We start from the raw sequence: 57,671 nt of genomic DNA, 5'->3' as shown, positions 1-57,671 counted from the left end.
ATAGGATGACAAAAAAGGGGGGAGGACTCAAAACACCGGTGTCCAAGCCTTTGTATTTTCATTGATGAGCATATCGGGAATCCAGCCGCCGGGGATGGGGTCGTAGTTCAGCGCCTGCGTTGCGCCGATTTCAGAGGTAAAATAGCCGTTGATTGTCAGCCCTTTGAGTTGTCGCCAGAAGGAGTCCCCGTTTTTTTGCTCGGCTTCCAACAGTTGGCAAAATGCCGTGCGTTCGGCGGCGGAGCAGTCCGCGAACGACTTGCCATGCTGGGCGATGCATCGTTTTTCGGTCGTTTCCAGACCGCTCCAGAAGGCAGGGCGGCGGTCGGGCGGAAAACAATCCTCCACGATGACCGCGATGTATTCATGGACTTTGGCGGCTTTTGCCCCGGGCGTGTCGGTATCGGGCAGGATGGTATCGGCCATTTCGGCCAACAGCACGAGACGGTCGGCGGGTTGTCGCGACAGGGTGGGGTAGGGGTCGGCCATTGCCTTGGCGATGAGTTCTGGGGCGATGGTGATGCTGCCGATGATGAGGGCGGCTTTTTTTAGTGCTTCGCGTCGTTGCATGGAGAAAGTTGTTTGGCAAAAAAAGAACGAAGCAAAAGTAGTTTTCGCAAAATGCACACCAAGCGTTGTTTGACTTTTTTCACGTTATTTTTTTCCAAACAGTCTGCCAAATGCTCGTCAAGCCCAGTATGCCACCCGTGGCCAATCCGATGAAACTAATCGCTCGAAGATGTTTTGGAAAAACCACTGCGTGAAATACAAACTCGGTATGGTAATCGGAAAACCGATGCAGGTGTTGGTGGTGATGGCTGTGGCGCGGTATTCGGGAATGGCGTTTTGTGCTACCAACGCCGAGAATTGTGGCGAATCGGGCACCACAGTTGCGCCCCATGCCAGCATAAAAACCACGAAAACCGAAACTGGAAACCAAGCCATCAAGGGGGACAACAAAAGGCAAAGTAACGTCAACCTTCCGGTTGGCGGCCAACTGAAATTTGGCGTTACTTCTTCCCCGCAATCTTCACCAACTCGTTCAACTTCCACAGCGCGTCCATGGGGGTCATGGTGTTCAAGTCCAGCGCAAGCAGTTCTTCTTTGATTTTCATCGTGTAGTCGTCCACGTCGAAGATGTGGAGTTGGAGCGGCGCGGCGATGTTTTTGACTTTTTTCTTCAGATTCTCGGTCGAGGGTAAAGGGTTGGGGGCGGAGGGCGTGGAGCCATTTTGACCTTCAATCTTCTGCGCTCCGCTCTCGACCGATTTTTCCTCCAGTGTTTTCAAAATCTCGTTCGCTCGCTCCACAATCGTCTGCGGCATACCCGCCATGCGTGCGACGTGTATGCCAAACGAGTGGTTGGAGCCGCCGGGTACGAGTTTGCGCAAGAAAATGACCTTTTGACCGACCTCCTTGGTGCTGACATGAAAGTTGTGGGCGCGCTCGTGGGTTTCGGCGAGTTCGTTGAGTTCGTGGTAATGGGTGGCGAAGAGTGTTTTGGGCCGGGCGCGCTCGTTGTCGTGCAGGTATTCGGCGAGGCTCCACGCGATGCTGATGCCGTCGTAGGTCGAGGTGCCGCGCCCGATTTCGTCAAGCAGGATGAGTGAGCGGTCGCTGATGTTGTTCATTATCAAGGCTGTTTCGTTCATCTCGACCATGAATGTGCTCTCGCCGCCGCTGATGTTGTCGCTCGCGCCGACGCGGGTGAACATCTTGTCCACCAAGCCGATGCGGGCGCTTTGGGCCGGCACGAAACTGCCCATTTGAGCCAGCAGGACGATGAGTGCCGTTTGGCGGAGCAGGGCGGATTTGCCCGACATGTTGGGGCCAGTGATGAGGATGATTTGGACTGTTTCGTTGTCGAGATACACGTCGTTGGGGACGTAGGTCTCCCCGACGGGCAGTTGCGTCTCGATGACGGGGTGGCGGCCTTCGCGGATGTCGAGCACGGTGCTGTCGTCGAGTTCGGGGCGGATGTAGTGGTTTTTGGTGGCGACTTTGGCGAAGGAGAGGAGGCAATCGAGCCGTGCGACGAGGTGCGCGTTGTGCTGAATGGGCTGGATGTACTGCCCGATTTCTTCCACGAGGGCGCGAAAAAGCCGTTCTTCGAGTTCCAGAATTTTTTCCTCCGCGCCCAAGATTTTGGCCTCCAAGATTTTGAGCTCTTCTGTGATGTAGCGTTCGCCGTTGGCAATGGTCTGCTTGCGCGTCCATTCGGGCGGCACTTGGTCTTTCCATTTGGAGGTGACCTCGATGTAGTAGCCGAACACGTTGTTGAACGCGATTTTCAAACTGGGGATGCCCGTGCGCTCTATTTCGCGTTGTTGGATTTCGAGCAACAACTCTCGGCTGTTGCGCACGACGTGGCGCAAGTCGTCCAGTTCGGCGCTACAGCCATCGGCCATCGCACCGCCTTTGCGAATGTCGGCGGGCGGGTCGGGCGCTATGTCTTTTTCGATGCGTTCGCGCAGGGTCAGGCAGGGGTTCAGGCCTTCGCCTAATTTTCGCAAGGCTTGATGGTTGGTCAGTAAAAGTTGGGTTTTCAGGTGCTCGATGGCGAGCAATGCCCGTCTCAGCTGCATGGCTTCGCGGGGATTGATTTTGCCCACTGCCGTTTTGCTCATTAGTCGCTCCAAGTCGCCGATGTGCCGAATGTGTGGTGCTATTTCGTTGGTAAAGTCTTGATTTTCAACAAAAAAAGAAACCACGTTGTGCCGCTCCTGAATTTGCACCAGGCTGGTGAGCGGCAGCAACACCCATTTTTTCAAGAGCCTTGCGCCCATCGGCGACACGGTTTTGTCCAGCACTTGGAGGAGTGAGGTGCCTTGCTCGTGGTTGCTGCTCACGAGCTCGAGGTTGCGAATGGTGAAACGGTCGAGCCAGACGTATTTTTCTGTTTGCAGGCGGCTGAGCGAGGTAATGTGCGCCAGCCGCGTATTCTCCATTGCAGCGAGGTAGTGAAGCGCCGCACCTGCCGCCGTTTGGCCGAGGTCGAGTTCCTCTACGCCGAAACCTTTGAGGCTTTGGGTCTGGAAATGTTGGAGCAACTTTTCGCGGGCAAAGTCGCGGGTGAAAATCCAGTCTTCGAGGGTGTTGGTGTAGAACTTGTCGCCGTACTGCGCCACAAATTCTTTCATGCGGCTTTTGGGCAACACGATTTCGGCGGGTTTGAAACTTTGCAGGAGTTTGTCCACGCTCGCTGCGTCGCCTTCACTCACGAAAAATTCGCCGGTGGAAATATCGAGAAATGCCGCGCCGAATTGCTCGTGTGGCCCCCACGTCAGGGTCGCCAGGAAGTTGTTGGCGTTGTGGTCGAGCAAGGCATCGTCGGTGGTGACACCGGGTGTCACCACTTCTGTCACGGAGCGGCGCACCACCCTGCCCGGCACGGGTTTCTCCATTTGCTCGCATATCGCCACGCGATAGCCCGCCCGCACGAGGCGCGGCAGGTACATATCCATCGCGTGATAGGGGAATCCCGCCAGTTCGATGTCGGAACCGCCGTTGTTGCGACTGGTGAGCGTGATGCCGAGGGCGCGGCTGGTCTTCACCGCATCCTCGCCGAAAGTCTCGTAAAAATCGCCTACGCGAAACAGCAAAATGGCATCGGGATACTTGGTTTTCACCTGCACATATTGCTGCATGAGGGGCGTGGTGGCGCCACCTGTGGTGGTTGTTCCGTCTTTTTTCGTTCGTGCCATGAGGATAGTCGTTGTGCTCTCAGGGGTCAGTACGAGTAGGGGGCAACTAAGGTGGGGGGTAAAATTAGGGCGGGGCAAGCAACCCTGCTTTTTTTTCTTTCCACAAGGCGTTGGTCTTGCTGCTTTGGGATAATTTTGCCACCGCAAAAAGTCCATTTTCAAAATATCAGGCTGCACTCCTCTCTCATGTGGACCATTATCGAAGGTTTCAATCATCTCCAAAGAGAAGAAATAGACGCGCTGGTGGAAGCGCCCGCACTCATCACCGTCCTCGTTGGCATGGCCGATGGGCATCTCGACGGCGAGGAGCGTACATGGTCGGAGCGGCTGTTGCGCTCGCGCACTTACAACAATCCACGAGAACTGAATGAGTTCTATCGCGTGGTCGTGGAAGGGTTTTGGGCGCGGGTGCAGAGCGAAATCACCCATTTGCCAACCGACGCGGAGGCCCGCAATCGGGAAATCGAGAAACGATTGGCACGCCTCAATCCTATCTTGGCAAAATTGGACATTGAACTGGCCGCAGACCTCTACAAAGGCTTCGTGGGGCTGGCACACGAGACGGCCAAGGCTTCAGGCGGGTTTTTGCGCATAGGGGCCATCAGCCCGGAGGAAAAAAGGTGGGTTGGGCTGCCCATGCTGACGCCGATAGTGGCGCCGAAAAAGCCGGGAGAAGAAACCGATGTGGAAGAGACCGATGAATGGTAATTATGGTCACCCACCAGTTTGCTCCAACTGCTCCCATAGCCGCACCACCTCCACCGCTTCTTTCACGTCGTGTGCCCGCAAGATGTTGGCACCTTGTTGCAAGGCAACGACGTGCAGGGCGGTTGTGCCATTCAGCGCGTGCTCGGGACTGACTTTCAATACCTTGCAAATCATGGACTTGCGCGAAATACCAGCCAACACGGGCATGCCCGTCGTGTTGGCAAAAACGCGCAGATGCTTCAGTAGTTGATAATTGTGCTCCACCGTTTTGCCAAAGCCAAAGCCGGGGTCGAGCACAATGTCCTTCACACCCACGGCTCGCAATCGCGCTATTTTTTGAATAAAATAATCCAGCACCTCGAGTGTCACATTGTCGTAGTGCGGGGCTTGTTGCATGGTGGCAGGGGTGCCTTGTATGTGCATCAAAATGTAGGGTACTTCCAAACGAGCGACGGTTTCAAACATTTGTTCGTCGAACTGTCCGCCCGAAATGTCATTCACGATGGAAGCGCCTGCCGCCACCGCCGCTTGCGCCACGCTTGCCCGCCAAGTATCTGCCGAAACGATGGTTTTCGGAAAATGCCGCTGAATGGCCTCGACCACTGGCACCACCCTTTCAAGTTCCTCTTTTTCAGACACTTCCGCTGCACCCGGTCTCGATGATGCGCCGCCCACGTCGAGAATGGCTGCCCCCTCGGAAAGCATTTTTTCGGCCTGCCGCAAAGCTGCGTCCACACCTGCAAATTTTCCCCCGTCGAAGAACGAATCGGGCGTGACGTTCAGGATGCCCATGACGACGGGGCGCGATAGGTCGAGCAGTTGGCCGCGACATTGGAGGGTTGTTTGTTGCACGAGAGTTACTTGATTTTTAGAAATTTGACCAAATATGCCTCGCCCTTTGTGATGAGGCGCAAAAAGTATAGACCGGGTGAAAGATGGTCGGTTGAAAGGCGCGTGACCTCGCCTTCCACGGGCTGGTTGCGCTTCACGCGATATTGAAAATCGAGGATGTCAATCAAAGCGCCCTCGGCGGTGAGCGTCGGCACGTCGAAGTTTTCCAAGCGCACCCTGATGTCGCCCCCGGTGGGATTGGGGTAGGGTAGGAGCCGTTTGATGGGTTGGGGGCGCTGGCCGGGTTTGGCGCGTTGATAGACTTTGATATAGTCAATCTCCATCTGATTGGGAATCTTGGTTTCGGGCGGCGGTGGGCTGGTGAAGGGCGTGTTTTCGGCTCCAACTGCCACGTTTGCAATCACTTGCACCGGGTCGCCAAATCGAGGATACGCGGGGTCTTGCAGATAGGGGCCGGGAGCGATGTCGCAGGCGACGACGGGCAAGCCGCTCAGCGTGTAGTAGCGCGGAAACGAATATACCCGCACGCTATCCACCTCGACGTGCATGAAAAAAGGCTCATAGTCGAGCGCGATGAGGTGGAAATCCTTGGAAAAGTCGGGGCCTTGGAAGGTGTGCGAGGTGTGGATGCGCTCGTCGCCCCCCAGATATTTGAAAAAGCCTGTGTGAATACGGTTGGGCTTTCCGGTGCCAAATTCAAAAATATCAATTTCCACGCTCCAGCCAAACACCCAGAAGGCAGGCCAAAAACCGTCGCCTTGTGGAATTTTGCAGCGAATCTCGTAACGCGCATAGTCGGTGAATGCTTGCCGGGAGTGTACCATGCCGGAAGTGTAGTCGCGCTGCAAGCCATACCAACTGTCCGGTTCCTTTTTCACGATGAGTTTCAGCAGCCCGCCCTCGACCACCGCGTTTTCATCTCGATAGACCTGCCCTTCTTCGCCGTGGGTGCGGCAAAACGAACACTGGTCGGAGCCGCTATCGCCGTAGGGATACCAAGTCATCCACTTGTCGCGGTCGAGCGAGTCACCGTCGAAGTCATCGTGGAACACAAGTTCCCACGGCTCGTCGGCGCAGACATTGCCCCCCGCAAACCACACCTTCGAGAAGTGTTCGACTTGAGCGTGTAGGGGGGCATTGCCCATGATTACCAGTAGCCAACAGCACAAAGCGAGCGTTTTTTTCATGGCAGCCTATTTCATTTCTTTTATCCAAGCCTTCACGAGTTCAAGCCCTTCTTTGTGGGCGAGTTGCCGCCCTAGTTCGGGCATTCTGATGCCGGGGTCGTTGCTTTCCATGCGATAGACGAGGATGCTTTCGGCGGGTTTGCCGGGCACGATACCGAACCGCGCCTTGCCGCTTCCGCGACCCGCTGCCACGGGTGGTTTGTTCACGCCAAGTCGCTCGGGGTTGTTTTCAAAAATATCGAGAAACATACCGCTCGTGCTGGCTGGGCCGTGTGGGTTGTGGCAGTGGCCGCAGTTGGCATCGAGGTAGGCGCGGGCAGTGGATTGTTGTTCGTTGTTCGTCGGTCGTGGTTTGAGTCGGTAGTCGGCAAGGCGGGGGGCGGCATTGGGGTTGAAGTGGTCGGGCAAAGAAAGTTTTCCGGCTTTTTGCCAAGCAAGCAGTTGGTTTTCAGTGCCTTCCAGGCGGTTGAGTTGGCGGGCGGTGATGCCGAGCGGGACGAACTGACCATCGTAGGAGTGGCAGCCCTTGCATTGGTTGAGGTTGGGGGCCACATACTGGATGCTTTGTTTCTTGCCGTTTGCGTCGAGCCAGCTCACGGGAAAAGTCGCCCCGGTTACCTCGAGCAGGGCATCGGTTTGCTCGGTGTTCCACACGTATTCGAGTGCTTTCCAATCTTTTTCCTCCTTCACCAAAAGCCGCGTTTCGAGTATGCGGCGCCCTTTTTCGGGCTTTGAAAAATCGTGGGGGTAGTAGAAGTTTTTGATAATGACGGCCCCGACGGGGAAATCAAACGCCGCGCTGTCGCGGTAGGTCATCGCTGTTCCTTCGGGCAGGTAGATGAAGCGAGCTTTTTCGGCATAGTCCGAAAAAAGCGGGGCGTTCACCTCGTAGGGAAACACGTTCGGCGCGGGCGAGAGCGCGGCGAGCGCGCCGGTGAAAAATGGGTATTCCGATAATTTCATTTTTGGGGAAAACCCATTTCCCTCCCATCGCAAAGCTGACAGGACGAACGTGGCGGCCAGAATTGCCAAGAATGTTTTAGTGTTTGTCTGACAACGAATTAAGTTCACAGTCGTAAGATTTTGAGTCTCTGCTGATGTCGCTTTTGAACAGGCCGATTTTGTGGGCGCGGATGTTGGCGAAGGTGCCGTTTTCGTTGTTGCGGATGCAGATGCGGTATTCTGGTTTGAGGTTGCCGTTTGCTGCGAGCCAATCGGGGTTTTGGATGCCGTCGTAGATGATGTGTGGCACCCGGCGGCCAAATTTCAGCCAGAACAGCGTCCCCATTTTGTTTTTGCGCGTGGGGGTTCGCTTGCCCTCCGAATACACGTTGTCGTGGATGTGGATATTGGAGGGGTAGGGGTTGTATTCCTTGTCCTTGATGGGCAGTTCCGTGATGAAATAACTCACGATGGCGGTGGAGGCGGTCTTGTTGTCCATGATAAAGTTGTCGTGCACCTCCACGTCGTTGGTGGCTAGAATCATCACGCCCGTGCCGGGCGGCACTTGGCCCACGATGTTGCCTTTGGGGGCGAAGTTTTTGTGGTTGTTCTGGATGATTTTGTTTTTCCAGACCTTGACGTGGCCGCCGCGTTTTTTGGGCAAATCGGGCAGGTCGAACACCAACACACCGCCCGTGTTATAGGCCGCGATGTTCTCATACACCCATGCGTTGGTGGTGTTCTCGATTTCGATGCCCGCCACGTTGTTTTTTGCGTAACACCTCGTCACCCACACGCTGTCGGATTGGCCTACATAAATGCCCGCATCGGAGGCGCCGATGGCCGTGCAGCGTTCGATGCGGACGTTTTGGCACTGCACGGGGTAGAGGGCATAAGCGCCGTTGGTCTTTTTGGGTTTGCCGTTCCAGCGGGCGGTGATGTCGCGGAAGACGAGGCCGTTCACCGCTTGGGTTTTGATGAGGTCGCCTTTTGAGTCTTCTATGGTAAAGTGTTCCAGCACAATGTTTTGTGCATTCGTTACTTTGATGCCTTCGGCACCTTGTTGTTGGTTTTTGAACGACAAAATGGTCTTGTCTTGCCCTGCGCCGCGGATGGTGATGTCTTTTTTGGCATCGAGCGAGAGCGTGTTGGAGAGGGTGATGTTGCCAGCTGGCAACGTGATGGTGTCGCCGTCGGTGGCGAGGATGAGCTGCGTTTGCAATTGTTTTTCGAGCGCGGGTTGAGCCGATAGGGTGGCGGCCATTGCGGCGAGCCAGCAGCATATTGGGAGGGTTCTCGACATCGAATTTCTTTTTGCCCAAAAGTACGGCGATGGAGGCATAAAAAAACTCCGACGGTCATTTCCGCCGGAGTTTTGACATTTCCTATCAATCCAATGTCCGCTTTGCTTACGCGATTTGGACATTCACTGCATTCATGCCTTTTTTGCCTTGTTTGGTCTCGAACGTGACCGTGTCCCCTTCCCGGATTTTGTCAACCAACCCGGTCGCGTGGACGAATACTTCTTGCCCGGAGGCATTGTCAACGATAAAACCAAAACCTTTGGACTCGTTGAAGAACTTGACGGTTCCTTTGAACATTATTGAAAAAAATTTAAAAAAATGAGACAAGCGGCCAAAGCCGCCACAAAGGTAGGGGGGGAGCAATGTATTGTCAAGTTTTTTTGTTCGCCTCTTTGCTCTGCCACTTCTTGTTAGCAAGGACACCAACAATGGCAGTATTAGCCTCAAGGCCCTCAATAACCCCCAATGACCTTTTCAATTACCCTAAATGCCCCCCAATGACCCCCACCAATGACCTTTTCAATTACCCTAAATGCCCCCCAATGACCTTTTCAATTACCCTAAATGACCCTCAATAACCCCCAATGACCCCCAATAACCCCTAATAACCCCTAATAACCCCTAATAACCCCTAATAACCCCTAATAACCCCTAATAACCCTCAATACCGCTTCACCGATTCGATGATGTAGAGCGGTCGGTTTTTGATTTCGTTGTAGATATTGGACAGATAAATAGACATCACGTAGAGATTGAGGCAGGTGATGGCGAAGAAGACCGACATCAAGACCACTAGCGATGCCCAGCCTGTCAGGCTGCTCGTGACGTGCTCGCCAAAAATATCCACGTTGGTTAGTTTCACTTTTACCGCATTGAATATGGCTATTCCCGCCACGACGACCGACAACAGGAAAATCCACAAGAGCAGGGTGCGCAAAAAACTGGTGAACGACGAGATGGCCACCAAAGAACTGCGAAACTGCTCGCTTAGCGTCGCTTCGGGGCTGGGCAACAGCGGTTCCTCCACCGACAAGTGGTTGATGTTGTAGCCCACCAGCGCGTAGTTGGCCTTGAGATAGTGGCTGTTTTCGCGGAGCCGAAGGAGCGAATTGAGCGCCCGACGACTGATGATGCGCGTGTGGTGGGCGCGTGGGTCGAGCCGAAGCCCCGAGTACCGCTGCATGATGTAGTAAAACACCCTGTACAGCACACGACTGGCCCAGGGCAAGCGCCGTTCGCGGGCACGCAAATACACGATGTCGGCCCCGCGCTGGCTCTCTTCCCAGAGTTGGGTGACCAACTGGGGTCTGGCGGAGAAATCGAATTCAAAAATCACCGTGTAGTCGCCGTTGGCGCGGTCGAGGCCTGCCAACAGCGCATTGTCGCGGCTCACCGGGGCGCTCAGGTTGAGCAGGAAGATATGCTTGCGCAGGTCTTCGGGCAGGGGGGTGATTACCGTGTCTATTGCTGACTGCTCGCAGTGGTTGTTGACCAACACAAACTCATAATCCGAAAAATGTGCCTTCAACTCGGCGTGTAGCCCCATGAGCCACACGGATAGCTCTCGCATCTGGCGAGTGGATTGTATGACGTTGACGATGGAAATGAAGGAATGATGCACTGGATGAGGTTGAGGGTTATTAGGGGGTTATTAGGGGTTATTGGGGGTCATTAAGGTCATTAGGGGTTATTGGGGGGCATTGAGGTCATTGAGTTTAAGGGGGGGCGGCCAAGTAAAGCGGGCGAAGATGAAGACCATTCAAAAACATTGGGAGTGATAAAAAAGACACGGAGGCGCAGAGGACACAGAGGTTTGATTAAGGAAGCCCGTCAAGTATGTGTTGGCACGTTACCAGTTCATTTTGCGGGAGGGTGTTCAGAAAAGTGTGTCAAACCATACCGGATGTTTTCTTTTTACGCAATACACGCCGCGCTTAAAGGAATGTAAATTATTGAAAACCAAAACTCTGTGCCCTTCGTGCCTCTGTGTTTTCTTATCGTCTCCCTTGGGATGACACAGTTTTCTAAACACTCTCTTTTGCGGCGATTGTTCCATAAACGATTGGGTTGCGATTCCCTAAAAAGGCTGCGGGTACTGAAATCTTCCAAGTTTTGAAAACTTGAAAGGTTTGGGACGCGCACCTTCCCCTTTTAACCCCGTCCGCTTTTCTTGCCCAGTAACCCCTCCAACTCAATGACCCCTAATGACCATAATGCCCCCTAATAACCCCTAATGACCCTCAATCCCCCCATTCAACCCAAATAAGACTTCAGCACATCCCGGTTGTACGACTTGCGCAGGCGGCGGATGGCGCGTTCCTTGATTTGGCGGACCCGCTCGCGGGTGAGGCCATAGAGTTCGGCGATTTCTTCGAGGGTAAGCGGTTTTTGACCCCTGAGGCCATAGTAGGAGGCGATGACCTCCATTTCGCGGGGCGAGAGGATATGAAGACCTTGCGACACCTCGTCGCGGAGCGATTCGGCCATTAGCTCAAGGTCAGGCTCGTCGGCATCGGAGAGCATCATCACGTCGAGCATGGTCGCGTCGCCCTCCTCCGCACCGGGTAGGGGCGCGTCGAGCGAGACGTGGCGGATGCCGCTGCGCACCATCGTTTGCACTTCCTTTTCGGTCATGCCGAGCAGCTCGGCCAATTCCTCTTCGGAAGGCTCGCGCTCAAATTCTTGGATAAAGGAAATATAGGCCTCGTTCACCTTATTGTACGAACCTACCTTGTTGAGTGGCATCCGCACGATGCGGCTGTTCTCCACGATGGCTTGCAGGATGCTTTGGCGAATCCACCACACCGCATAGGAAATGAACTTGAACCCCTTTGTCTCGTCGAACCGCCGCGCCGCCTTGATGAGGCCGACGTTGCCCTCGTTGATGAGGTCCGACAGGCTAAGTCCTTGATTTTGATATTGTTTGGCCACCGACACGACGAAGCGCAGGTTGGCCCGCGTCATGGCATCCAATGCTTCCTGATCGCCTTCGCGGATGCGTTGCGCCAATTGTACCTCTTCCTCGGGGGTGAGCATCGGGATTTTGCCAATGTCATTGAGGTATTTGTCGAGCGCAAGGCTCTCGCGGGTCGTTATTTTATGGGCAATTTTTAACTGACGCATAGTTGAGGGTCATTAAGGGGCTTGAGGGTTATTGAAAAGGTCATTGAGGGTTATTGAAAGGGTTATTGAAAAGGTCATTAAGGGTCATTAAAAGGGTTATTGGGGGGCATTGGCAGGGCAAACGCATCAAAATGGCACAAACCTCGGAGAGGTCAAAAGTTGATAGAAACGCCCCATCTTCGCGGTGTGAACGACCCCAGCGGGGTCGAATGTTGGTGACCTGTTTGCTGCGATAGACATTTGACCTCTCCGAGGTCGTGATAATTATCACAAAAACACGCCATTTCTACACATATACCTCGTGCCGCCAAGTTTTCAGCATGGTTGGAAGGATGATATCACGTTTACTAAACTTCAAAAGTTTAGTAAACGTTACCCTAGAATTATCACAAAAACACGCCATTTCTACACATATACCTCGTGCCGCCAAGTTTTCAGCATGGTTGGAAGGATGATATCACGTTTACTAAACTTCAAAAGTTTAGTAAACGTTACCCTAGACGACGCTGAAAACTTGGCGGCGCGAGGTATATCAAACCTCTCCGAGGTCGGCTGTATTTTGATGCGTTTGACCTAGGGGTGAAGGGATTATCTGGCCAAGCGAAGCGGACGAGGTCTCTGCCTGCCAGCATAAACATCCGTTCAATTCCTCAGACCGCTCTTACAAAACATATTTGAAGCAGAAAGTTTCTGAACGGCCTCAAACAGACGCGAAAATTCTGACAAAAAGTTGGATGTGTTTGTGCGTTTGCAAATCTTTTGATTTACGATTTGGGATTTACGATTTACGATTTACGATTTGGGATTTGGGATTTACGATTTACGATTTACGATTTACGATTTGGGATTTGGGATTTGGGATTTGGGGTTTACGATTTGGGGTTTACGATTTGGGATTTGGGATTTGGGATTTGGGATTTGCGATTTGGGGTTTACGATTTGGGATTTGGGATTTGCGATTTGGGGTTTACGATTTACGATTTACGATTTGGGATTTACGATTTACGATTTACGATTTGGGATTTGGGATTTGCGATTTGGGGTTTACGATTTGGGATTTGGGATTTGGGATTTACGATTTGGGATTTGGGGTTTACGATTTGGGATTTGGGATTTACGATTTGGGATTTACGATTTGGGATTTGGGATTTACGATTTGGGATTTGCGATTTGGGATTTGCGATTTACGACTTACCGCCCAGCTAAGTGGTCGTACGGATGGGACGATTTGCGTATGCCTATCAGGTTGAATCTTTTCCGCTGCAAAAAACAAGCCGCAAGGTTACGAGTTTTCGCGTAATCGTAGGTGTGGCCTGACCGCTCATGGTAATTCCACTTAAATCATTGTTCGTAAATCGTAAATCGTAAATCCCAAATCGTAAATCCCAAATCGTAAATCGTAAATCCCAAATCGTAAATCCCAAATCGTAAATCGTAAATCCCAAATCGTAAATCGCTATTCTACCTTTTTTTAGGCACGATGTTTGTCGTTTATCTGACAGACTGCCGGAAAAAAGTCGCCGAGCAGACACTGCCACACACATCGCTCAGAGCAGAGAATCAACGGTGTAGCGCACACGCAGACAAACACTTACACCTGAAAACATTTTTTTACCCACGCAACACGCTCCATTTTAACAGCCGCACGGCAAGAAAATTAACCCAAACTGGGGTGAAAATTTCACTCGGTGCTTTACTTTCGCGCTGTTTTTATGCTAATCCACATAGCCCTCACAACAAGGGGCGGTTTAATCCCATGAGTGTTGAAGTTGCCTCCCTCGATGCCGGTCAATCACTGACTTTTCCGCACCGACCCGCCTTTCTCACTCAGCATTGGATACTTACTCACTGACCGATTTTGGACGAGCGTTCGGACGCATCCCTCCGGCGCTATGGACAAGACGCTGTTGTGCGCCTTGATGTTGCAAGGCCGGGCAGCACGCATCTGTGTTTATGCACCCCGACCTTTTGAAAAAAACCACGGAGCAACAAAACCGATACCAACCATGATGCATCCCGCTTCCCTCCGATTACGCCCCCTCGCGACCCTCTCGCGGTGGGCTGCTTGTTTTTCCAAGACACACCTTAATAGTATCGTAGCAACCGACCACCCGCCCGACTCCGGCCCCCCGCCGGATGCCGGGCAGGCTTATCCGTACACTCGACCGATAACCTGCATGACAAATCTCCTTTTTTGCTCACCCTCTCATCCCTTTACGATTATGAGAAACAAATTAAACCTAACTAATTTTTGCTCGCTCGCTTGCGCTTCAGCCCGCGACGCTTTCACCAAAAGACTGCCCATGCTGGCCGCCGTCGCAACACTTTTGATGGTGTGCGCCGTGCAGGGATGGGGGCAAGCGGTCAACGATTACCGCAGCCGCCAATCAGGCAACTGGAACGACCCATGCACTTGGGAACGATACAACGGTACCAACTGGGTAGTGCAGTGCCCCTTCCCGGAAGTGGCGGGTACTGCATCAAGTTCTAAAAATGCAACCGTAGGTACTACACATACGGTTTCCCTTCCTACGGGTATTCAAAGCGGCGACCTGCTGCTTATTTTTTGGTCGGATGCGAACGACGTAAATACTGCACCGGGCACCCCATCTGGCTGGACGCAACTTTATACAAATAATGCTGGTTCGAGGTATCGTGTAGCTTGGTATAAAGTTGCAGACGGCACGGAAGGCACTACTATCAATATCACAGCCGGTGCAGAACGCAGCGCGCACAACTCATACCGTATTGCTGCGGGTACTTATCAGGGGGTGCCAGTAGCGGCAAGTCCAGCAACCAACAACACCAATTCCGCAAACCCTCCAAACCTAACTTCAGGATTTGGCAACGTCAATACCCTCTGGATAGCAGCGGCACACTCTGTGGGTGATGGAAGCGCGGTAGGTGCTCCGACCAATTTTGGCAACCAAGTAAGTGGTTATACAGGAAACGCGGGTGAATCTGATGCCAGAATGGTTACTGCCCGCCGAGAATTTCAGGCCACAAGCCAAGACCCGGGGGCTTTTGGCAACTATTCTGCCAGCAGGCAGTGGGCAGCCAACACCATCGCCATTCAAAGCGTATCGGTCACTGGCACACCCACAAGTGCCAGCGGCGTCATCACCATTCGCAGCCCGCATACGGTGACGGTGACGGCTGCGGTTACCGTTGACCAGGTGCTCGTGGAAGCTGGCGCTACGCTGGTGGTTAACGAGACCCTCACCGTTGCCAACGGTGCCGGAACCGACCTCGACGTAAATGGTACAGTTTATCATGGAGCAATAGCTGGTTCAGGTGCAGGGGCTTTCACCATAAGTCCCGGTGCGACCATCGCTTTCAACAACGGCTCCACATACAATATGACGCGTACAGGGGGGCGTACTGTCCCTACTGCCACATGGGATGCGGGTTCCACCTGTATCATCGGCAACTGGAACGTTTCCGGGGAAACCCCCGGAAACTTGGCGGGCCAATCATTTGGCAATTTTCAAGTTGGGCCGTTTTTAAGTGGTGGCGGTACGCAAGGCCAACTTTTGTCAAGTGGTGGGACCATGACTGTGGCAGGTAATTTTACACTCAACAATGGCGCTACTGCTTCACGCCCTATTGCTTTGACAACCTCGAATACGGATGCAATTTTGAACGTAGGACAGGCCTTTATTCAAAATAGCGGCACATTTAATATAGATGGCGGGAATGGTGGCTCAATAGTCAATGTAGCAGGAAACTTCACACTTGCTGCGGGAGCCACCTTGACCGAAAATGGTGATGGAGCAGCCTCTATCAACTTCAACGGCCCCGGCACCCCCCAAACCTACACCTCCGGCGGCACGGTGTCCAACACCATCAACTTCACCGTGAACAGCGGCGCTTTCCTGCAAATGGCTGCGGCGGGTACTACGGTAACAGGTGGAGGCTCTTTCACGCTGTCCAACGGCGCCACGCTCGGTATTCGCTCCACGGCGGGTATTACTTCTTCCGGCGCTACGGGCAACGTTCAAGTGACAGGTACCCGCACCTTCAACACCGGCGCCAACTACGTCTATAACGGCACCGCCGCTCAGAACACGGGCAACGGTCTGCCCGCCACGGTGAACAACCTCACCTTCGATAACACTGGCGGGGCAGTCACCCTCAACTCGGCGCGAAATATCACGAACGACTTTTCCATCACAACGGGGTCAATCGCCAATCTTGGAGCGGCGCTGACCCATACCGCCAACACCCTGACGTTGGGTGGCGCGGGTACCGTGAACGGCTCTTGGGGGCACCCATCCTCTCCTGCCACAAACACCAACAACGTGTTCTTTGCCAACGCAACGGGCATCGTGAATGTGGCGACCAACTCTTCACCTTGTGCTTCCATCTCCACCACAGCAGGCTCCAACAGCCCTGTCTGTGAGGGAGAAGACCTGCTGCTCACGGCAGCTGATGGCACGGGTGGCACGCCGCCCTACGAATACAACTGGGAAGGCCCCGGCGGCTACACCTCCGATGAGCAAAACCCCACCCGCGCCAGCGCGACCCCGGCCATGAGCGGCACCTACACCGTGACGGTGACGGATGCCGACGGCTGTACGGGCACGAGCAGTGTGTCGGTGACGGTGAACACGGCGCCGACGTGCAGCATTTCGGGCTTCAACCTGATATGCGCTTTCGACGAGGGGTATGTTTACACCGCACCTCTCTCCAGCAGTTACGAATGGTCGGTGACGGGTGGCACCATCAGCGGCTCCAATACCAACCAATCGGTTGTGGTGGATGCGGGCGATGTCGGCACCATGACGGTCTTCCTGACCGTGACGGATGCCAATGGCTGTACCTCGACGTGTGAGGAGTCGTTTACCGTGAACCCACACCCCGATATCACGCTCACCAACTCAGACCTTGAGGTGTGTGCCGGTGATACGGATGCGGAACTTCCATATTCTGGCACTTCCGAAAGCCCCAACCAATACAGCCTCAACTTTGATGCGGCGGCGGAAGCAGAGGGCTTTGTGGATGTGACCAATGAGCTCTTGCCAGCCAGCCCCATCTCGGTGACGGTACCCGCTGGCGCGGCCCCCGGCACCTACAATGCCATCCTGACGGTGCGCAATAGCACCACCGTCTGCGTCAGCCCAGAATATCCCATCACCATCACCGTCCATCCGTTGCCCGAGGCAACATGTCCCGATGATTTTGAGGTGTGTATCAATGCTGGCACGCAGACGCTGACAGCCACACCGGCGGGTGGGTTGTATAGCGGTGCGGGTACTTCGGGCAATCAATTCAGCCCATCCACAGCGGGTGTTGGCACACACACCATTACTTATACTTACACAGACGGCAATGGCTGTGTGGATGTCTGCCAGTTCGACATCACCGTGAACCCCCAGCCTGCGATTACCTGCCCGGCTGACCTCACGGTGTGCATCAACGGCACGCCCATTGATTTGACCGCATTGGCGGGCGTAAGCCCTGCGGGCGGCACATTCAGCGGTGCTGGCGTGACGGCCAATACATTCAACCCAGCTGCTGCGGGCGGCGTGGGCAACAAAATCATCACCTACGTCGTGACGGACGGCAATGGCTGCACGAATGCTTGCACTTTCACCATCACGGTGGCGGCGCTGCCAACAGTGACGTGTCCTGCGAACCAATCGGTGTGCGTGGATGAGTTGCCGCTCGACCTGACTACTTTGGGCGCCTTGCCGGCAGGCGGCACTTTCTCCGGCACTGGCGTGTCGGGCGATGAGTACTCCGCTGGTGCAGGCACGACCAACACCGTGACTTATACCTTTACGGATGGCAACGGCTGCACCAATTCTTGTAATTTCAACATCACGGTGAATGCGTTGCCAGTGATGGATTGTCCTGATCCTCAGGAGGTGTGCGTGGAGGAGTTGCCGCTCGACCTGACTACTTTGGGTGCCTTGCCGGCAGGCGGCACGTTCTCCGGCACGGGCGTGACGGGCAATAGCTACTCTGCTGGGGCAGGCACGACCAACACCGTGACTTATACCTTTACGGATGGCAATGGCTGCACCAACTCTTGCGATTTTGATATTACAGTGAATGAACTACCTGTAGTGACCTGCCCGGATGATGTCACTGTTTGCTCGAATGCTTCTCCGCTCAATTTGACGGGAGGCACTCCCGGCGGCGGTGTCTTTACAGGCACTGGCGTGACAGGCAATCAGTTCGACCCATCGGTGGGTGCGGGTGATTACACCATTACTTATACGGCATCGGATGCCAATGGCTGCTCGAACACTTGCACGTTTGTCATCACGGTGGTGGCGCCGATTCCTCCGACTTGCCCAGATGACGAAGAGGTCTGCGAAAACGATGCTCCATTCACGTTGACCGACGGCACACCGGGCGGCGGTTCATTCAGCGGCCCCGGCGTGACGGGCAATCAATTCAATCCCGCGGCTGCCAGCCTCGGCGCCAACGTTATTACCTATACCGCAACGGATGCCAATGGCTGCTCGGTTTCTTGCACGTTCACCATCACGGTGAATGCGGCGCCCGTAGTAACCTGCCCCGAGCCGATTACGGTTTGCGTGAGTAGCAACCCGGTTGATTTGGAAGAGGGCGACCCGGCTGGCGGCACGTTCAGCGGCGATGGTGTGACAGGCAATCAATTTGACCCCGACGCAGTTGCTGGTGCGGGCGACTATACGGTGACCTATACCGTGACGGATGCCAACGGCTGCGAAGGCTCTTGTGATTTTACGGTCACGGTAGTGGATGGGCCAGTCATTGACGTTTGCCCGGAAGATGTGACGATTTGTTCTGACGAATTGCCATACACATTGAGCGGCGGCGACCCATCGGGTGGCACGTTCAGCGGCGCTCATGTGGATAATGGGGAATTCAATCCTCCCGCCCCCGGCACTTACGAAGTCACCTACACCATCAGTGTGGACGACTGCGAATCTTCTTGCACGTTTGAAATCGAGGTGCTTCCGCTGCCATCCATTGATGTCTGCCCGGCTGATGTGACCGTTTGCATTGACGAGCTGCCGCTGACGCTGACGCAAGGCGAACCGGAAGGCACCTTCAGTGGCGACGGCGTGGATAACGGCGAGTTTACTGCAACAGAAGGTGGCGAATACACTATCACTTACACCATAGAGGATGCCAACGGTTGCATCAATACTTGCGAATTTACCGTGACGGTGAATGAGTTGCCCGAACTGGATTGCCCAGTCGAGCCTATCACCGTTTGCGTGGATGAAGAGCCGTTTGAACTGACGTACGTCACCCCAGCAGGTGGCACTTACAGCGGCGACGGTGTGGACAACAACACATTCGACCCAGCAGTGGCGGGTGTTGGCGACCATGACATCACTTACACCTACACCGACCCGGTCACGGAGTGTACCAATACTTGCACGTTTGTGATTACGGTCGTTGGGTTGCCTGTTGTGGACTGCCCGGACGACATCACGGTGTGCATTGACGATGAACCATTTGCTTTGGCTCCGGGTGGCGAACACACGGGCGACGGTGTGGACAATAACACATTCGACCCAGCAGCCGCTAACCTCGGCGAGAACATCATCACGTTCACGGTGACGGGCAGCTTTGGTTGCACCGCAACTTGCACATACACCATCACGGTGAAGGAATTGCCCGTCGTGGAATGTCCTGAAAGTTTCTCGGTGTGTATCAACGCATCGCCGTTTGCTTTGGCGGGCGGTACACCCGCAGGCGGCACTTATAGCGGCACAGGTGTGAGCGGGGGCAATTTCAACCCTGCTCTGGCAGGCGTTGGCCCGCATCTCATCACCTACACCTACACCGATGGGGATGGCTGCGAAGGTTCTTGCGCCTTCACCATCACGGTGAACCCGCTGCCTGTCGTTACATGCCCTCCTGCTTCGGAGGTGTGTATTGATGAGCCAACCTTCCCGCTGACGGGCGCTACCCCAGACGGTGGCACTTACAGCGGCGACGGGGTGGTTGCTGGCAACTTCAATGCTGCGCTGGCAGGCGCGGGCGCCAAAACCATCACCTACTCCTACACAGACGGCAATGGCTGCACCAATTTCTGCGACTTCACCATCACGGTGAAACCGCTTCCGGTGGTGACTTGCCCGAATGAAGCGATTGATATATGCGTGGATGACGAAGCGATTGGCCTGCCCTCGTTGGTATCGCCCGATGGCGGCACCTTCGAAGGCCCAGGAGTGACGGGCACCAACTTCAACCCTGCTGATGCAGGAGTTGGTAGCCACATCATCACCTACACCTACACGGACGACGACACGGATTGCACCAATTCTTGCTCGTTCACGATTGACGTGAATGCGCTGCCAGTGGTGACTTGCCCTGCTGCTCAAGATGTGTGCATTGATGTCCCGGCATTCTTGCTGACAGGCGGCACGCCCGCAGGTGGCACATATAGCGGCGATGGCGTGGACAGCGATACGGGTGAGTTTGACCCGGAGGAGGCAGGTTTGGGTACTCACACACTCACTTACACTTACCAAGACGACAATGGCTGTGAGAACAGCTGTACGTTCGACATCACGGTGATAGAAGCACCCGTGGCCACTTGCCCGACGGTAGGCCCTGTTTGCCTGAACGAAGCCCCCTTCTTGCTTGCAGGTGGTCTGCCCACAGGCGGCACCTACAGCGGCCCGGGTGTATCGGGTGGCATTTTCACGGCATCCACGGCAGGCGTTGGCCTCCACACCATTACTTATACGGTGACGGTGGCTGGCTGCACGGACGACTGCACATTCGACATTCAGGTAAATGGCATCCCGGCTGTCACCTTCACAGGCCCCGGCACTTGCCTGAGCTTGGACGGTGCTTCGGTTGACCTGACCGCTTTGGCTTCTCCCGCAGGTGGCACGTTCAGCGGCCCGGGTGTGGTCGGCAACGAATTTGTTCCCTCCGAGGCAGGGGTCGGCATTCACATCTTGAGCTACACAGTGACCGACGGCACTTGCTCGAACACGGCTACCGCCGCCTTCGAGGTGGTGGACCAACAGCCGTTGGTACTGGCCATCGAAGCGCCCGCAACCGCACAGTGCAACGAAACCGTGACGGTGAGTGTGGTGGCGCAAAGTGGTGTTGATGGCATCACGGGTATCAGCTACACCCTTTCTTGGAATCCTGATGAGTTGGAGTATGTGTCAAGCGCAGCCGAGGACTTCGATGGGTTCTTGTTTGTTGACGACTTGAATGCAGAGAATGGGCAGTTGGGTTACTTCTTCTTCACGCTCCTTGATGGTGTCACCATACCGACCCCTCCGAGCGTTGAATTGTTGTCCATTGAGTTCATCGCCAAGGCATGCAACGGCGCTGCTTCCATCGTCTTCAGCGAAGATATTTACCCGATAGAGGCGACCAACGAAAATGCGTCCTTGTGCCTGCCGCTTGAGGTAGATGCCGCTGGCGCTGAAATTGACATTCAAGACGAGATTGACCCAGAGGTGACTTGCCCGACACCGGATGCGTTCCCGGCAGTCAACTGCGAGGCGCTGGTCACTTTCGACCCCGCCGTCGCGACCGACAATTGCGACACGGATGTGGAAGTCACTTACGTGGACGAAGACGACAACCCGGTTGACCCGGCTGGCACTACTTTCCCGGTGGGTCAGCACATCGTGACCGTGACGGCTACGGACGACTGCGGCAACACCGCCACTTGCGAAATCCTTATCAAAGTGGTGGACGAAGATGCTCCGGTGATTGACTGCGATTTGATTTTAGACCTTGAGTTCGTGGCAGGCCCGGACTGCACCAGCGATGAAAACGTGGCGGTTCCGGTTGCGGAAGATGACTGCGATGGTGAAATCACCGCCACAGGTGTCCGCAGCGACGGTGAGCCTTTGGATGCTCCGTGGCCACTTGGTGCCACCACCATCACTTGGACATTCGAGGACCAGTTTGGCAATGCCACCGTCTGCGAACAAGTCGTGACAGTAGTGGACGAAACCGCACCCGAAATCACTTGCCCAGACCCGGCTACCATCACGGTGTCGAACGACCCGGGCGAATGCTCGGCAGTGGTGAACTTTGAGGCTACCGCCACAGACAACTGCGACGAAGCAGTGACAATCGTTTATCAAGACGAAAATGAAGACCCGGTTACGCCGGGTACCACGGTGTTCCCGGTGGGAACCACCATCGTGACAGCGATTGCTTCCGATATTTCGGGCAACACCGCTGAATGTACCATCACCATCGTGGTGAACGACGATGAAGACCCTGTGTTGGATTGCCCGCTCGACCCGATTGAAGTTTCGACCGACCCGGGTATATGCACGGCTTCCACCGCAGCCATCGGCGCTTCGGCAACTGACAACTGCGACGACGACGTTCAACTGACGTTCTCGCCCGCAGGTCCCTATTCGCTTGGCGCGAACATCGTTACTGTCACCGCTACCGATGAAGCGGGCAATACTGCCGAATGTACAGTCACCGTGACAGTCATAGACGACGAATTGCCAACCATCGAGTGCCCAGACCCGGTTGAGGTATTGGCAGATGCGGGAGCCTGCGTGGCAACGGGTGTGCTTCTGGGCGAACCAACCGCGTCGGACAACTGCGGCGTGGATGAAGTGACCAACGATGCGCCCACCGAATTCCCTGTGGGCGAAACCACCGTCACTTACACCGTGACTGACGTGAATGGCAACACTGCCACTTGCACACAAGTTGTCACCGTCATTGACGACGAAGACCCAGAACTCATCTGCCCATCCGCACCGCTTGTTTTCGACAACGACCCGGGCGAGTGCTCGGCCATCGTGGAATTTGCGGACGACGCGGTGACAGCCTTCGACAACTGCGGCACGCCGACAATTACTTACGCTCCGCCAAGCGGCTCGGAATTCCCCGTCGGCACCACACAAGTTACCGTGACCGCCACGGATGCTTCTGGCAACACGGCCACCTGTATTTTGGAAGTGACCGTTGAGGACAACGAAGAGCCGACGCTGACTTGCCCGGGCAACATCACCAAGACGGCTGATGCCGGCGAGTGCTCCACCCGTGTGAACTTCGCTGCGACCGCTACGGACAACTGCGGCGATGACGCTCCGACCATTGTGTACACGAACCAAGATAATGTCGAGGTCTTCCCCGGTCTGGTGGATGGCACGCAGTTCCCAGTCGGGACGACCATCGTGACCGCCACGGCGACCGACGAGAACGGTGGCACGAGCACTTGCACCTTCACCGTGACCATCACAGACGACGAGAAGCCGACGATTGACTGCCCGGCGAATGTGGGGCCAATCGTTCCTGCCGACCCGGTGAACTGTGTGTTCAAAGTGGACAACGATGACTACAACCCGGCAGTAGGCGACAACTGCGGCGTGGAAACTTTGGAATTCACCGCCGACAACGGTGCCGACCCAGCTTCTGGCAGCACGCTCAACGGCAGTGTCTTCTTCCCCGGCGTGACGACCGTCTCTTGGGTCGTAACAGACGAATCGGGCAACACCGCTACTTGCGCCTTCACCATCACGGTGGAGCCATGCCGCGAAATCTCAGGCAAACTGATTTGGAAAGGGGATGCCATCAAAGGCGTGGGCCAAGGCACGGTGTTCCTGACAGGCGACCAAAATGCGACCTTCGGCCCGACGGCTGCTGACGGCTTGTACTCCTTCTCAATTGGCAGTGGCAGCAATTTTGTCATCAAGCCTGAGAAGAAAATCAACCCGCTCAACGGGGTCACTGCCGCTGACGTGACAGCTATCTTGCAGCACATCGTGGGTTCCAACGTGATACTCGACCAGTATCGCCGCGTGGCTGCCGACATCAACAAGGACTTGCTCATCTCGGTGGTGGACGCAAACTTCGTGAACCAAGCACTGCGCGGCAACGAAACGGCGCTGGATACGCTGACCAAGAACTCTTGGACATTTATCCCGGAAGACTTTGTCTTCCCAGCACCTGCGCTGCCCCCGCTGCACAATGCTATTCCGGCCTATCCACAGACCATCGTGCTGACGGGTCTCTTGGGCGATGCCATAGACCAAGACTTCTTCGGGGTGAAAATGGCTGATGTGAACGAGCAAGGCTTCCCCGGCCCAGGCCCCGGCATCGCCGACCCGGCCAACAAGCCGAGCGAAGGAGTTGAGCCAGTACTCTGGACGGTGCAAGACCGCGTGTTGCAAGCAGGAGAGGAAGTGGTGGCAGAGTTTGCGGTGTCGAACTTCAACGACATTGCGGCTTACCAGTTCGCGCTGCATTTCGACCCATCGCGCTTGAAGTTCGAGCGCATCGAAACAACAGGCAACCTCCCGCTGAGCATGAATACCAACTTCGGCCTCTTCAAAGTCGAGGAAGGTGAGATTCGCGCACTCTACGCAGTGGTACAAGGCAAAGATTTGAGCAACGGCACGGCAGTGTTCCGCGTACACTTCACCGCATTGGAAAGCGGTCAGAAACTCAGCGACCTGCTGGGTCTCGCGCCAAAAGTGCTCCCAGAAGTGGCCTACAATACCGCGCTGCAAATGCGTGAGGTCAATCTGGTGTTCACGGAAAGCGAAACGACGAACACGAACAACCCGCTGCAGGCACGGATGCAATTGCTGCAAAACCAGCCGAACCCATTCACCGACCGCACGAATATCATCTTCGTGTTGCCGGAAGCGTGCGAGGCTGAGTTGCGTGTGCTCGATGTGACGGGTCGCTTGCTGCGAGCGTACAATGCGTACTACTCGGCTGGCACCCATCAAATCACGTTCGAGCTGAACGATGCGAGCGCCACTGGTTTGCTCTACTATGAACTCATCACCCCTTACGGCAAACTGTCGAAGAAGATGGTTGCTACGGGGAATTGAGGGTCATTAAGAGTCATTAAGAGTCATTAAGGGTCATTAAGGGTCATTAAGGGTCATTCATTAATGGTCATTAAGGGTCATTAAAGTCATTGAGAGTAATTAGGGGTTATTGGGGGTTATGAAGGGGTAGGCAGGCGATGAGGCGGTTGTTTCCGACTTTGCGCTGCTTGCTCCTTGATAATCCCTGATAATCCCAGATGACTGATTCGCAAAATTGGGGTCATTGAAAGTCAACAAACATTGCTTTCAATGGCCTCAATGCGTTTTTTACCCCCCTGTGTCAACGACTTGGTGTTTGTTCGCCCATTCCCAAAAAAAGTTTGGCAATATGTTTGACATTGTATAGGAATTACCCAAACGAGGGTTGAAGGTTATTGAGGTCATTAGGGGTTATTGAGGTTATTTGGGGTTATTTGGGGTCATTAGGCGTTATTAGGGGTTATTGAGGTCATTAGGGGTTATTTGGGGTTATTGAGGTCATTAGGGGTCATTAGGGGTCATTAGGGGTCATTAGGGGTTCAAAGGGGCGAAAGTGTGCGTCCTAAAACCTTTTGGGTTTTCAAAACCCGTTTTGTGGAGTCGCAACCCATTTCGAGGAACCTAAACCCAATGGTTTATGGAACAATCGCCGCAAAATGAACTGGTAACGTGCCAACACATACTTGACGGGCTTCCTTAATCAAGCCTCTGTGTCCTCTGCGCCTCCGTGTTTTTTTTATCACTCCCAATGTTTTTGAATGGTCTTCATCTTTGCCCGCTTTACTTGGCCGCCCCCCTTCAACTTAATGACCTCAATGACCCCTAATGACCCCCAATAACCCCTTAATGCCCCCCACTATACACACGACTTTGCCAAATTCCGATTTTCTGGTAAAAGGCGTCAAACCGATTATTTTTTTTAATTCTTACCACTCTACGACATGAAAGGAAAGCTGCACACTCCTGCTTTGTGGCTTGATGCCTCCCCCCGTTATTCCTCATGGAAATTTCTGAACCACATTGCTCATTCGTTAGCCTTGATAGGCCTGATATGGGCCGCGCTCGCGCAAACGGCGTGGTCGAATGGGGTGCCCCTTATCAGCCTGACCGCTCCGCCCGACCTGACCTTGGAAACGAGCGGGCCAGCCAACGCCACCTGCGGCGATTTGGTGGATGTCACCATCGCGGTGGTAGGCGGTTTCGCGGATATTGGCGCTTTACAATACAGCGTCAACTGGAACGAAACACAATTGAAATATATCAGCCATAGCGCACTGGAGATTGGCGGTGTAGGAGGCGACCCGATTGTGGGCGGTGACACGGACAATGGCGAACTGGTATATGTCTGGCTCGACCCGGACGGTGTCGTGGGCGAAGACCTCGCTGACGGCACGGTGCTGCTGACCATCACTTTTCAGGTGGTAGGAGGGGGCGCGGCGGCGGTCGAGATTACCGACACGCCGCTCCTGATGGAAGTGTCGAACAGTATGTTCGAGACCAACACCATCACACCCCAGAACAATGCGAGCATCACGCTGGACGCGCCGGTTGTGACCCTTGCGCTGGGCACGAACTTCGCTTGCCCCAACGACACGATGGTCGAACTGACAGGTGGCTTGCCGCCCGGCGGCACCTATCTGGGTCTCGGTGTCACGGGCAATAATTTCAACGCAACCGTAGCAGGTGTGGGCATCCACACCATTACCTATCTATACGATTTTGGCGGCTGCTCCGGCAGCGCCACCGATGACATGACGGTGGACGACATAGAGGTGCCCATGATTGCTTGCCCAGTACTTTTGGTCACAGAGAATGCCGATGCCAATTGCGAATACACGGTGAGCGGTACGGGCTTGGATGCAACCGCTACTGACAACTGCATAGTGGCCAGCATCGTCAACGACTACAACGGTACAGCCACGCTGGACGGGGCGGCGTTCACCGCCGGGACAACGGTGGTACTCTGGACCGCCACCGATGGGGTGGGGCTGACGGCCACTTGCGCGGTGGAAATCACCGTGAACGACGTGACACCGCCGACGGCTGAATGTCAAGACATTACCGTCAATCTGGACGCGGAAGGCAAAGCCTTGGTGATGGGAATGGACCTCGACAATGGCAGCAGCGACAACTGCGACAACCCCGTAGGATTGTTTGTGTCGGGGTTTGCCTACTACTACGCTTTCAACCATTGGACGTTTAGCTCCACGGGCGACGGGAGCGCGGATGATTCCGGGCTGCCCACTTCGGTGGCGCTGACTTCCAACGACGACGGCAATGGCGGCGACACCAAAATTTGCATTGATATTCCACAAACCACCACGGTGGCGTTCACTTGGGACTATTTCACCTCCGATGATGCGGAGTTCGATCCCTTTGGCTTTGAGGTCAATGGGGCTTTCACGCAATTGTCGGATAACGCTGGCGGGTTTTTCCAGTCTGGTTCTGTCGTGGTTGCCTTGAACGAGGGCGACAATTTTTGTCTGGTGGCCAATTCGTTTGATGGGCTTTTTGGAGCGGCCACCACGACGATTTCACCTTTCCACGTCAGCAAGACACAATTCAGCTGCGACGACATTGGCGACAACGGCGTGACGCTGACCGCTTTGGACAGCGCCGGAAATACCAGCACTTGCAGCGCCACCGTGACAGTGGTGGATGTTACCCCTCCGGTGCTTTCCTATACGTTCCCAGATACTTACAACGTGAACGTGACCTCTGGGGATTGCTCTACGGTGGTGACCATCGAAAGGCCGAGCGTGACGGATTGTGTGGTGCCTGTTTTTGATAACTTTGAATTGAGCGTGTGTGGTGCCATTATGCTCCAACCGACCGAAGGCCCCGCCATCATAAATGGCGTGCCTGACCCGGATTTCCTCAATGTGATTCCTGCGTTGGACGTGTGCGACCCTTCGACAAAATTTGTGGCGATTCAATTCCCGGTGGGTGTCACCGAGATTCCCTATATCTGGTGCGATGGCTTTGGCAATTGCGACACAGTGACGATTACCGTCACGGTGATTGAGACAGGTGTCCCGGTCGCCAACTGCATTGGCACGGTGATACCGCTTTCGCTGAACGCCAATGGCTTCGTGGTGGTGAATCCCGATTTGGTGAACGCGACTTCCGGCGACAACTGTGGCCTCGACTCGATTTGGGTGACTCCCGATACGCTGACTTGCGCCAATTTGGGCGACAACATCGTGACCCTTACGGTGAGTGATGGCGATGGCAATACATCCACTTGTACCGCCACCGTGAACGTGGTGGACGAACTGGCGCCCATCGTCAATTGCCCCACCGACTTCGTGGCTTCCACGGACACGACTACCTGCGATGCGCTTTCTGAAAATATTCCGGGACTGTTGCTGACGGAACTTCCGGCTGACGGCATCATCAATGCCCCCGGCCAATACAAGGACAATTGCGGGGTGGTCTCCATCGGCTACACTTTGACGGGTGTCACGTCAGGCTCCGGCACTTACCCGATTCCAGATGGGACAGTATTCAACATCGGTGCTACGGCAGTCACCTATATTTTTGAGGATGCCGATGGCAACACGACTTCTTGCAGTTTCAATGTGACGGTGGAAGACCTCGTGCCGCCGCAGACGTTGGATTGCCCAACCCCGGCACCGGTGACCGCTAATTTGGCTGGTTGTTTAGCGGCGGTTACTTGGACTCCTCCCACTTTTACGGACAATTGCCCGGGTGTTTTGCTGCTCACAAATTCGCACAATCCCGGTCAATTCTTCAATTTGGGTGCGACGCTGATTACCTACACGGCAACGGATGTGGCAGGCAATATCGGCATTTGCACTTTTGAGGTGGTGGTGCTCGACGACCAACCCCCAGTGGCGATTTGCAAAGACATTGAAGTCTTTTTGGATGCTAATGGTACTGTGACGGTGGTGCCTTCGCAACTCAACAACAACAGCACAGACAACTGCTTTTTGGCATTGGTGAGCGATACGGTGACCTACAATTGTCTCAACGTCGGCCCCAATGACTACCTTTTCATTGTGGAAGATTTTAGCAACGCCCGCGACTCGGCGCTTTGCGTCGTGACGGTCAGCGACACCCTCGCACCCGTCATCACCGACTGTGACCTTTTTGTGGCGCCTGATATTGACCTGGATGCCGATTGCCAATTCGTCTTGAATGCGGCTGACTACGCGCTGAATTTCAACATAGAAGACAACACCCTGAACGACGCGCCACCCTGTCCGCTCACTTTTGAGGTGGACGTGGATGGCAGCGGTTTTGCGGCAGAATATCAATTTACTTGTCAGGACAAAGGCGCGAACATCGTGACCTTCCGCGCCACCGACGTGTTTGGCAATACCGCCGTTTGCACAAAAACGGTAACGGCAAACGATGTGACACCGCCCGTCATCATAGATGCCGACGTGGTTGCGCCGCCCGATGTCACGGTGGAATGCAGCGACTATGATGCCAACGATTTTGCCACACTGGGCCAAATCACGCTGGCTGATGTGACGGATGCCTGCGACGATGCTTGTGGCGCCACGCTCGACATCGCTTTTTCCGATTCGGAGGTGCCCGGCTCGTGCGCCAATTCGTTCTTCGTGTTCCGCACCTGGACGGTGAGCGACCAATCTGGCAATTTCACCACCCATTTACAGACCATTACGGTGCTCGACACGCAAGCGCCTGTCATTTCGGATGTTGATACGCTCATTAGTTTGGAAGCTAACAATTACGACGACGTGCCGCAATGCGTAGCTACGCACACGGTGGAAATACTGGATGCCAACGTGACGGACAACTGTACCACCGACTTTGCGGATTACACGCTCACATACGTCATTGACTTGGCTCCGTTGGGCGTTGGCCCCAACATCAACGGCACGGGCGCGGCGGCGACGGCGGATTTCCCAATTGGCACTTCCGAGGTGACTTTCACCGTGACAGACCCCTGCGGCAACAGCAGCGAAGTGACCGTGACAGTGGAAGTGGCGGATGTGAACGGCCCAGTCATAAATGAGCCGTTCGGCGCTTATTTGGGCAATACGAATTTGGTGTGCGACAGCACTTTTGTCATACTCAATGCCACTGGCAACTGCGGCAACATCTTCTCTTGGTACCGCCCGTTTGCAAACGCGAATGAGGAAAGTTTCTTTGATTGCTCCAACTACACGGTGACGGAGACGATTAGCGATGCCTCGGTGCAAAGCGCCATCAATGCTTCATCTCCCTTCACCTATGTCAATCCACCCATGTTTGGCATTTTCCCCACCACCTTCTTCCCGGTGGGCAACACGGTGATTACCTACACGGCGACCGACGAGGTGGGCAACACCACGGTGTGTGCCTTCACCGTTCGGGTGATTGACAACGAAGCCCCTACCATCCTCTGTCCTTCTGACCAAAACCTGTCCATCACGGCAGGCTGCACCGACGAGACACTCGTGCCCAGTTATATCAATGGCTTGCAGGTGACGGACAATTGCCCAAGCAATGTCTTCATCACGCAAACCCCCGCTGCGGGCACCACACTTTCCGATGTGGTGGCCGATGTGCAGGCGGGCGAAACCTTCATCGTGACGATGATGGCCCAAGACGGCCAAGCGGATAGCTTGAGCGCCGTTCCTTGCACGTTCACCGTCACGCTGTTTGATGGCACGTCGCCTGTGCCGGTGTTGCCTTTCCTGCCCGACATCCTTACGTCTTGCGGCTTGGACACCGTGGAGGCCCCTATGGCGCTTGATTGCAATGGGATTGACTTCGACACGATTTACGGCACGCCCTCTGCCCCGGTGGTAGAAATCCTGCCTCCTTTGGTGCCGGGCGGCCCGCCGCGTTATGTGCTCAATGCGGGCAACTACGCCATCACATGGTCGTACACAGACCCGCAGAACAACACGACGACACAACTGCAAAGTGTTCAGATTCAACCCGATAACAACCCTCCGTTGGCATTTTGCCAACAACCATTCACGGTGGAGCTGACACCTGCCGGCGACTATGCCCTCAGTGTCGCGGAAATTGACGATGGCAGCACAGACCCCGACGATTGTGGGCCTGTTGACTTGGACATCAGCCCTGCGGTGCTGACCTGCGCGAATTTGAACGACCCAGTGACGGTGGTGCTGACGGTGACGGATGTGAGCGGGAACACCGCCCAATGCTCCACCTCGGTGCTGGCGCTGGACGTGACGGCTCCCGAACTGTCGCCCATCCCCGCCGACCTTGCCTTGGAGGCTTGTGACCCGATTCCAAACCCAGCCAGCGTGACGGCCGCGGATGCCTGCGACAACAACGTGGAAATTGCGTTCCAGCAAGATACCGTGTTGTTCCTCAACGACTATTCCTACGTCCTGCAACGCCTCTGGACGGCCACCGACGATGCCGGCAATGTCAGCACGGGGACGCAATTGATTGTGATATTGGACACTCAGGCACCCCAAATCATTGGCGCGCCCGATACACTCGTAGTGTTCACGGACTTGAACAATTTGGATTGCAAAGACACCGTGAGCTTTGACATTTTCCCCTTCATCAGCGATTGTGACACGACTTCGCTGACCATCACCAACAACCTGAGCGACCAAGGCACGGAGTTTTTCGATGTGTTGGCGGTAGGCACCTACACGCTCATTTACACGGTCAGAGATGGGAATGACAACATAACGACGCACGAGATATTTATAGAGGTAAAGGACGGCACCGACCCCATCGCGGCTTGCATCAATGGGGTGAGCGTGTCGCTACAAGCCTCTGGCACGGTGACGGTGACGGCTGCCAACATCAATGCGAGCAGCTCGGACAACTGCACCGCACAGAATGATTTGGCCTTGAGCATACAGCGTCTCAACCCGCTTGGCCCCATCACTTCTGCCATCGTTTTCACTTGCCCCGACGCGGATGGGGTGACGCAACATCCGGTGCGCTTGTATGTGGAAGACGAAGCGGGCAACCAAGCCATCTGCGAAACATTCATCGTGGTGCAGGACAACGTAGTGCCAACTATCACAGCCTGCCCGCCCGATAGAACGGTCATCTGCAATGTTGACCTTTCGCCCGATACGCAAGGTTTTGCTTTGGCCAGCGACAACTGCCCAACGACGACGGTCTCCTTCACGGATGCCATAGTCGCCGGCACGGGCAATGCTTGCTACGATATTCAACGCACTTGGACGGCAATTGACCAAGCGAACAATTCCGCCACTTGTGTGCAAATTTTGAGCGTGCTGGACACCGTGAAACCGACACTCTCGCTTTTGCCCGCCGATATTACCATCGGATGTACCGACACTTTGACGGTGCCGCCCGTCGTGACGGCCTTCGACAACTGTACCAACAATGTGAGCGTGGTGTTGGAACTCGACACCGTGAATGTCGGACAAGGCAGTTGCGGCCAATTCAGCTATACCATACAACGCACTTGGATAGCTACCGACGATTGCGGCAACACCGCCGTGCACACGCAAAATGTGGTGGTGACCGACGATGAGGCACCCGTGTTCACGGGAATGCCCGACACGGTGACGCTCTTCACGGCGAGTTTCCCCATCAATTTGACCTGCTCGGTCAATTGGTCGTTCGATGTGGCGCAATTCGTGAGCGATTGCCAGCCCGATAGCCTGCTTGCCATCACCAACAATGGGCCGCAAGGCGACGGCGACTCGGATTTGAGCGGCGAATATGTGGTAGGCCTATACAACATCCAAATCACGGCAAAAGATGCCTGTGACAACACGGCTGTGGATTCCATCATTCTGGTGGTGATTGACAACAGCATCCCGACCTTGATTTGCAACAACGATATCGTCATCGCGCTCGGAACCAATGGCCAAGCCCTCCTGTCGCCCAACGACGTTGACCTCGGCAGCACCGACAACTGTGGCATTGACACCATGTTCCTCTCGAAAAACCTGTTCGATTGCGGCGATTTGGGTTTCAACCCCGTGACCTTGACTGCTGTGGACGAGGCGGGCAATTTGAACGCCTGCACCGTCAACGTGAACGTAACACCCGGTCTGAATCAGGTGTTCACCCTCGTGACCACCTCCACGCCCGAATCCGTGTCGGGTGCCAACGACGGCACTGCCACTGCCACCCCCAGCGGTGGCAGCGGGCAATACACCTACGAATGGAGCACCACAGCCACTACCCCCACCATCACGGGATTGGCCGCGGGGACTTATACTGTCACGGTGATTGACCAATCGAACGGCTGCCGTCAGGTGGATACCATCGTGGTGGACGAGGGTTTGAGAATCACGCTCAGCGTGGGCAACGCGGAGGGCTGCATCGGCCAGACGCTGTCCGTCCCGGTGACGGTCGAAAATTTCTCGGATGTGGTTGGGTTCAATTTTGAACTAAGCGTCACGGACAACAACGTGGGCACACTCTTCGGCATCACTACCAATAGCGTGCATCCTAGTCTGGCAGCGGCGTTCACGCCCACCCTCAACGCAGGGTTGCTGGAGGTGGAATGGGCAGACACCGCATTGACTTTGCCCAGCGGCACCGTGTTGTTTAGTGTTGATATTCAACTGGGTGCGGCGGCTATCGGTTCCTCATCGCCCGTCGTAGTCACCAACGAGATATTCGAGATTCTGGTCAATGGCGACACCGCGACGGCCAACGTGACCGTAGTGAATGGCTCGGTGGAAATCACTTGCGACGAACCCGAACTCGAAATTGGTGGCGATATTCAAACTTGGAACAACCCGCAGCCCGTGCCGGGCGTGTTGGTGTCGCTCACTGGCGATGTCGTTGCCGACCAGACCACTGGACCCGGCGGCACCTATCTTTTCCTAGTACCCAACAACACGAATACCACCGTCAAGTGCTTCAAATCCACCCCCGGCAACGATGCCATCACGGGAGCCGATATCTTGCTCATCAAACGCCACGTCTTGGGGGTCCAACTGCTGACATCCCCCTACCAGTTCGTGGCAGCCGACGTGAGCAGCGACGGGAACCTGTCCATCCTCGACTATGCCCGCATCCAACAAGTGGCGCTTGGCCTGCAAGACCACATCACCGGCTCGCTCGACTGGAAGTTTATCCCCAAGTCCTACGTCTTCCCATCGCCCAACCCCATCAGCGTGGAGCCGGATAGCACCATCAGTCACCTGCCAGCGACGATGAGTTTCCTCGACGACGATTTCGTGGCCGTACGCATGGGCGACGTGAACGGCAACATCGTGCCGAGCTTCACCGACGACGATGCCGACGACCGCTCCGGCGGCACTTTCTTGTTCCGTCTCGACGAGCGCAGCTTCCAACAGGGAGAAACCTTCGAGGTGGCGTTCAAGGCGAATGATTTCAACGAGCGTTCCGGTTGGCAAATGACCCTCCAATTCGACCCCAAAGTGTTGGAATTGGTGGACATCGTGCCGGGCGCGCTGCCCGACATGAACGATGCCAACTTTGGGGCGATGCGTGCGAAGGAAGGGCTGCTTACCTCGCTGTGGGTGAATGCCGTGCCAATGACCTTGCCTGACGGCACCGTGTTGTTCACGCTGCGTTTCAAGGCCTTACGCAATGGGGCTTCTTTGGAAGAGATGCTGCATCCCAGCTCACAAATCACCCGCGCCGAAGGCTATGACCGCGACGGCCAGCCGCTCTACCTCGATTTTGCCTTCACACAAGGACAAAACGGGGCCGATGCTGCCACTTTCGCGCTGTATCAGAACCAACCCAACCCTTTCAACAGCCTGACGACCATCGCTTTCCGCCTGCCGGAATCAGGCCCCGCCACGCTGCGGGTGTTCAACACCGCTGGTCAGCTGCTCAAGCAAATCAGTGCCGATTTTGACAAGGGATACCACGAATTGCGCTTCCGCCGTGATGAGCTGGGCGCTCCGGGTGTATATTACTACGAGCTCGAAGCAGCCCAACACAGCGCCCGCAAGAAGATGGTTTTGTTGGAGTGATTTCTTGTCCGAAGGCTTGTTCGCCCAAGGGCAACAAACAGGGTCTGAATGACTCCTAAAAAACGAAGCGCCTCGCCAGTCGAATCAACTGGCGGGGCGCTCTGTTTTGCGCCGTGAGGGGCAGCACCTAAAAAATTTCGTTAAAACTTAGGCAGCCCCAAGCCATTGAACATTGAGAATTGGCCATTTCCGAATTGGTCAAGCCTTTCAACAAACCGCATCATTTCAACACATAGCCCTGACCAAACTGCGTGTGGATGAGTTTTTGCTCAAAACCCTTGTCCACCTTGTTGCGGAGGTAATTGACATACACCTCGATGACGTTCGTGCCAGTGTCAAAATCCAAATCCCAGACTTTTTCGGCGATTTCGGTTTTGGACAGCACGCGCCCGGGGTTGCGGAGAAATAACGTGAGGAGGTCAAATTCGCGCGGGGTGAGCAGGATGGGGCGCTCGCCGCGCCGCACCGTCTTGGCATCGAGGTCTTGCTCCAAGTCGCCGAACCGCAACACATTTTCAGGGCGGGAATTGGCGGCAGGCCGCCGCGCCAGCGCCCGCACTCGTGCGAGCAATTCACGAAATTCAAAGGGTTTGCTCAGGTAGTCGTCGGCTCCGGCTTCAAGGCCTGTCACTTTGTCGTCGGTGTGGCTAAGGGCGGAGAGCAGGAGAAAAGGCGTTTTGTTGCCTTTCGCGCGCAAGTACCGGCAGATTTCAAGCCCCGTGACACCGGGCATGATGATGTCGCATACGATGACATCATAGGTGCTTTCCAAGGCGAGGCGCAGCCCCGTGTCGCCATCGGTGGCGGTGTCCACGAGCCATTGTTGTTCGGCCAAACCCTGCTGGAGCGATTGAATGGTCTTGATTTCGTCTTCGATGAGCAGTATGCGCATGGCACGAAGTTACGGCGGCGTATCCCGATAAACAAAAACCCGCGTCTGGAACAGGTCCAAACGCGGGTTTTGATAGCTGGGGACAACGTCACATCAGGCCAGCAATGCCTCTATTTTTTCTTGAAGCACTTTTTTGGGCTGTGTTCCGACGAGTTTGTCTTTCAATTCCCCGTTTTTGAAAATCAGGAAAGTCGGGATGCCACGCACGTTGTATTGCATCGGTACCTCTTGGTTATTGTCCACATTGAGTTTGCCGACCAACGCACGGTCTTTGTATTCGTCGGCCAATTGCTCCACGATAGGACCCATCGCCAAGCAAGGCTGACACCATTCTGCCCAAAGGTCCACTACCGCTACTTTGCCGCTTTCGATGACGTCCGATTTGAAGTTCGAATCCGTGAGTTCGTATGCCATTTTGGAAAAAAATTAATTGAGTGAAAATTGCAAGTTTGAAAAATCGAGTGTTGAAACACCGTTAAGACCGAAATGGTTGCAAAGGTAACACGCCAACTTGTGCGCGTCCTTGAATGGACAGTCGAAAATGTCCGCGCCCCAACGTTTATATACTTTGATTCACTGTGATTTGTCGGATAAATATGATTGGTGTTCTTGATTTTGGGCAAATTGTGCTTATGGCCATGCTCTAAACTTGACGGCGCGAGGTATAAGACTTGTTACACTCAAAAAACAAACTTGCCACTCAACTTTCTCGTTTTGAGTTGTCTTGCTTGCCGGCCGAGCGACAGGGAAGAATCTACACAGCACGAGAGAAGCATCAGGAAGTCTTTCTATTCTTCCTTGCCCAGCCTGCTCAATAGAAAATAGCCAGCGGTGCCGCCTATGAGCGAGGCGAGCAGGATGCCGAATTTGGCCTGCAAAATGTAGGTCGGGTCTTTGAAAGCCAGCTCTGTGATAAACAGCGACATGGTGAAGCCCACCGCCGCCAAAAGCGAGGCGCCGTAAATGTGCCCCCAACGCACGCCAGTCGGCAGCCCGGCCCATTTGAGCAACACCATGAGCTTGGTCATCGCCACGATGCCGACGAATTTGCCCACCAACAGGCCCACCATCACGCCCAGCGTGACGTTGCTCCCGATGTTGGAGAAAAAATCGCCCGAAAAGGTAATGCCCGCGTTGGCCAAAGCGAATATGGGCATCACCACAAACGACACCAAGGGGTGCATGCCGTGTTCGAGCCGTTGGAGTGGTGTGAGCGCGGCTAACGAGTAGTAGCGAATTTTGTCAAGCACATGCAGTTGCTCCTGCGTCACCAGGCTGACGTTGTTGGTCTCCGCGTCCTCAAATGCTTTCGCAAGCAGGTTGATTTTCTGGACGAACTTGCGGTCTTCTATTTTCACGTTGGCTGGGATGGTGAGCGCGGCCAACACGCCTGCCACTGTCGCGTGAATGCCCGACAGCAGGAACGCCAGCCACAGCCCGCCGATGCCCACGATTCCATAAAACACCGTGTTCCTGACACCCAGCAGATTGGCCGCAATGAGTACCATCATAAACGCCGCCCCAATGCCAAGGCTCAACGCTGAAAACTCGGAAGTGTAAAAGATGGCAATCACCAGCACCGCGCCCAAGTCGTCGGCGATGGCAAGCGCCGTCAGGAAAATCTTCAAAGAGGTAGGCACCCGGTCGCCGAGCAGATACAAAATGCCGAGTGCGAATGCGATGTCGGTCGCCATTGGGATACCCCAACCGCTGCTCGCGCCCGTGTTGCCGTTCCAAGCCAGATAAATCAAGGCTGGCGCAACCATGCCCCCCAGACCCGCCATCAATGGCAGTAGCGCCTCTTTGGGTTTCGACAACTCCCCGGCCAGCACTTCCCGCTTCAGCTCCAAGCCTATGACGAAAAAGAAAATCGCCATCAAGCCGTCGTTTATCCAGTGATGCAATGTGTTGGAAATAAAGTAGTCATCGTATCCGATGGTAAATTTATGCTCCCAAAGGTGGTGATACGATTCTTTCCATGGCGAATTGGCCCACACCAAGGCGACGACTGCCGAAAGGAAAAGCATGATGCCGCCAGTGGTTGAGTTGTTGATGAATCGGCCAATTGGTTCGAGCAGCCGGTCTATAGGATCTTTGCGCATGAGGCAAACATAAATCAATCGTCGTGTTGGGTGTTTAATTTTTTGGGTAAAAACTTAGTCAGCCTCCAAACGCAGAGTACTCGGATGACAGCCTTATATGTTTTGACAGGGTTAACAAGATTTACAGGTTCAATGAGGCGGCTTCGCTGCGAAAAATCCTGTAAATCTTGTAAATCCTGTCAAAATTCAATGTCTGTTGCCCTGCCTAGGTTTTTTATACTTCGCGCCGTTAGGTTTTGGGCATGGCTGCAATCACAATCTGTTCAAAATCAAGAACATCAATCATGTTCATCTAACAAATCCTAGCGAATCAAGGTATACTTTTTTTGAAGGAAATACGAAATGCACAACACTCATCTCGCCAAAACGATTGTGCCCGCCTGAATTGGCAGGTTGTTGTGGTCAGCGATACGGTAAAAGTAAAAACCTTGCGCGATGCCCGTTGGTCTCCACCGAACAACGCCTCGGGCGTTGCTGCAATCCCAAACCCGGGCACCGCTATGGTCGTACACCTGAATGGATACTTCGCCCTGCCGACCGCTTGCATCGAATATCACCTCTTCGTTCGCCGGGTTGGGATACACCGCCACCTCCACTTCCTCCTCGACAGGCACGGGCGCACTGCTCGTGATGCACAACGTGTCCACGCACCCGTCCGCAGTCACCTTGATGACCCAACCAAAATACTGCGTGGTCGGCGGCGCAAAACGCCGGGTGTACCCTGCTGCCACGATGCTGCCGCTGGGCAGCACCGCCAAGCCGCCCAAATAGTTCTCGGACCCGTTGGGACTGGCCGGGAAAGCGGTGAACAGTTTGCTCCAAAGCGTGTCGCCGGAGTCGTTCAGCCGATGCACGCTGCCGCCGAGGTAGTTGGACTGACCCGAGATGATGGGCGTTGACCAGCGGCCTATGGCGACCCAGTCGCCGTCGGGGGTGGGCTTCATGTCCACCATGGAGTTGGTGGAGTAAGAGGTTTCGCTCAAAATTCGCGTCCACAGGAGGTTGAAGTTGCTGTCGCGGCGGACGATTTGGCAGCGGCTGCCCCAGTCGTTGGCGGAGAAGATTTCGGTCTTGCCGCTGCAATAGAGCCAGCCGCCGTCGGGCGTGGGGTTGAGGCCGACCACGCCCGCGTCCACAAGGTTCTCGCTCTCCTCGAACTCCCACAGCACCTCGCCGAGGCTGTCTATGGCGAAGAGCCACGCCCGCGCCCAACGCTGCGGTATCGGCGTGTTCTGCGGCGACTGGTGCGAGCCGCCGATGACGAATTCGTTGTCGCTGATTTTGACGAGGGAGCCTTGAAAATCCTGTATGCCGGGCTGGCCGTAGGATTTTTCCCAAAGTTTGTTGCCTGATTTGTCGGTACGCGCTACATAGATGTCTATTGAAAAGTCGCTTTTTTGTTTATGCCCACTAAGAAAAAAACCATTTTTGACTTCGATCACATTTCTTTGAAAAACCACTAATATGGCCGAATCGGTTTGTTCTTGATAAAGAATCAAATCCCCCTCTTTATTCAATTTCATCAAAAATCCTGAATAAACAGACTTGGGCTCACCGACGAGTATATATCCGAGACTGTCCGAAGATTTTATTATGCTATAATTTAGGCCAGCCGTGTAAGAATCTCCCGATTCATCTAAAATGATTTTCGATTGGTGAACATTTCCGAAGGTATCCATCTTGACAAAAACTATCCCCTGTTGATTTGTGTTGAGCTGAATGCCAACACCAAATACGACCAACGTATCGCCGTCTAAAAGCAAATTTCTGAACAAGTTTATTGATAAGTCAAGGTCATATTTATTGTTGAAGCCTGCTTGGGGAAAGGCAAGGGTTAAGCGCAACAATATCAACAAAGCAACCAGAATTTTTTTCATGGCACAAAAAATTGAAGCCCTGCCCCGCGTGAAGCAAGGCAAGGCCAAATGGTTTTGAAAGACTATTTATGAAGAAGGATTCTCCCCGTGCCGACAAAGTCGCCCACCGCTACGCGGAAAAAGAACATCCCAGACTTGAGGTCAGCAGTTCTCCATTTGACCGGGCTTGCCGTATCAGTGGTTCCAGCATAAGACCAAACAACCTGCCCCGATGTGTTCGAAACAAGGATTTGGACATCTTCTTCACCTTTGAAACTTTGCAAGTCGAACATCACCTCTTCGTTCGCTGGGTTGGGATAAACGCGAAGGCTCTCTTTTGGCGGAGCTGCGCTGTTTGTCTTTTTGCCGCCCTGATTTTGCCCCCGTTCCTCACCGGGCAGGTAGGCAATTGGCGGATAGTCCCTCCCGTACAGCCGGAGTATGGTCTGCGACATCCCGGTGGCGTAGCCTGCCGAGTCTGCGGCGAACACTTCTAACTCGTCAATGATATTCTGACTGAGATTGTAGATGTTCTTACCGTACAGATTGCCGAACAGGTATTTCACCCTTTGAAAGTCGGCGGCCTGTGCTTCGGTCAATGTATAGGCGGTAGAGACACCGTTCAGCACAGTGTTAGCAGATGTTGTGTCGCCCGCAGCCCAGTAATCGCCTGCCAGTGAAATCCGTGTCCCGTAAGTGTCCAAATTGCCGAGCCAAAGGCGGAAAGTGTCGCGGTGGAATGTGGTGGTGTCGTACAGCAGGTGCGACACGATGCTGTAAGCATGAACGTCCATCTGCTTGCGGTGGTAGCCCGCCAGTTTGCTTTTTGCTGCTGCCAGTTCGGGGTTTTCTGCTTGCACGGCCGTCTGGTAATCTGCCAAAGCACTGAGGAAAGCGCTTTTTGCCACATGGTACTGCTGTTTGCGCTGGGTCTGCTCCGTCGGGGTTTCGCAAGTTGGAGCGCAGTAATTGCTTTCGCAGGGGTTTGCGAACTGTCTTTCAGTCGGTATGATACCTGAGTAATCCTCCGGCTCTTCATCTGTCCCAGATTGGTAATAGTAATAGTTCACACTCGAACCCGTGTTAGAAAAATCCCGGTCATCTGGGCTGCCTGTGTAAGCAAATTTGTTGCCTGAAGGGCCATAGGTCACGTTTGGAGGTATGCCACTCTCCAGCCCCTGCTCGCTTTTGATGCTGCCGAGCACCAAAAAGTCATAGCGCTCGCTGTTTTGGTTGGTGTTGCAGTCGTAGTAGAGGCCGCGGGGCGGTATCGTCGCTTCTGCGTTTTGCAGGAAGGCGAAGTTGGAGGCGGTCAGTCCGATGAAGGTGTTGCGTCGGATGACGTTGTTGAATCCGCCGAGCGCCGCGGCCCAGATGCCGACCGCCGAGCCGGACTCCGGGTCGGCGTTGGTGAAGATGTTTTCCTCAAGGGTGAAGCCGTTGAGGTTATTGCCCAGCGCCACGCCAAACCGCGTGGGAAAGCTGCTGCCGGCTGGCCTGCCGAGGTAAAAGTTGTTGAGCACCATCAGGTCGCCCGATACACCGGAATTGGAGAGGCCGATTTGACAGTCGTGAAAATCGGCTTGTCTGACGGTGTGGGCGATGTGGGCAAACTTCTCGCTGCCCAGCCAGATGCCGTAGCCCAGCCCCCTGAACTCCGAGCGGGCGTACGTCTCGCAGGGCAGTGTGGAAGAGACGCAGCGCGGCAGCACCTCGAAGCCCGCATCGTGCGCGAAAATGCCGTATCCGTAGTCGGCTATGTCTGTCGGGGAAGGCGGGTCGTATTCGCTGACGTAGCGGCACCCGATGAAGCGCACGCCCCGTACACCGCCCCCCGCGCCCTGGGCCGCGTCGGGGCCCCAGAGTTGTAGGCCAATGTCGGCGTTTTCGATGCTCGCGCCGGAGTAGCTCAGCAGCCAGCCTTGCTGGTAGATGCCGCCCGAAGTTTGCTGGGTTTCGGAGGCTTTGCCCCACACTTCCACCCCCTTCCATGTGTCGGCGCAATCGTTGTTGGTGAGTTTGCCGTGCAGATAGAGCCGGGCACCCGGCTCTATGATGAGCCGTCCCTGTTGGCTGAACTTGACGGTCGTGTTGCCGCCGATGGTCAGGGCGCTGCCCGATTTCACGACCAGTATGTCGTCAATCGGGATGTTGGCTGTGTTCCAAGTGGTGTCGGAGCTGATTTGCGTACCCGTGATGGTCACGCCAGTTAGGGTGGGGCTGTCTCGCAGGTGGCGCTTCATGCGCTGCGCTTGCAGGTGCGTGAAGTACTGATAGCATCTCAAGTCGCTGTATGACATGATGTTCAGCTCATCGGGGTTTTAGGGTGTTCCGTTGCAGTTGTCGGTGCCGCTCAGGGTCCACTGACAGGTAGGGGGGGCAACGTTGGGGTGTGTGGAAGTCTGAAGTTTGGGGTCGGCCGGGGTGTCGCACACATAGTCGCCCGCGCTTCCGCAATTGGAGCCGTCGGCACATTCTGAAGACACGTTGCAGAATCCCGCTCCCCCAAGCGTTTCTCCCGTGCCCGCATGGGTGTGATAAAGCCCCAAACAATGCCCCACCTCGTGTGCCAACACAAAAGAGCGAACCATTGAGGTGTTGTTGGTAGTCGTGTCTATCAATCCAAACAGGGCAAGACCTGATGACGGTATCCCAAAAGCGATTCCTCCATCCAATTGGGCGTTGGTTAGGCGGTCAGGAAAAAGGAATAAATTTATGCCGCCCGGAATGAACAAAGATGGGTCTGCACAATGAGGCATGCCGGGTGTGGAAAATGATGGAGCATTGAAGCATGGCTGCTGGTCAACAAACACTGATTCACAGTCGCGCACAAAAAATATCCCATGCGGGTTGAAGGCCTTGTCGAGAAAAGTCAGCGCCTCCTCCACCTGTGCGGGGCTTTGGCCGCCTTGCCCGAGGCTGTCGCGGATGATGTGCAAAAATATCCGCACATAGAAAGGGTTGGGGAATGCCATGGTGTCGGAGTCGTTGTCACAAAACTCACCGCCAGCCCCTTGCTCAATGACACAAATAGAGCTGGATTGCGCGAGCGAAACGGACGGGGCGGCCCACAGCAGCAATAGCAAAAAACACCATTTATTGAAGGAGCGGGCGAGGGTGGGGAGCAATGAGATTGATTTCATGTCGAAGATGTTTTAGCGAACGAAAAATGGTTGGCAAGGGGCGTGTCAATAGGCTTGTTTCGGTGGAGGCCTTTCCCTTCACCGAAACAAGCCTCGAACATATACCTTGATTCGCTAGGATTTGTTAGATGAACATGATTGATGTTCTTGATTTTTAGCAGATTGCGATTGCAGCCATGCCCAAAACCTAACGGCGCGAAGTATATATCTGCCCAGAAGCCTTTTCTGTTGGAAAAATGTCCGACAATTTGACTCACCGTATCAACGTCGTATTCCCCTTCAGCACCTCTTTTGCGCCATCCATGTATTGCACTTCCAATACCCACACAAACACGCCGGGGTCCATGGGTTTCCCCCTAAAAGTGCCGTCCCAGCCGATGGTGTCGTCGTTGACTTGAAAATCACCCGCTTCATAGACCAATTCGCCCCAACGGTCAAACACCCGGAAGGTCAGCACGCGGGCGGAAATTTGGCCATGTACCAAAAGCAAATCGTTGTTGAAATCCCCATTGGGCGTGAAGCCTGTTGGCACGAACACCCTGCGCGGTTTTTCCACGACTACCCGAATGCGGTCTTCAGCGACGCAACCGAGCGAGTCTTTCACCCGCACATCAAAGTAGTTCTGGTAGTAGAGCGAGTCCACGAACGGGTCTGGGCAGTTGAGGCAACTGAGCCAGATACTGTCCTTCGGATTCCAGGCGTAAGTGACCGCGCCGACCGCATTGAGCACTTCGGCGATGAGTTGTGTGCTTTCCCCCAACTCAATGGTGATGTCCGGCCCGAGTTCCACTTGCAGGGGTGGGCGCTGATTGACCTCGATGGGAGGCAGCACGAAGACACAACCATTCTTGTCCATGACCTTGGGCGTGTAAACTCCTGCACCAATGCTGATTTGCTTGGGCGAGCCATTGTACGGCTTGTCGTCGAGGGTGTAGCGATAGGGTGGGGTGCCGCCTGTGGCACTAATGGTGATCTCACCGTCGCGGCCGCCATGACATTTTGGGTCGCGTTTCTCCGCCGTGCCCCCGACGGGGCTGGCAGGTTGCGTGATGAGTGCGGAGTCAAGTGTCTGGCAGCCATTGGCATCTATCAAAGTCAGCCCTACCGAGCCAGCCGGGAGGCCGCTGATTTCTTGTGTTTGATGCCCTCCAACCCACCATAGGTAGGTGTAAGGGGGGGTGCCGCCCGATGGGATTGCCTTGGCGCTGCCGTTGCTTTCGCCAAAACACTTGGCTGGCGTGGCCACGATGTCGAGTTGGAGTTGCGGCGGTTGGGCGATGGTGACGGTAGTGGTGGCCTGACAATTGTTGACATCCGTCACCGTGACCCGATATGTGCCTGCGGCGAGGTTTTGCGTGGAAGCGCCGTTGGGGGAGCCCGCGCTCCAAGTAAAGGAATAGGGTTGCACGCCGCCAATAGCCCCAGCTGTGGCCGAGCCTGTGGCATCCCCAAAGCATTTCACGTTTTCAAAGGTTTGGATATTGGCGAAAAATTCGAGGGCATTGCCGATGCTCGCGGATTGGACCGCCGTGCAGCCCTCTTTATCCGTCACCGTGACGGAATATGTCTGGAGCGGCTGTAGCCCTGTTGCTTGGAAACCCGTTTGAATAGGCACGGTGCTCCATGTGTAGGAGAATGCGCTGATGTCCGCGTTGTTGGCCCCATAGAAAACGGCTGTCACGGTGGCGGTTCCTTGTGCTTGGTTGAAACACGGAGGCGGAGCGCCCTGCACAAAGGCAAAGAGTTCTTCTTTTTGCACGACGGCTGTGGATGCCTCTTTGGTGCAGCCATTCGCATCGGTCACGGTGACTTTGTAGGGAGCTGAAGCAAGCCCTGTGACGGTTTGCGTCGTTTGGGCATTGACATCCCAGAGGTAAGTGTAAGGCGAGGTGCCGCCCGACGGCACTACCGTCGCGGTGCCGTTGCTGGCTTGAAAGCAAATCGTGTCAGCGATGGCGGGCAATGTCAGCGTCAATGCGGAGTCGGGCTGTAGAATTTCGCCTGTCCATGTCAGGGTACAACCTGCGTTGTCAGTCAAGGTTAGGTTATACGTTCCGGCGATAAGGTTGGGCAAATTGGAGAGGGTGCTGGCAAAATTGTTTGGCCCTGACCAAGCGAAGGCATATCCGGGCGTGCCGCCTGAAGCGGCGGCGCTGATGGTGCCATTGTTTTCTCCAAAACACTTGATGTCGGATGTGTTCACGTTGAGCAGTACTTCTGTCGGCACGGTGATGGTTTCTTGCAAGACAGCGGTGCAACCATTGGCATCGGTGGCTGTGACGGTGTAGCCGCCAGCCATTTTTCCTGTGATGGCTGCTGTGGTCTCGTTGGAACTCCACAAGAATGTGAAGGGTGCTACGCCACCGGAAGGTTGTGCGGTTATTTGTCCGTTGGACCCGCCAAAACAAGTGACGTTTTGCACCGTCGCTGTGAGTTGGATGGCTTCTGGCTGGAATATGCTGACGCTGTTGGTAAGTGTGCAGCCATTTTGGTCGGTGATGGTGACAGTGTAATTGCCTGCGAGCAAATTGTTGGCCGTCGCCGTCGTTTGCCCGGCGGCATCGCTCCATTTGTAAGTGTATGGCCCGGTGCCGCCGGAGGGAGTCGCGTTGGCGGTGGCGGTGCCACCGTTGCAAAGCGCGTTGGTGTTCGATACGACCGCAGAAAGCGGTGGCGGCGCGAGCACGCTGGCCGTTGTCACCAAAGTGCAGCCATTGGCATCGGTTGTGGTCACGGAATAATCCTGTGCGCTAAGGTTCGATGCTGTTGGGGTGGTTTGCCCTGCCGAGTCGCTCCATTTGTAAGTGTATGGCCCGACACCTCCCGTGACGGTCACGGTGGCCGAGCCGTCAGCGCCGCCAGCGCATTTGACTGAGAGGGTGGCGATTGTCGCGGCGAGTTGAGGCGGCTGACCGATGGTGACAAAGGCTGTTTCAGCACAATTGTTGGCATCGGTCACTGTGACGAAATAATTCCCTGCCAGCAGGTTGGGGTTGGTGGTTCCGTTCACGCCGTTGCTCCACACGAAGTTGTAGGGTGCCACTCCCCCCATTGCGCTGGCGGTGGCTGCGCCAGACGGTTCGCCAAAACATTTGGCAAAAGAACCCAACGCGCTCAACGCCAAGTCGGCAGGTTGTGTCACGGTAGCCGTTGCGGTGGAGGTGCAGCCATTGGCATCCGTGACGGTGACGGTGTAGGTGCCTGCGCTAAGATTCGACACGGTGGGCGTGGTTTGCCCTCCTGCGCTCCACACGAAGGTATAAGGCGGTGTGCCGCCCGTGGCAGAGGCGCTGGCAGAGCCATTGTTGCCCCCAAAGCAAGATACGTTTTGCAACACATTGGTTTCCACGATGCACTGCGAAGGAGAGCCGACCGTGACTTGCAAATCCACCGAACAGCCTGTGGCATCCGTCAAGGTGACGATGTGAAGTCCCGCCGTGAGATTTTGGAAAATACCTGTGGTAGAGGTTTGAGCGCCCAATTTGAAAGTGTAGGGCGGGTTCGCGCCGTCGGGCACGACACTGACGGAACCATCACTCCCCCCAAAACAACTGACGCTTGTGGCAGCGGTCGTGGCAGTTGGCGGCGAGCAGTTGAAACAAGTGACTGTTCCGATGAGCGGGTCGCATACGTTGGTTCCGCCAATGCCTTGCACCTGAAGGGTGACTGCAGAACTCGGCGGCAGATTTTCCACCAAATAAGTATTGACATTGCCGACGGGAACCCAGCCTTGCCCACCGACATTGATTTGGTAGCCACTGACCCCTGCCACGTTGGCCCAATCGAACGTGATGGTGCTGCTTGAACTGCCTCCACAGGTGACGACGGGTGCAGGCAGCGGCGTTTGCACGTCAATGGCAATCGAATCCGTCACCGTGCAGCCATAAGAATCCGTGGCGACGATGGTGTAAGTAGTGGGTTGGGTTGGGTTGGCGGTAGTCACTGGGGAGGTCGGATTGCTCAATCCGGTGGTAGGCGACCATTGATAATCCACGCGATAAGATGGCTCGAATGTGATGGTCCAATCGCGCAGCGTTCCTACGATTCCGTTGGCATCGTCAATGATTTGCAGGCGCCAGTTCCCGTTGGTGGGGCTGCCCCACAAGTCAGACCACACGCCTTCTGGCAACCAATCGCCCGTGAAAGGAGCAGCGCTTGCCGGCGCAAAGGGGCCTGGAAAATTGATGATTGTGGCGGCTGTTTCGGTAAAACAAGTGTTGGTGTAATTGTCGCCGTTGCCTCCATTGTCCGTAGATAGCTCGAGAAACTGTCCTCCCGGGGCAATTAGGAAAATATCGAGGTCGTCCACCCAAGCGTGCGTGATGTTGAGGCATACCGAGCGAATCACGCCCGATTGGAGCACCGTAGGCTGCACGCCGACCACGTTAATCGGCGAAAACACCGGCACGTTCGTCGGCTGAATCACAAAATCCTGTTGATTGGTGAAAGAGGGCGGAGCAGGCAGGGAGATGGGCAGGGTGCCGTCCAGCTCGATGGCTGGCGCTCCCACGCAAAGCGTGGTGTCGGGTCGGAGCGAGGGTTTCACCAAGCCATTGTCTTTGATGGCGATGTAGATGGTGTCGCGATTGCAGGGGTCGCGCTGCACGTCAACGACGATAAACTCATCCCCTTCCGCCATGTTGTCTTCAAAAGCAATCAGCGGGACGGTCACTTGGGATTGCCCAGCTGGAATAAACAGACCGCTGGGAATCGTCTGATAATCCACTCCATTGGTGGCCGTGCCCCACACGTTGTAGTCAATCGGAATGTTTTGCTGGGCAACATTGGGCACTTTAAAGGTCAGTGTGCCAGCAGCGCAACCTTCCACGATGGCGCCATCAAGGCTAGTGGTCGTCACTTCGACGCGCAGCGAGCCTGTTCCAAAGCTTTTGGCCTCCAAAAACACCCCGGAGTCATAGATGCCATCGGTCACGTCAGCAATAGCAAGTTTGATGGTGTACGACTGGCATGGAATCACCTTTGCTTCCGCCGTGAACACATCCGTGAACCCATCGTAGGTGGGTTGTTTGTTTGAAAAGTCGTTGTTGTTGTAATACTGTGCGTTGACTGCGGCACAGTTGGGCGGATAAAATGGGTGTATGGTGTTGATGGCTACAGGAAGCGCCGTACCGGGTATGCGCGCGATGTTGGTGTTGGTATAGTTGCCGCCTGCCGGGTTTGGCCCCGATATAAAAAAGCCGAACACATCGTTGAAAACATTGCAGCTATATTCTGGGTACTCTTCCGAAGCAAAACAATAGCGAAAACTCAGCAAGCTATCGGTCGGGATAAAAGTGATGGTATAAATCGCCAAATCACGCAGCACGCCATTGGTAAGCGCCGCCAAATCGGGGTCGTTGGTGAAAATAAAATTGTCGGTGGAGGCAAACGCCACGCCCGTCTCGGTGCAGCCGACCGAGCCAAACAGCCCGCCCGTGCTTTCCACTCGCCCGGTTGTCATCACGATGCCCCTGTCTATGCCAATTGCCTGCGTGGCACCCGTGAAATAGCCAATCGCGGCCGCATTGCCATTGAAGGTGACATTGGTCACTTCCACCCCATCGCCGAGGAAGATGTTGGAGATAAGATTTTGCGGCGTGAACGGAGGCGTGTTGGCCCCGGTCGCCTGCATCAGCTGCGCTCGTATGGATGTTGTGAGGAAAAAGAAAAGAAAAACAGAGAGCAGTAGTTTTTGGAACAAGCCAGTTATGCGATTCATCCGTGTGAGAGATTGTTTAAAGTCCTGACAGAAATTCAGGAGATTATCAAGTCCGGGAACGACGTTTGGACGCGAGGATTAAAGGATTAAATTTAGAAGCCGAAAAGTAGGCTTTTAAAGAAATTGCCCGTGCATCTGTCGCGGCAAAATTCTTTTCAAGAGCCATTTTAACCGCAAGACGATGCCCGTTTTGTCGGGGTTGGGCATTTTTTTGTGCTGGCATGGAAAGCAGACGCTACATTTACGCATTCGCTCACCATTTTTTTGACGCATGGACCAACGCATTATCCGCCTCTACGACGAATACACCCACAAACCGCTGACGCGCAAGGAGTTTTTGGAACAGCTGACCCGACTTGCCGGCGGCGCGGCGGCAGCCATGGCATTGTTGCCTTTGCTCGAATCCTGCTCCACAGCAGCCAAAACTCGGGCAGACGGCTTGTTCGCCGAATATGTTGCGTATCCCGGCGTGAATGGCGAGATGAAAGCATACTTGGCCCGCCCCAAGCAGCAAAAGCGATACGCGGCGGTCGTCGTCGTGCATGAAAATCGGGGCCTCAATGCACACATAGAAGATGTGACTCGACGAGCGGCCCAAGCGGGCTATTTGGCCATTGCTCCCAATGCTTTGGCTCCTCTGGGCGGCACTCCTCTTAACGAGGACGACGCCCGCCAACTATTCACCACCCTCAAAGCCGAGGAAAGCCTGCAAAATTTTATCCGGGTGTTCGATTTTTTAAAAACACGGAAAGACTGCAACGGCAGCTTTGGCTGTGTTGGTTTTTGTTGGGGCGGGCTGATGGCCAACAACTTGGCCGTAAATGTGCCCGCGCTTCGCGCTGCCGTTGCCTTTTATGGCCGTCAGCCTGATGTGGGCGAGGTGCCCAAAATAAAAGCGGCTCTTCAACTCCACTACGCCAGCCTCGACGAACGTGTCAATGCCGGTATTGCTGCATTCGAGGAGGCGCTCAAAAAGGCTGGCACACGCTATGAACTGTATATGTACGAAGGGGTCAACCACGCTTTCCACAATGACACCTCTGCTGCCCGCTACGACGAGGCTGCCGCCAAATTGGCTTGGCAACGAACACTCGCTTTCTTCCAAAAACACTTGGTTTGAGGCACAAAAAAAGCCTGCTTTACCAGTGCGTCAGGCAAAACAGGCTCTTAAAATGGATATAGTGTTAGGTGCTTACTGTTTTTTGAAGTAAACCGTTGTGCTTGAGAAATTAGGGTCAGTGGCAAGGGCATCAATGCTTTTCAGCTCAAGGCTATTGGCTGTCTTCTCCGTAATGCGCCAGTTGCCCATCAAGGCATCAATCGGGGCAAAGGGATTGGCCATTTTGATGCCCATCTTGGTGTCGTTGTCCAGCGCCTTCCATTGGGCAGTGGCGTTGCTGCCGTTGGGCGAACGAACCACCAATTCGTCGTTGTCGTTAAACTCAAAAGTAAAGCCAGTGAAATCGGAGGTTTTGTCTGTCGGCACGGTCGTACCAGTTGGAATGGTCTCGAAATAGGCCACATACCACTGGTCGTTGAGCAGTTTTTGCTGGTCGTCTGTGTCAGATTTGGTGCACGAGACAAAAGCCAAAAGGCCGAACAAAAGAGCGGGAATCAGTCTTTGCATGACAATTAAAGAGTTTAAAATGAACGGGTAAAACAAAGTGCATAGGTACAAAAATTATTCCACACTCGGAATAGACTCTCAGCCCATGCACGCTTTCACAAAAGCGACAAACAAGGGGTGCGGATTTTCCACCGTGCTCTTCAATTCAGGGTGAAACTGTACCCCCACAAACCACTTGTGGTCTTTTAGCTCCATGATTTCCACCAGCTTCGATTCGGGGTTGATGCCAGTTGCGCTCATCCCGGCCTTTTCAAAATGCTCCAAGTAGGCGTTGTTGAACTCCCAGCGGTGGCGGTGGCGCTCACTGATGAGCAACTCGCCATAGGCCGCGTGTGCCTTCGATTTTTTTTTCAACTCACAAGGATATGCCCCAAGACGCATGGTACCGCCTTTTTGAGTGATTGTTTTTTGCTCACTCATCATGTCTATGACTGGGTGAGGCGTGTTGGGCATCACCTCTGTGGAGGCAGCCCCTTCCAAATGCAAAACACTGCGGGCAAACTCCACGCAAGCCGTTTGCATGCCGAGGCAGATGCCGAAAAATGGGATGTTGTGTTCACGGGCATAACGAATCGCCGATAGTTTTCCCTCTATGCCACGCTCACCAAAGCCCGGCGCGACGAGCACGCCGTTGAATGGCGCAAGCACCTTGCTCACATCTTTGTAACTGCCTTCCAAATCCTCGGCATGGATGGGGGTGACACGCACCTTGCACTCGTTCACCGCTCCCGCATGCACAAAGGACTCGTAGATAGATTTGTAAGCGTCGGGCAGTTCGTTGTATTTGCCGATGAGACCAATCTTGACTTCGTGCAGGGGGTTTTTGAGTTTGCCCAAAAAGTTTTTCCAAGAACTCAGATTCGGCTCTTTGGTGTCGCGCAGATGCAGTTTGGAAATCACCACCGCGTCGAGGCGCTCTTTCAAAAGCAACAGCGGCACATCGTAGATGCTTTCTGCGTCGAGCGCCTCTATGACGCTGCCCGTTTCCACGTTGCAAAACTGCGCCAGCTTGCGCCGTATGTCGGGGCCAAGCGGGTGCTCCGTGCGGCAAGCCAACACATCGGGCTGAACGCCGAGGCTTAACAGCTCTTTCACCGAGTGTTGCGTGGGTTTTGTTTTCAGTTCCTTAGCGGCGTTCAAAAACGGTATCAGCGTCAGGTGAATCACCAAACAGTTGTCGCGCCCAAGTTCCCAGCGCAACTGACGCACCGATTCGATATAAGGCAGCGCCTCGATGTCGCCCACTGTGCCGCCCAACTCTGTGATGACCAAATCAAATTGGCCCGATTGCCCCAAAAGCAGCATCCGGCGCTTGATTTCGTCGGTGATATGCGGGATGACCTGCACTGTTTTGCCGAGATAAGCTCCTTCTCGTTCTTGGTTGATGACCGTTTGATAAATCCGCCCCGTGGTGACGTTGTTGGCCTGCGAAGTGGGCTTGTTGAGAAATCGCTCGTAGTGGCCGAGGTCGAGGTCGGTCTCCGCGCCGTCGTCCGTCACATAGCACTCGCCGTGCTCATAGGGATTGAGCGTGCCGGGGTCCACGTTGAGGTAAGGGTCGAACTTTTGAATTGTTACGGAGAAGCCGCGAGCCTGAAGCAGTTTGGCGAGCGAGGCACAAAGTATGCCTTTTCCGAGCGAAGAGGTGACACCGCCCGTAACAAAGATGTATTTCGTCATAGTACGTTATCGCTGTTACGGGATGCAAAGGTAGGTGTTCCGCGCCGTTGTAGGTTGCGAGCACCTTGTTTTCTTTGAAAAGACTTCGGCAGCCGAGCATTGTTAGCCATCTGGCCACATCGCTCAAAACATCCTTTCTCCTTCGCTGTTTTACCGCTCATGCAAACCGTCCAGTTTCGGGATTTGAATTTCATGGACTACCAATCGGCGTGGGATTTTCAAACCTCGCTGCATCGCGGCTTGATTGAAAACAAACTGAAAAACAGGGATTTAAAGCCCGGAACCTACCCACAGGCGCACCAACTTTTGCTCGTTGAGCACCCGCCCGTTTACACACTTGGAAAAAGCGGCTCAATGGACAATTTGTTGCTCTCAGCGGACGAACTCCGCGCTCGCGGCATCCAATTTTTCCCCATCAATCGCGGAGGCGACATCACGTTTCACGGTCCCGGCCAAATCGTCGGCTACCCCATTCTCGACCTCGAGTGTTTTTTTACCGACGTGCATCGTTATGTGCGCAATATCGAGGAAGTAATCATCCGAACCCTCGCAGAGTATGATGTAGAGGCATTTAGAATCAAAGACTACACAGGTGTTTGGGTGAAAAATACCGCAAACCTTGAACCCTCAGCCATCAACCGTAAAATTTGCGCCATTGGTGTCCATTTAAGCCGTTGGGTCACTTTGCACGGCTGGGCTTTTAACATAAACACCCCGCTCGAATACTTTAATTACATCGTACCTTGTGGCATCGCCGATGAGGACAAAACGGTGACATCGTTGGCCGCGGAAACGGGCCGCCCCGTGGATATGCAAGCCGTGAAAGAACGGCTCAAACGCCATTTTGCCGCAGTATTTGAATGCGAAATTGCAGGCTGACACACTACTTCAGCAACCTCACCGACAACCAATCACCAATTAACCAAGCCACCACACCAACACATTACCATCGTCATGATAAAAGACATTCCCATATTGAAAGTGGAAAATCTCGCCGTCGCCGTCGTGCCGCGTATGGAACACGAAGAAGACCACGAGGAATTCTGGGACACATGGCTCATCAATCTGAAAGACGAGCCGATTCGCTCCGTGTTGGTCAACTCGCGGGGCTACGGCATCATTGATGGCGAGGAGCGCCAGACCACCACGCTCCGCTACTTTTGGGACGAAATCGGCCCCCAGGAAGCCGTGAAAATCGAACCGGTGCAAAAAGACGTGCTGGGCATCGCCAACGAGTACTGGGTCAGTTTTTCTCTCAACGACTACCTCTACGACAAAAAATATGTGTTCGTGGCTGGCAGCCTCGACCAGATGAACTTCACCGAAATCCCTTTGCTTCATCGCAAAGGCGTGATGATAAAATGATGACGTATGCTCGAATCTGATTTCAAAAAAATTGACAACCCAGTGGCTCAGGCGGTGGTTGTGCTGGCGGGGGCGCTCGTCCTCATGTTGGCTGGCTGGCTGCTCACCGTCTCGAAAATCTATCCCGTGGAGTCGCTGTTCGCGTGGTCCATTGCCGCCGCCTTCATGCTGCTTTTTGCCCTGCTCAACAGTCTGATGAGTCTTCGCGCCGACAGTTTTTTCAAGTATTGGGGCCGTTCCATGTACGCTTACATGGGATTGGCGTTGTGTACGGGCCTTGCCGCATGGATGTTCTCCGGCATTCCATTGCGCGAGGCAGGGACATACCGATGGATTTATTTCGTGGTCACAGTGGGTTTCCTCGTCTTCTTGTCAATGGTGAATTTCATGAAAAAGATTGTCAATTTCGCGGAGCGCGAGGAATGGAACCAGCCAAGAAAACGCAAGTGACCGACGGGACTATGAGGCTGTTTTAAAAATCCATGCGGGCGTGTGTCCTCGTATTTTCATGCACACACACAAAATTTCAACAACTATGAAGTACCTGTCTATTTTTCTGGTGTTGCTGGCCTGCAACGCAGCAGAAAGACCATCTCCCAGCAGCAGCGACACGGTAGCCGCTACTAACATGATGGCATCCGACACCATCGTGCCACCGAAATACGAAAACGGCCAATTGGTGAAAGTCACCAAAACCGACGCAGAGTGGAAAAAACAATTGAGCGACACGGAATACTATGTGCTTCGCAAGGAAGGCACCGAAAGGGCGTTCACGGGCAGCCTTTGGAACAACAAAGAAAAAGGCACTTATATCTGCGCCGGGTGCGGACTGCCCTTGTTCAGCTCAGAGACAAAATTTGAATCCGGCACGGGATGGCCCTCATTTTATCAGCCCATCAAAGGTGAATACATCACCGAACATCAGGACAAAAGTTATGGCATGGTGCGCACCGAGGTGGAATGTGCGCGTTGCGGAGGGCATCAAGGCCATGTGTTCGACGACGGCCCACCACCTACGGGCCTGCGCTATTGTATCAATTCGGCTGCACTCAAATTCGTCAAGGAGTAGTCCCTGAAAGTGGCTGTCTCAAACGCACTCAATATCGGAACTCCAGCACCTCCGTCTCTCCGATGCCCTTCGAGACAGCGACATAAAGCCGCCCGTGGTCGTTGTCGGGTATGTCCTGAAATTCCGTGGTTCCAGTCAGCCTGTTGAGCAGCTGCGGCACGGTGTTTTGGTGTCCCACCACCAAGAAACGTTTCCCGGCACCCGTTCTCAATGTCTCGTCCAGCCAGACATCCTGCATGGACGGGGGGTAGGAAGAGCCGGGCGGCGCTTTTTCGGCTTGTCTTCTCACCTCCTCAGCGGTTTGCACCGTCCGTTTGAAATTGGTGGAAAAGGCCATGTCCAATCTTTCCTGCGACAATATCAAGCCCAGGCGCTGGGCGCGGGCCATTCCCTCTTCCGTCAATTCGGGGTTGTCGCCTTGGTCCTTTCTTTTTTCCGCGTGCCGCACGCAGTAAAAAATCGTGTAAGCCTTGTCGGCCCAATGTGGGATGGGGGTGAAAGTGCTATCAGTCAGCACTACCCTGCCATCCAAAATAGCCAACACCGTAGGCTGCTCGGCCGCCTTGTCCTCAGCGGAATGGGTTGATTCGGTTGATGCAGGAGGTTCTGTCGTTTTTTTATCCATTTGACAAGAATAAACAAAGCAAAGCACAAACAAGGCTGAAAAGATGTTTCTTTTGTGGCACATATCGTTGAGTCAATTTTATGAAAAAGACGGTTTTGCCCATAGTCTTGCTCACTCTCAAAGGCTTGCTACTCGCGCAGCAGCCTTTTCAAGACAAATGTTCGCCCACCGTGAAATGGCGCGACAACGGCGCTGTCACCGAAAACTTCGTGGTAAAGGTGACAGAACCGAGCCCCTTCCGGGCATGGGCGACGGCGCAAAATTGGGAAATTGTGAACGAATACACGCCCGCCAATCTGTTGGTCTTGAGAGGAAATGTCCAAGATGTCAAAAACGCTCTCCTGCCCCGCCCCGATGTGTTGTTTGTGGATATGGCTTCGACTCAGCCAAAGGAGGAATTGCCCGTGCCGGGACACAATTTTTTTGTCAACCGGATAAACGTCGCGCACACGCGCCATCCCACACAGAATGGTTCGTCTGTTACCATTTCCATCAAGGAAAACCAATTCGACACCGCCGATGTGGATTTCAAACATCGCGCGACGAACGCCCCTAATTCCATGCCTCCCATCACCTCCCATGCCAACATAGTCGCTTCCATCGTGGGCGGGGCAGGCAACTCGGCAATTGCCGGACGCGGCGTGGCTTGGGGTGCCAATCTGCGCTCCAATGGATTTAACAACTTGCTCCCCGATGAAGATTATACCGCCCATCAAGTCAGCGTTCAAAACCACGCCTACGGCCTCGACATTGAAAACTATTACGGTGCATTGGCAATGGCTTATGACCAAAGTGTGGTCGCCCACCCACCTTTGCTCCATGTTTTTTCCGCCGGAAACAAAGGGCCTGAAGCACCCAACACGGGCACCTATGGCGGCTTGGCTGGCTTTGCCAACCTGACTGGCAATTTCAAAATGGCTAAAAACGTGCTGACCGTAGGCGCGGTGGATTCTTTCGGCCAAATCGCACCCTTCAGCTCTCGTGGCCCTGCCTACGACGGCCGCAACAAGCCTGATTTGGTCGCCTTCGGCCAAGACGGCAGCTCGGGAAGCGCCGCGCTGGTGTCGGGCGCGGCTGCGATATTGCAACAAGCACTGCTGGAACAAACAGGCATGCTGCCGAAAGCAGCCCTCGTCAGAGCCATTTTGCTCAACACCGCCGACGATGTGGCCCCGCCCGGGCCCGATTTTTTCACCGGCTTTGGCAGCCTCAATCTTGAAAAAGCCATGCAAACCACGACAAGCCAACAATTTGAAAACGACCTCATAGGGGCTGGCGAATCGCAGGTCTTTTACATTCAAGTGCCCAACGGCACTGCCTCGCTCAAAATAATGCTCGCTTGGGACGAGCCTCCTGCCATGCCCGGTGCGCCCAAAGCCTTGACCAATGACCTTGATTTGAAAGTCGTGGCACCGGATGGCTCCACATGGCTCCCGTGGGTGCCGAATCCTTTTCCGCACCCCGATTCGTTGCGAATGAACGCCGTTCGTCGCCGCGATACTTTGAACAATGCCGAACAGGTCGCGCTGGACAACCCACCAGCGGGTCAGTATGAGATATGGGTGACGGGAGAAAACATTCAGGCGACTTCCCAACCTTTTTCGCTGGTTTGGGCTTGGGAAAAAAGCACCCTCTTTGCTTGGGATTTTCCCGTGAAAAACGATGCTGCCATCGGAGGGCGCGATGTGCTGCTGCGCTGGTCGCATACCTTTCAAACAGATGCCACTGGCCTGTTGGAATATCGCCTGCTCGACGCATCCGATTGGAGCGAGATTGCCCCTGCCGTTGATTTGCGGCAAGGTTGGCATCGGTGGCTATTGCCAGACTCGTTTGCCGAAGCGCAGGTGCGTATGCGCGTGAACGGGCAGACATTTGAGTCTGACACTTTTCTGATTGCCAGACAAATGCGCATGGATATTGGGTTCAACTGTGCCGACTCGACCCTGCTCTATTGGAACGCTGCCGCACCCGAAGCCACTTATTTGCTGGCTGGCCTCAACGAAAAATATCTGGAGCCTTTAATGCTCCTGAGCGACACGTTCATCGTGTTGCAAAAAGCGGCTTTCCCGCAACAAAGATTCAGTGTCGCACCATTGGGGCGCAACGGCACGCTGGGGCTTCGCAGCCCCGCCCCCGACACCCAAGAACAGGGCGTGGCGTGTTACTTCAAAAATTTTTTGGCCGAATTGGATGCCGATTTCAATACGAGATTGCTGCTCAATATCGGCACCCGGTATGGGCTGCAATCGGTCAGCATGGAAAAGATGAAAGACACAGGGTTCGTCTTGCTCAACACTTGGCAGCCAGTGGAAGCAGAACAGTTCGCCTTCCATGACGCGCCGCAACAAGGCGCTAATCAATATCGCGCCAGACTGCTGCTGAACAACGGTATCACCTTGCTCAGCGACACGGCGACGGTGTTTTCCTGGGGCGCCAACGCTGTGTTGGTTTTTCCCAATCCGACACGTTCGGGTAGCATCCAAGTCGTGGCAGATCCGACAGAAATTGTCTCGTTTGTGGTGTTCGACCTGTTGGGCCGTTTGATTTTGGAAGAAGAACTGAGCGCCCTGCCTCAGACGGTCGAATTGCCAGTTGGCCTTCCCAAAGGATGCTATCCCTATTTTTTGCGCGAAAACGGGCGCTTGACGTCGGGGGGGATGTTGCTGGTGGGCTTCTAGTGCCATGTCTGGTCAATGCTCCATGAATTAGGGAGCATTGACCAGACATGGCACTAGAAAAAAATGGGGCTGTCTCGCGCGTCATTGAGCATTGAAAAAATGGTTCAATAACGTTGCAAGGCAGCCCCACGCTGTCGCGTTTTATTCCATCAATTAGTAGAGATAGTTCAGCGCAGTCTTGTCGTTGTTGTTGAACGGACGATTAACCCCATTGCCAATGCAAGCCAACATCCAGGAGCCAGCATCAGGGCCAGTGGGTGTGCCGGGGATATGCACAGCGCCCACCCCGTCGTTTTGCTGCCCTTCGCTGCCACCGCTGCCACAGCTGTATGCGCGGTTCATCCAGTCAGTGTGACGATAGCCGATGCAGTGGCCGATTTCATGTGCAAACACCGTGGCCAACGTGTT

Annotated in this window: 31 protein-coding genes (1 of these 31 only partly in view); 10 read left to right on the top strand and 21 right to left on the bottom strand. The window is 54.6% G+C overall.

Annotation, left to right across the window (positions count from 1 at the left end; all coding sequences use genetic code 11):
- Positions 1-27: 27 nt before the first annotated feature.
- From KIS77_07630 to mutS, 3 genes are all read right to left on the bottom strand, one after another.
- Complete coding sequence (locus KIS77_07630; GenBank protein ID MCW5922195.1) at positions 28-570, bottom strand: gluconate 2-dehydrogenase subunit 3 family protein; 543 nt, start codon at positions 568-570, stop codon at positions 28-30.
- Between the two features lie 117 nt (positions 571-687).
- Positions 688-945, bottom strand: coding sequence for a hypothetical protein (locus KIS77_07625; GenBank protein MCW5922194.1), 258 nt, complete (start codon positions 943-945; stop codon positions 688-690).
- Positions 946-1,010: 65 nt separating this feature from the next.
- The gene (mutS, locus tag KIS77_07620) at positions 1,011-3,704 is read right to left on the bottom strand and encodes a DNA mismatch repair protein MutS (protein ID MCW5922193.1); all 2,694 of its coding nucleotides are present in this window, start codon (positions 3,702-3,704) and stop codon (positions 1,011-1,013) included.
- Between the two features lie 186 nt (positions 3,705-3,890).
- Between mutS and KIS77_07615 the strand changes: the two genes are divergently transcribed.
- On the top strand, positions 3,891-4,412 hold the full coding sequence (locus KIS77_07615; protein MCW5922192.1) for a hypothetical protein: 522 nt from the start codon (positions 3,891-3,893) through the stop codon (positions 4,410-4,412).
- 6 nt (positions 4,413-4,418) lie between these two features.
- Here KIS77_07615 and folP read toward each other — a convergent pair whose 3' ends face one another.
- The 7 genes from folP to KIS77_07580 all read right to left on the bottom strand — a co-directional run bounded on the left by folP (position 4,419) and on the right by KIS77_07580 (position 11,820).
- Entirely contained in the window at positions 4,419-5,204 is a 786-nt protein-coding gene (folP, locus tag KIS77_07610) for a dihydropteroate synthase (protein MCW5922191.1), read from the bottom strand.
- Positions 5,205-5,269: 65 nt separating this feature from the next.
- Positions 5,270-6,451, bottom strand: a complete 1,182-nt coding sequence (locus KIS77_07605) for a family 16 glycosylhydrolase (protein MCW5922190.1) — start codon at positions 6,449-6,451, stop codon at positions 5,270-5,272.
- A 6-nt stretch (positions 6,452-6,457) separates the two neighbouring features.
- Positions 6,458-7,414: a hypothetical protein gene (locus tag KIS77_07600; GenBank protein MCW5922189.1), complete on the bottom strand. Its 957-nt coding sequence runs from the start codon at positions 7,412-7,414 to the stop codon at positions 6,458-6,460.
- A gap of 76 nt (positions 7,415-7,490) precedes the next feature.
- Positions 7,491-8,696 carry a right-handed parallel beta-helix repeat-containing protein gene (locus KIS77_07595; protein MCW5922188.1) on the bottom strand — a complete coding sequence of 402 codons (1,206 nt, stop codon included), beginning with the start codon at positions 8,694-8,696 and terminating at the stop codon, positions 7,491-7,493.
- A gap of 106 nt (positions 8,697-8,802) precedes the next feature.
- On the bottom strand, positions 8,803-8,994 hold the full coding sequence (locus KIS77_07590) for a cold shock domain-containing protein (GenBank protein ID MCW5922187.1): 192 nt from the start codon (positions 8,992-8,994) through the stop codon (positions 8,803-8,805).
- Positions 8,995-9,358: 364 nt separating this feature from the next.
- Complete coding sequence (locus KIS77_07585; GenBank protein ID MCW5922186.1) at positions 9,359-10,267, bottom strand: glycosyltransferase; 909 nt, start codon at positions 10,265-10,267, stop codon at positions 9,359-9,361.
- 683 nt (positions 10,268-10,950) lie between these two features.
- The gene (locus KIS77_07580) at positions 10,951-11,820 is read right to left on the bottom strand and encodes an RNA polymerase sigma factor RpoD/SigA (GenBank protein MCW5922185.1); all 870 of its coding nucleotides are present in this window, start codon (positions 11,818-11,820) and stop codon (positions 10,951-10,953) included.
- 674 nt (positions 11,821-12,494) lie between these two features.
- On the opposite strand from KIS77_07580, the gene KIS77_07575 reads away from it, so the two are divergent.
- From KIS77_07575 to KIS77_07565, 3 genes are all read left to right on the top strand, one after another.
- Positions 12,495-13,070: a hypothetical protein gene (locus KIS77_07575; protein MCW5922184.1), complete on the top strand. Its 576-nt coding sequence runs from the start codon at positions 12,495-12,497 to the stop codon at positions 13,068-13,070.
- Positions 13,071-14,042: 972 nt separating this feature from the next.
- On the top strand, positions 14,043-24,617 hold the full coding sequence (locus tag KIS77_07570; protein MCW5922183.1) for an HYR domain-containing protein: 10,575 nt from the start codon (positions 14,043-14,045) through the stop codon (positions 24,615-24,617).
- A gap of 920 nt (positions 24,618-25,537) precedes the next feature.
- Positions 25,538-34,507, top strand: a complete 8,970-nt coding sequence (locus KIS77_07565) for an HYR domain-containing protein (protein ID MCW5922182.1) — start codon at positions 25,538-25,540, stop codon at positions 34,505-34,507.
- Between the two features lie 220 nt (positions 34,508-34,727).
- On the opposite strand, the gene KIS77_07560 is transcribed toward KIS77_07565, so the two are convergent.
- The 7 genes from KIS77_07560 to KIS77_07530 all read right to left on the bottom strand — a co-directional run bounded on the left by KIS77_07560 (position 34,728) and on the right by KIS77_07530 (position 48,219).
- Entirely contained in the window at positions 34,728-35,399 is a 672-nt protein-coding gene (locus KIS77_07560) for a response regulator transcription factor (GenBank protein MCW5922181.1), read from the bottom strand.
- 93 nt (positions 35,400-35,492) lie between these two features.
- The gene (trxA, locus tag KIS77_07555) at positions 35,493-35,813 is read right to left on the bottom strand and encodes a thioredoxin (protein ID MCW5922180.1); all 321 of its coding nucleotides are present in this window, start codon (positions 35,811-35,813) and stop codon (positions 35,493-35,495) included.
- 374 nt (positions 35,814-36,187) lie between these two features.
- Positions 36,188-37,501, bottom strand: a complete 1,314-nt coding sequence (gene nhaA / locus KIS77_07550) for a Na+/H+ antiporter NhaA (GenBank protein ID MCW5922179.1) — start codon at positions 37,499-37,501, stop codon at positions 36,188-36,190.
- A 353-nt stretch (positions 37,502-37,854) separates the two neighbouring features.
- A complete protein-coding gene (locus KIS77_07545) occupies positions 37,855-38,943 on the bottom strand; it encodes a T9SS type A sorting domain-containing protein (protein MCW5922178.1) in 1,089 nt (362 codons plus the stop codon).
- 497 nt (positions 38,944-39,440) lie between these two features.
- Positions 39,441-41,657: a T9SS type A sorting domain-containing protein gene (locus KIS77_07540; protein MCW5922177.1), complete on the bottom strand. Its 2,217-nt coding sequence runs from the start codon at positions 41,655-41,657 to the stop codon at positions 39,441-39,443.
- Positions 41,658-41,678: 21 nt separating this feature from the next.
- Complete coding sequence (locus tag KIS77_07535) at positions 41,679-42,500, bottom strand: hypothetical protein (GenBank protein MCW5922176.1); 822 nt, start codon at positions 42,498-42,500, stop codon at positions 41,679-41,681.
- A gap of 253 nt (positions 42,501-42,753) precedes the next feature.
- Positions 42,754-48,219, bottom strand: coding sequence for a choice-of-anchor L domain-containing protein (locus KIS77_07530; protein ID MCW5922175.1), 5,466 nt, complete (start codon positions 48,217-48,219; stop codon positions 42,754-42,756).
- Positions 48,220-48,490: 271 nt separating this feature from the next.
- On the opposite strand from KIS77_07530, the gene KIS77_07525 reads away from it, so the two are divergent.
- Positions 48,491-49,339 (top strand): dienelactone hydrolase family protein, encoded by an 849-nt coding sequence (locus KIS77_07525; GenBank protein ID MCW5922174.1) that lies wholly within the window; start codon positions 48,491-48,493, stop codon positions 49,337-49,339.
- Positions 49,340-49,411: 72 nt separating this feature from the next.
- On the opposite strand, the gene KIS77_07520 is transcribed toward KIS77_07525, so the two are convergent.
- Both KIS77_07520 and KIS77_07515 read right to left on the bottom strand, forming a co-directional pair.
- On the bottom strand, positions 49,412-49,846 hold the full coding sequence (locus KIS77_07520) for a hypothetical protein (protein MCW5922173.1): 435 nt from the start codon (positions 49,844-49,846) through the stop codon (positions 49,412-49,414).
- Positions 49,847-49,924: 78 nt separating this feature from the next.
- Positions 49,925-51,526 (bottom strand): CTP synthase, encoded by a 1,602-nt coding sequence (locus tag KIS77_07515; protein ID MCW5922172.1) that lies wholly within the window; start codon positions 51,524-51,526, stop codon positions 49,925-49,927.
- A 159-nt stretch (positions 51,527-51,685) separates the two neighbouring features.
- Here KIS77_07515 and lipB point away from each other — a divergent pair, with 159 nt between their 5' ends.
- The 4 genes from lipB to msrB all read left to right on the top strand — a co-directional run bounded on the left by lipB (position 51,686) and on the right by msrB (position 53,960).
- A complete protein-coding gene (gene lipB / locus KIS77_07510; protein MCW5922171.1) occupies positions 51,686-52,405 on the top strand; it encodes a lipoyl(octanoyl) transferase LipB in 720 nt (239 codons plus the stop codon).
- A 75-nt stretch (positions 52,406-52,480) separates the two neighbouring features.
- Positions 52,481-52,891 carry a hypothetical protein gene (locus KIS77_07505; GenBank protein MCW5922170.1) on the top strand — a complete coding sequence of 137 codons (411 nt, stop codon included), beginning with the start codon at positions 52,481-52,483 and terminating at the stop codon, positions 52,889-52,891.
- Positions 52,892-52,897: 6 nt separating this feature from the next.
- Positions 52,898-53,341, top strand: coding sequence for a hypothetical protein (locus KIS77_07500; GenBank protein ID MCW5922169.1), 444 nt, complete (start codon positions 52,898-52,900; stop codon positions 53,339-53,341).
- A gap of 178 nt (positions 53,342-53,519) precedes the next feature.
- Positions 53,520-53,960: a peptide-methionine (R)-S-oxide reductase MsrB gene (gene msrB, locus KIS77_07495; protein ID MCW5922168.1), complete on the top strand. Its 441-nt coding sequence runs from the start codon at positions 53,520-53,522 to the stop codon at positions 53,958-53,960.
- A gap of 28 nt (positions 53,961-53,988) precedes the next feature.
- Here msrB and KIS77_07490 read toward each other — a convergent pair whose 3' ends face one another.
- Positions 53,989-54,648 (bottom strand): histidine phosphatase family protein, encoded by a 660-nt coding sequence (locus KIS77_07490; GenBank protein ID MCW5922167.1) that lies wholly within the window; start codon positions 54,646-54,648, stop codon positions 53,989-53,991.
- Between the two features lie 17 nt (positions 54,649-54,665).
- Between KIS77_07490 and KIS77_07485 the strand changes: the two genes are divergently transcribed.
- Positions 54,666-57,263 carry a S8 family serine peptidase gene (locus KIS77_07485; protein ID MCW5922166.1) on the top strand — a complete coding sequence of 866 codons (2,598 nt, stop codon included), beginning with the start codon at positions 54,666-54,668 and terminating at the stop codon, positions 57,261-57,263.
- A gap of 153 nt (positions 57,264-57,416) precedes the next feature.
- Here KIS77_07485 and KIS77_07480 read toward each other — a convergent pair whose 3' ends face one another.
- A protein-coding gene (locus KIS77_07480) for a hypothetical protein (protein MCW5922165.1) crosses the window boundary here: on the bottom strand, positions 57,417-57,671 show its final stretch. 534 nt of this gene lie beyond the right edge of the window; only the last 255 of its 789 coding nucleotides appear in the window; the start codon falls outside the window, past its right edge; the stop codon is at positions 57,417-57,419.

Source organism: Saprospiraceae bacterium (genome assembly GCA_026129545.1).
GTDB lineage: Bacteria > Bacteroidota > Bacteroidia > Chitinophagales > Saprospiraceae > M3007.
The sequence above is the reverse complement of the archived record's forward strand: the minus strand, read 5'-3'. Positions and strand labels throughout refer to the sequence as shown.

Excerpts from the sequence above, each read along its gene's own strand:
- KIS77_07630 (MCW5922195.1), bottom strand. The coding sequence starts at position 570 with ATGCAACGACGCGAAGCACTAAAAAAAGCCGCCCTCATCATCGGCAGC.
- KIS77_07625 (MCW5922194.1), bottom strand. The coding sequence starts at position 945 with ATGGCTTGGTTTCCAGTTTCGGTTTTCGTGGTTTTTATGCTGGCATGG.
- mutS (MCW5922193.1), bottom strand. The coding sequence starts at position 3,704 with ATGGCACGAACGAAAAAAGACGGAACAACCACCACAGGTGGCGCCACC.
- KIS77_07615 (MCW5922192.1), top strand. The coding sequence starts at position 3,891 with ATGTGGACCATTATCGAAGGTTTCAATCATCTCCAAAGAGAAGAAATA.
- folP (MCW5922191.1), bottom strand. The coding sequence starts at position 5,204 with ATGGGCATCCTGAACGTCACGCCCGATTCGTTCTTCGACGGGGGAAAA.
- KIS77_07605 (MCW5922190.1), bottom strand. The coding sequence starts at position 6,451 with ATGAAAAAAACGCTCGCTTTGTGCTGTTGGCTACTGGTAATCATGGGC.
- KIS77_07600 (MCW5922189.1), bottom strand. The coding sequence starts at position 7,414 with ATGAAATTATCGGAATACCCATTTTTCACCGGCGCGCTCGCCGCGCTC.
- KIS77_07595 (MCW5922188.1), bottom strand. The coding sequence starts at position 8,696 with ATGTCGAGAACCCTCCCAATATGCTGCTGGCTCGCCGCAATGGCCGCC.
- KIS77_07590 (MCW5922187.1), bottom strand. The coding sequence starts at position 8,994 with ATGTTCAAAGGAACCGTCAAGTTCTTCAACGAGTCCAAAGGTTTTGGT.
- KIS77_07585 (MCW5922186.1), bottom strand. The coding sequence starts at position 10,267 with ATGCGAGAGCTATCCGTGTGGCTCATGGGGCTACACGCCGAGTTGAAG.
- KIS77_07580 (MCW5922185.1), bottom strand. The coding sequence starts at position 11,820 with ATGCGTCAGTTAAAAATTGCCCATAAAATAACGACCCGCGAGAGCCTT.
- KIS77_07570 (MCW5922183.1), top strand. The coding sequence starts at position 14,043 with ATGAGAAACAAATTAAACCTAACTAATTTTTGCTCGCTCGCTTGCGCT.
- KIS77_07565 (MCW5922182.1), top strand. The coding sequence starts at position 25,538 with ATGAAAGGAAAGCTGCACACTCCTGCTTTGTGGCTTGATGCCTCCCCC.
- KIS77_07560 (MCW5922181.1), bottom strand. The coding sequence starts at position 35,399 with ATGCGCATACTGCTCATCGAAGACGAAATCAAGACCATTCAATCGCTC.
- trxA (MCW5922180.1), bottom strand. The coding sequence starts at position 35,813 with ATGGCATACGAACTCACGGATTCGAACTTCAAATCGGACGTCATCGAA.
- nhaA (MCW5922179.1), bottom strand. The coding sequence starts at position 37,501 with ATGCGCAAAGATCCTATAGACCGGCTGCTCGAACCAATTGGCCGATTC.
- KIS77_07540 (MCW5922177.1), bottom strand. The coding sequence starts at position 41,657 with ATGTCATACAGCGACTTGAGATGCTATCAGTACTTCACGCACCTGCAA.
- KIS77_07535 (MCW5922176.1), bottom strand. The coding sequence starts at position 42,500 with ATGAAATCAATCTCATTGCTCCCCACCCTCGCCCGCTCCTTCAATAAA.
- KIS77_07530 (MCW5922175.1), bottom strand. The coding sequence starts at position 48,219 with ATGAATCGCATAACTGGCTTGTTCCAAAAACTACTGCTCTCTGTTTTT.
- KIS77_07525 (MCW5922174.1), top strand. The coding sequence starts at position 48,491 with ATGGACCAACGCATTATCCGCCTCTACGACGAATACACCCACAAACCG.
- KIS77_07520 (MCW5922173.1), bottom strand. The coding sequence starts at position 49,846 with ATGCAAAGACTGATTCCCGCTCTTTTGTTCGGCCTTTTGGCTTTTGTC.
- KIS77_07515 (MCW5922172.1), bottom strand. The coding sequence starts at position 51,526 with ATGACGAAATACATCTTTGTTACGGGCGGTGTCACCTCTTCGCTCGGA.
- lipB (MCW5922171.1), top strand. The coding sequence starts at position 51,686 with ATGCAAACCGTCCAGTTTCGGGATTTGAATTTCATGGACTACCAATCG.
- KIS77_07505 (MCW5922170.1), top strand. The coding sequence starts at position 52,481 with ATGATAAAAGACATTCCCATATTGAAAGTGGAAAATCTCGCCGTCGCC.
- KIS77_07500 (MCW5922169.1), top strand. The coding sequence starts at position 52,898 with ATGCTCGAATCTGATTTCAAAAAAATTGACAACCCAGTGGCTCAGGCG.
- msrB (MCW5922168.1), top strand. The coding sequence starts at position 53,520 with ATGATGGCATCCGACACCATCGTGCCACCGAAATACGAAAACGGCCAA.
- KIS77_07490 (MCW5922167.1), bottom strand. The coding sequence starts at position 54,648 with ATGTGCCACAAAAGAAACATCTTTTCAGCCTTGTTTGTGCTTTGCTTT.
- KIS77_07485 (MCW5922166.1), top strand. The coding sequence starts at position 54,666 with ATGAAAAAGACGGTTTTGCCCATAGTCTTGCTCACTCTCAAAGGCTTG.